We start from the raw sequence: 56713 nt of genomic DNA, 5'->3' as shown, positions 1-56713 counted from the left end.
ACCATCCAGGAATAAAATATCATCATAACCTACGGATGCTGTAATGAAGCCTGCATAATTTTTGATGTCTTCAGTGTCCCTTGTGTAATTTGGGTTGTCGACAGAAGTGTCAATACTATAAAAATTAGATATTTGAAGGCCACCAACGCTTTCCGCGTTTATATACTTGTAAGTTCTTTGGAACCACTGTCCGCCACCTGTAGCCACCACATCGAAATCACCAAAAGTTTTCTCGTAATTAATTTGAGTATAAAGTTCAGTAAAACCTCTTTGGGATGTGTATTCTCTATAAAATGGAAGTTCTAATCCATACCATGCATTTCTATCATCATAATTGAAAACAGTAGAAGTTCTTCGCAGGTCTACCATAGCTTTAATCTCATCATTAAAATCATAATCTAGCCCAATACTACCATAAACTGCATTTTTAGTTTCATGGTTTGTATTTTCATATACATCAAAATAAGGTGAATTCCAGTATAAGGGGGAAGGATCATTGGCGGATTTTAAATTCCAAGAATATATCTGACCGTTTTGACGATAATTTTTTAATCGGTCAATGTCAAGTTGTCTTTGCCACCATTGGTTGAAATTGGATGCGATGCTACCATAACCCTGAACTGGATTGTTAAAGGTTTTTCTATATTGGTAATTAAAATTTCCATTGAAGCTTAATTTGTCGGTTAAATTATACGATGTTTTCAATGAAATTGTTGATTGTTCTCTCTCAGAGTTAGGATAGATTAACTCTGTGTTGAGATTGTTAATTGTGGCTTTAATACTGTAATCTTCACCACCTTTCAAAAGAGTAGCAGTGATGTTGTTTGTGGTACCAGTTTCGTAGAAATCGCGAACATTATCAGGATTTGGAGACCACGCTCTAAGTTCTCCAAAAGTGTCAGATCCTTCTATCCAACTGTCCCAATGTCTAACCAAGGTGCCATCTAAGGCTGGCCCCCAAGACTCATCTGCAGCATAATTAGGTATTTTTTCACCATTTAATTCACTAAAGGTCTGCGAATATCCTCCGCCGTATTCATTTTGATACTCCGGCAGAAGGTAAAGGTTAGAGAATGAAAAAGCTTCATCGATGGTGATTTTCATTTGTCCATTTTTAGCAGATTTTGTTGTAATAATAACAGCGCCATTTCTCGCTTCAGTACCGTATAATGCGGTACCAGCAATACCTTTTAAGACAGATATATCTGCGATGTCTTCTACGTTTATATCTGAAGGGTCGTTGATTTTAATTCCATCAACAACAAACAAGACATCGGTTTCACCTCTTAGTCTAATTAAAGCATTATTAAATGATGAACTAGGAGAGCCAACAAGTTGCACCCCTGCAACTTTACCTGCTAAAGCACTGCTAATATCAGTGTCTTTAGCTTGTATTACGTTTTCACCAGTAATGGATTGTTGAGCGAATCCAAGACTTTTTTTATTTCTTTTTATTCCTAACGCTGTAACTACAACTTCGCTAAGTTGTGAGGCATCTTCTTGCAATGTAACATCTATTGTTGAAACATTAGCAACCGTATATTCTAAGGTTTTTAATCCTACAAAAGAGAAAACTAATATATCCCCTTCTGTTGCCTCAATGGAGTAGTTACCGTCGAAATCGGTTTGCACTCCATCGTTAGAGTCTTTTATCATTACGTTTACTCCCGGAAGTGGTAATCCGTCGGAATCCTTAACTGTACCAGAAATCATCTCTTGCTGAATCGCAAATGATAACTGGGAAATTAGCGTAAATAGAAACGCAAATAAAATTGTAATTTTTTTATTCATTTTTAAAATGTTTGGTTTAGCCGATTCAAAAATGATAATTAAAAGTTAATAATGCAACATATCTATAGGACTTAAAGTTAAAAAAATATGGTAATATTAGTGATTTGCGATTTTATACATATATTATTATAATTAATGATAATATTATATCAATAAAAAATATTAAATTATGTTAAATGATTAATTCGCTTGAGCTTTTTGATCTCAAGACTAGAATTTATAAAAATTTATCTAGTAAATCGATTTAGCTGGATTTTAATTTTATTTTGTATGTATCAAATTTTTATGAAATTCAACTATAAGGTTTGCGTAAGAGAATTTGTTTCCAATTGAAGAGTTTAATGTGTTTTATTTTAGTAAATTTTTACTGGTATAAATCTAGAATATAGCTAAATCGGCAGTTGCTATTGAATAATAAATGATATCTAGGAGAACTAATATTTGAAGATTCTGGATATTAGGTTTATGTTTTTTTGAAAATATGATTGCTTATTTCTAATTATGTAGAAGTTTTTATCTGCTTATTTTTTTCAACAATTTCATGACGATTTGGAGCCATAGAATAGTTTGATTTGTTTCTCTGCTAAGAAAATGAATATTGTTCCCTTTATGTAAATCTATCCATTGGCCTCCTATGATTTATATTAAATCAAATAGCTTTTTACTAGTTCTGTTTTTAAGAATTAACGGAGATTCCTGTATTAAGAAGCTTAATTTTATTAATAAGGTATTTTACTTTTGTTGAATAAAAAAACCACCCGGTTAGGGTGGTTTTGAAATTTAAATGTCTAGGAAGTTATTTAGTTTCCTTCAGAGTAATTAAATTCTATACTTACTGCGTTCCCATTTACAATAGTCATGTTTGCAACTGTAAAGACACCATACATTGTATCTTCGTCATCTCTGTTTACTTTGTACACAAAAGTGTCACCACTTTGAAGGTTAGTAAAAGAGGTAGCGCTTTCTCCGTCTTCATATAAAGCTTTCGTAGATAATACGTCGGCATTTTCATAAAAGTCATTATCTACTTTTACAAAAGATAAGTTACTATCGTTGATTACTTCGAAACCGTTTGGTGCTAAGAATCTAATTTCCCCGTCTGCACTGCCATCCGCTGAATTTTCAGCAGTAAGTAGGTCTAATTGATTCATATCATTATCATTAGATAATGTTGCTGTGTTGCTACGGCTAAAATCTTTTGGAGTAATAATAAGAGATCCTGTTGTTGCATCGGAAATTGAGCCACTTTGGCTTGTTAAAGTGTATACTAAAGTGTCTCCAACTTCTATGTTAAGATCTTCATAGTCTGTGTCACCGATTGAAAAGCTTTCGTCATCAAAATCCAAATCATCTAAACCGCTGTCTATCGCCGTACCATCGCTATTCTTCTTAAGCATTAAAGAAAAATCATCGATTTCTGATAAGGCGTAGTTAGAATAAGCTATACTTCGAGTCGATAGGCTATCTAAAGTGGTAGTTGATGGATTATCTTCATCTAATTCAGTTACTTTTTCGACACTTATTGAAAAAGGATCTTCTGAGTAGTTTCCATTAGAATAGGAAGTGCGAATTACAAAGTCATAAGCCCCTGTTTCTGCATCATCCTCAAAGTTGAAATCGCCTAGGATAGAAGAGTTAAACGTTCCTGTGTCTCCATCTATCGATCCCATGCCTACAGAGGAGCCGTCCATAAAAATTTCTACTTCTTGCGCGCTAACTCCATCGGCTGTGTTTACAGTGAAGTTAATGTCTGCATTTCTATCTAATACACTAATTTGAGTGTCTTCAAGATAAGTATATCCACCTATATCTACAGTTTCATCGTCAAAACCGTCTTCATCACAAGAGGTTAGCAATCCTGAAGATATCAAAGCAATACTTAAGTATTTTAAAGTTGTTTTCATTTCTTTCTTTTTAAATTTTAATTTACATCCCAGAATAATGGTGTTTGAAGCTCATCTCCTCCAATGGCATCACTTGCTTGCTGATAATTAGCTGAATTCAAATTTTGCTCTCTAATTGGATATGTAAATCTTAACGGAATTGGATTTTCCGAAACCTGAGGTAAATTCAAACTTGGATTATCAAACTTTCTCCATACATACCAGCCTTGGAATGCATTGTCATACATAGCTATCCAGAATTGAGTTGCTACTTTTTCTTCCCAATTATCATTAGAATAAGCAACGTCTGACTGAGATAAATAATCTTCAACTCCATCAGTAGACCCTAACCAATATTGGAAAGATGCAGATATTGCGTTCTCGTAGTGAGAAGAAGCATCGGTTGCTCCGCCAATATTACGTGCGGCAGCTTCCGTAATTAGAAATTCTACTTCAGCATAGTCCATTAAAATACCCGGATGTGTAGGTTCTCTAAATTCAGCGCCTATATGAGTATAATTTGAATAGCTGTTTGAAGCTCCATAAATACCACCGGTATATTCACCATTTAAATTATCATCAAAATATACAGATCTTCTTGGATCTTCTAGGTTGTTCATGTAATCAACGATAGTGTTAGCAGTAACATAATCTGAACGTCCACTCTGTACCAAATCTTCCCATAATGGATTCGTGTTTGGTGGTGAATCAAGATAATTAAAAATAGCACTGTCGTCATTAGATTCCATTACTCCGTTAGAAATTGCAATTTCAACTGCATTATTAGCAATATCTGGATTTGATTCAGATAAACGCATGGCAATTCTAAGTAGTAATGAATTGGAGAATTTTTGCCATTTGCTCATATCTCCATCAAATAGCAAATCTTGAGATTCAAAACCGGCGCTATTAAAATCACCATTAATCTCAGTTAAGTCGGTAATTAACTGATTATAGATGTCCAAAGCATCGTCGTAGACAGGTAGATTGTTTTCTGTATCTAAAGCTTCAGTAAAAGGTACATTTCCAAATGTGTCTACAAGATAATGCCATGTGTAGACTTGTAGCACCTTAATTTGAGCAAGTCTAGCGGCTACTTCTTCTTCAGGCAATAAATCTGCATTAGCAGCCGTGATTTCTTCTGCATCTTTTAGGTCTACTAGTACATCACGATATAATATTGCAAAATGCGTTTCCGGAATATTACGATCTGTAAGGTTAAAATTAGGTTCTTGCGTGTAAGTTGTTGCAGTTAGATACTGGCTAACGAAACGGAAGATATTATTATTAACACTAAGATTAGTTACCTGATCCATCAAATCTTTGGTAGCACTCGAAAATAGAAAAGAGGCTGGGACGTCTGCTGGATTTTTAGGATTTTCATTCATTCTTTCATACTTGTCGTCACTACAACTAAAGAGTACGAAAAGTGAAAATATTGATAATATATATTTTTTCATCTTTTTTCTAATTAAAAATTAAGTTTAAGACTTGCACCAACTTCTCTCAAACTTGGGTAAGCACCAGATTGATATCCTTGTACGTTACCTGAGCTAAGACCAGCTTCTGGATCTGAGTATGGTATATTTTTGTGGATAATCCATAAATTTCTACCTATTAATGAGATTGATGCATTAGTTAGAGGTGTGCTATCTATAATTTTCTCGCCGAAGCTATAAGTTAGATTAACTTCACGTAATTTTACAAATGAAGCATCATAAACGTGACCTTTACTTGCATCACGACCGTATCCATAAGGATGGTTATAATTGTCAAACCCTACTCTAGTTCTGTTAGGTTGGCCATCTTCTGTAACGCCTGGTAAAACAATACCTCCGCCATTTGCAAGCGTGTTTCTCTTAGGATTGCCCAGGTCATTAGTGCCTACTGTTTCTGGATAGAGGCCAGTAGCCATACCATACCAAGTATCTAAAGAGTAGATGTCTCCGCCTTTTTGACCGTCGATCAAGACGCTTAAACTAATGTTTTTATACTTAAATGTATTCTGAACACCACCAATCCAGTCTGGCTGCACATTACCGATAATTTCGTTGTTAGTTTCAGATAGCAAATAATAACCATTATCACCAACAACTTTATTTCCGGCATCATCATAAATATAATCTGTACCTCTTATAGCGCCATATGGTTGTCCTGGGCTAGCATCGATAGTTATTCCTCCTTGCAAACTGGCTAGAGGTAAGTTGCTTAGACTTTCATCTAAGGAAATAACTTCACTGCGGTTTCTTGTCCAGTTAGCACTTATATTCCAAGAGAAATCTTCAGTTTGGATAGGTGTACCTCTTAACTGTACTTCCCAACCTTTGTTTTCTAAAGATCCCGCGTTTCTAACTGTAGTATTAAAACCTGTTGCATTAGAAATATCAACCGGAGTAATTAAATCTTCAGTTGTGCTATTATAGTAAGTCACATCTAAACCTAATCTTCTATCGAAAAAGTCTGCCTCTATACCAAATTCATAGGCTTTAGAGCGTTCCGGTTTCAAGTTTGCATTGTTTATTTGACTTATATTACTAGCCATGGCTGCATCTCCGTAAGGATTAAGTAGGCTGTAATATTGTTGAATTCTATATGGATTGGTATCAGCACCTACTTCAGCATAGTTTGCTCTCAATTTAGTGAAATTCAACCAATCAGCATCAACAAGATTAGATAATAAAATATTACCCGAAATTGACGGATAGTAGTATGTGTTATCTGAAGATGGTAAAGAAGAAGAACGGTCTCTTCTTATAGTACCTTCTATATAATATGTGTTTTTAAAACCAACACTTGCGCGAGCATAAATACCATCAACTAGTTTATCAGCTTCATATTCGTCTGGTGCTAGTAAAGGTGATGATGTGTTAGATAAAGAGAAAAGACCTGGAACTCGTAGACCTCCATTTGTTTCAGCTCTTATGTCACTCCATTCATTTCTTCTTAAATTCCAACCAATGTTTCCATCTAAGTTAAAATCTTCCCCAAAGTCTTTATTGAAATTTAAGATAAGGTCGTAATTGTATTCTGCTTGTCTATTGTTATATCGGGAATAACCGGATACGCCATCGCTACCTACATTTCTTCTCTCTTCTCTTAATTCGTCGTACGTGTCAAAAGTAAAACGGCCTAAAACACTAAATACGTCATTTATGGAATAGTTTATATTAAAATTACCGAAGTATCTATTTCTAGTGTCAGTTTGGTAATTTTCATAACGAGTCCAGTAAGGATTGTTGGAGTATATTGGAGATAAGTCAGCAGGACTATTTGGATTCCAGGTGATATTTTGTTTGGTATCAAAATAAGCCTGTTTTTGTTGTTCTAAATCAACATTAGTTTGCCACCATTGGCGAAATTGTTGCATTGGGTTTTCAGAACTGTAACCTGTTCCGTAACGCCCTTTACCATCTGTTTTAATGTAAGAAATGTTTGTAGATACACTTAAATCTTCTACAATATCTTGACTAGCACTAAATTTTACAGTATTTCTCTTGATTGAACTATTTGGAAGGTTTCCTTCTTGATCAAAGTTTGTAACACTTAATCTAAAAGTATTGGTCTCTCCACCACCTGACAATGCAAATGAATTTATAGCTGTAGTTCCTGTTTTCCAAATACTGTTTGGATCATTTTCAGCTGGCAACCATGGTGTCGCTTGTTGATAAGTCCCCTCTAGTTGCGGGTAAATAGAGTTCCACTGATAAACTGGTCGACCATCAAATGCGGCACCATAAGAAGCATCTTCTGTAAAAGGTGTGAAAGGGATGGAAGGGTCAAAGCCGTTTGGTAGATCTAGATTGCTGTAATTATTAAAATATGGAGTGTCATAGTAAGCACCATAACCAGCACCGTATTCTTTCTGGTATTCTGGTAAAGTGTTATTATTAACTTCAGATACCATAATAGTGGAATTTATAGAAATACCAATTCCACTTCTTTTAGCTCCTTTTTTGGTTTCAATAATGATTGCACCATTAGATGCTCTGGAGCCATAAAGTGCAGATGCGGCAGCTCCTTTAAGTACATTTATAGATTTAATGTCCTCTGGGTTGATGTCTGTTGCAGCATTACCATAATCGTAACCGCCACCACCACGTTGCTGATCTGACGTGTTATTGTTGGAGTTATCGATAATAGTCCCGTCTATTACATAAAGAGCTTGGTTGCTTCCTGTTAGGGATGAAAAACCTCTAATTACAGTGTTGGATGATCCTCCCATTGTACCTGAAGGCTTAACCTGTAAACCTGAAACTTTACCCTGTAAAGAGTTTACAAAGTTGGCTTGTGGTACATCAGAAACTTCATTACCAGCTACCTCTTGCGTGGCGTAACCTAAAGATTTCTTTTCTCTTTCAATTCCTAATGCTGTAACTACAACTTCGTCTAATTGTGCAGAATCGGTTTCAAGTGTGATGTTGATTTCATCATTGTTTTGTACCGTGTACTCTACGGTTTGCATTCCGATAAAGGAATAAACAAGAACATCCCCTTCAATTGCGGTGATACTATAATTACCATCAAAGTCAGTTTGAGTTCCCGAGTTTGTTCCTTTTAAAAGGACAGTTACCCCTGGTAGGGGTAAACCTTGGTCGTCTGTAACGGTACCGGAGACCGTTTTTTCTTGCGCAAATGTTACGTGCGCAATTAACGCTAAGAATAACGTTAAAAAACTACATAGTTTTGTGTTCATTTTAAATTTATTTGAATTAGCCAATGCCAAATGTGATAATAAATAGTTAAGAAATCAAGCTTATGATAAAAGCTTAAAAAGATGATGTGCCTTTGAAGTCAATAAAGCTAAATCTATTTAGTTGGTTGACAGGCTTTAGGGAAAATGTGTTAAATTTATTAGTGGCTGCAAAGATTAACAATTGAAGATCGTTTTTTTAGATTTTTATAACAGTGTTGGCTAAATTTTTTAGAAATAGTTAAGAACGGGTTAATTGAACTGAATAATATATTTAAATGACATAACTGTTTGAATACTTGAAATTTATTTCTACCTTTGCACACCTTTTAAAAGAAGGTGGTTTAAATTAATAAATATTGTAAAAGAAATTATGCCAACAATTTCACAATTAGTACGAAAAGGAAGAGCCAAGATAACTAAGAAGAGTAAATCGGCTGCTTTAGATTCGTGCCCTCAAAGAAGGGGAGTTTGTACACGTGTGTACACAACTACTCCTAAGAAACCAAACTCGGCTATGCGAAAAGTAGCTAGGGTTAGGTTAACCAATGGTAAAGAGGTGAATGCCTATATACCAGGTGAAGGTCACAATCTTCAAGAGCACTCGATAGTATTAGTTAGAGGCGGAAGGGTAAAAGATTTACCAGGTGTTAGGTATCACATTGTTCGTGGTGCATTAGATACCGCAGGTGTTGAGGGTAGAACTCAGCGTCGATCTAAGTATGGAGCTAAACGCCCTAAGAAGTAATTTATTAAACTTTTAATGTAAAGAAATGAGAAAAAGACAGGCTAAGAAAAGACCACTTTTGCCAGATCCTAAGTTTAATGATCAACTTGTTACGCGTTTTGTGAACATGATGATGTGGGATGGTAAGAAATCGGTTGCCTTTAAAATTTTCTATGATGCAATCGCTATTGTAGAAGAAAAAAAGCAGGATGAGGAAAAAACTGGATTAGAGATCTGGAAGGACGCCTTATCTAATGTTATGCCTCATGTTGAGGTAAGAAGTAGAAGAGTAGGAGGTGCAACCTTCCAAATTCCTATGCAAATTAGACCTGATAGAAAAGTGTCTACTGCAATGAAATGGCTTATTAGTTTTGCTCGTAAGAGAAATGAAAAAACTATGGCTGCTAAACTTGCTGCTGAAGTATTATCTGCAGCTAAGGAAGAAGGTGCTGCTGTTAAGAAAAGAGTAGATACTCATAAAATGGCAGAAGCAAACAAAGCATTCTCTCACTTTAGATTCTAAATAAAATGGCACAAAGAGATTTAAAATTTACAAGAAATATAGGTATTGCTGCTCACATTGATGCTGGTAAAACAACTACAACAGAGCGTATCCTTTATTATACAGGTATTAGCCATAAAATAGGAGAGGTTCATGATGGAGCCGCAACTATGGATTGGATGGAGCAAGAGCAGGAGCGAGGTATTACTATTACTTCAGCTGCAACTCATTGTTCTTGGCCTTATAACGGTCATGATTATATCGTGAATATTATCGATACTCCTGGTCACGTTGATTTTACAGTAGAGGTAGAGCGTTCGCTTCGTGTATTAGATGGGGTGGTAGCTTTATTTTCTGCAGTTGATGGTGTTGAGCCGCAATCTGAAACTGTATGGAGACAGGCAGATAAATACCGTGTACCAAGACTAGGTTTTGTTAATAAAATGGACCGTCAGGGTTCAGACTTCTTTAATGTTTGCCGTCAGGTAAAAGAAATGTTAGGGGGTAATCCTGTTCCATTACAAGTTCCTATTGGTGAGGAAGTAGATTTCAAAGGTGTAGTAGATCTTATTTCAAAGAAAGCAATTATTTGGAATGAAGAAGATCACGGGATGACCTATGAAACTATTGATATTCCTGAAGAGCTTATAGATGACGTTAATAAATATAGAGCTGAGCTTGTAGAAGCTGTTGCAGAGTATGATGAAGCTTTAATGGAGAAATTCTTCGAAGACGAAGATTCGATCACTGAGGATGAAATCATTGCTGCTTTGAAAGCAGCTACATGTGACATGTCTATTATACCAATGATGTGTGGTTCTGCATTTAAAAATAAAGGGGTTCAGGCAATGCTTGATGCGGTAATGAGATACTTACCTTCTCCTGTGGATGTGGACGCTATTGTTGGAGAAAATCCAGATACAGGTGAAGAAGAAAGTCGTAAGCCTAATGTAGATTCTCCATTTTCAGCATTGGCTTTTAAAATTGCAACCGATCCATTTGTTGGGCGTTTAGCTTTCTTTAGAGTTTATTCTGGAACTTTAGATGCAGGTTCTTATGTGCTGAATGTAAGATCTGGTAAGAAAGAACGTATTTCTAGAATCTATCAGATGCACTCTAATAAGCAAGAGCCTATTGATAAGATTGAGGCTGGTGATATTGGAGCTGCTGTTGGATTTAAAGATATAAAAACTGGAGATACATTAACTGATGTTAATAACCCAATTATCCTTGAATCTATGAGTTTCCCAGAGCCGGTGATCGGTATCGCTGTGGAACCTAAGACAAAGGCAGATGTAGATAAAATGGGTATGGCTTTAGCTAAGTTAGCTGAAGAAGATCCAACATTCCAGGTTAAGACAGATGAGATATCAGGTCAAACTGTTATTTCAGGTATGGGGGAACTTCATATTGAGATTCTTGTAGATCGTCTTAAAAGGGAGTTTAAAGTAGAAGTAAACGAAGGTCAACCTCAGGTTGAATACAAAGAAACCGTTACTAGACCTGCTGAACACAGAGAAGTTTATAAAAAGCAATCTGGTGGCCGTGGTAAGTTTGCGGATATTGTATTCGAAATGGGACCTGTAGATGAAGATTTTGAAGGTAAAGGTCTTCAATTCGTAGATGAGATTAAAGGTGGTCGTATTCCTAAGGAATTTATACCGTCTGTTCAGAAAGGATTTACAGAAGCAATGAAAAACGGTCCGTTGGCTGGATTCCAAGTTGATACCTTAAAGGTAGTTCTGAAAGATGGATCTTTCCACCCTGTGGATTCAGATCAGCTTTCTTTTGAATTGGCTGCAAAAATGGGATTCAAAGCGGCTGCTAAAAAAGCAGGAGCAGTAATTCTTGAGCCAATAATGAAAATGGAAGTTGTTACTCCAGAGGAAAATATGGGAGATATTGTTGGTGACCTTAACAGAAGAAGAGGTCAGGTTAATAATATGTCTGATAGATCTGGAGCAAAAATTGTTAAAGCTGATGTTCCATTATCAGAAATGTTCGGTTATGTAACTACATTAAGAACACTTTCTTCAGGTAGAGCAACTTCAACAATGGAATTCTCACACTACGCTGAAACTCCTTCTAATATCTCAGAAGAAGTGATTAAGGCAGCAAAAGGGGCAGCTAACGAATAATATTAGGGTAATGAGTCAAAAAATCAGAATAAAGTTAAAATCCTACGATCATAATTTAGTAGATAAATCTGCTGAGAAGATTGTAAAAACGGTTAAAACTACAGGAGCTGTTGTAACTGGACCAATTCCGCTTCCAACACATAAAAAAGTATTTACTGTTTTGAGATCTCCTCACGTAAATAAAAAATCTAGAGAACAATTTGAATTAAGTTCTTATAAGAGATTATTAGATATTTATAGTTCCTCTTCAAAAACTATCGATGCTTTAATGAAATTAGAGCTACCTAGTGGAGTGGAAGTAGAGATCAAAGTGTGATCATAATAAAATAAACCTGCCACTTAAAACGGTAGGTAAAATGTCCGGAGCGTTTCGCGATGGAAAAACGGGAAGATACATTCAGGACAGAAGGTATTTTTTCTGTCCTGTTTTTTATAAATTAATAACAATTAATAATTATGTCTGGGTTAATAGGAAAAAAAATAGGCATGACTAGTATTTTTGACGAAAATGGAAAAAACATTCCATGTACCGTTATAGAAGCTGGTCCATGTGTAATTACCCAAGTCAGAACCAATGAGGTTGACGGGTACGAAGCACTTCAACTTGGTTTCGATGACAAAAAGACTGCAAACAAAGCTGCTACAGGGCATGCTAAGAAAGCGGGAGTTGCTGCAAAGCATAAAGTTGTCGAGTTCCAGGGATTTGAAGGAGATTACAAATTAGGTGATACTATAAATGTAGAGCATTTTACTGAAGGTGAATTTGTTGATATTTCTGGTATTTCTAAAGGGAAAGGTTTCCAGGGAGTTGTGAAAAGACATGGCTTTGGTGGAGTAGGACAAGCTACTCATGGGCAACATAACCGTCTAAGAGCTCCTGGTTCTATTGGTGCTGCATCTTATCCTGCGCGTGTATTTAAAGGTATGCGTATGGCCGGAAGAATGGGTGGCGAAAAAGTAAAAGTTGAAAACCTTAGAGTTTTAAAGGTGGTAGCTGAAAAGAACCTTTTAGTTGTTAAAGGTTGTGTTCCAGGACACAAAAACTCTTATGTAATCATTAGAAAGTAATGGAAGTAGCAGTTTTAGATATTAAAGGAAAAGAAACAGGTAGAAAGATTAATCTTTCTGACGCTGTTTTTGGAATAGAGCCTAATGAGCATGCTGTTTATCTTGACGTTAAACAATATTTAGCGAATCAAAGACAGGGTACTCACAAAGCGAAGGAGCGTGCTGAAATAACTGGATCTACACGTAAAATCAAAAAGCAAAAAGGGACAGGTACAGCCAGGGCTGGTAGTATCAAATCTCCTGTTTTTAGAGGTGGTGGTAGAATATTTGGTCCTCGTCCAAGAAATTATGGTTTTAAATTAAATAAAACCTTAAAACGTTTAGCTAGAAAATCAGCTTTATCGCTTAAAGCAAATGACAAAGCTATTACGGTTGTTGAAGATTTTTCTTTCGATACTCCAAGTACAAAAAACTTTATTGAAGTTTTGAAAGCTATTGGTATTCAGGAGAAAAAATCTCTTATAGTGTTGGGTGAGTCAAATAAAAACGTATATTTGTCGTCACGTAATTTAAAAGGCTCTGAAGTTGTAAGTGTTTCAGAATTAAGTACTTACAAAATATTGAATGCAAATAGTCTTGTGTTCGTAGAAGGGTCTCTAGAAGGATTAGAGTCGAATTTAAGTTAAATGAGCGTTATGAGTATCTTAATTAAACCGATTATTACGGAAAAAGCTACCGCAGAGAGTGAACTTAGAAATTGTTTCTCTTTTGAGGTAAGTAATAAGGCGAATAAGATTGAAATTAAAGATGCAGTTGAGTCTGCTTATGGTGTTTCAGTAACTTCTGTTCGTACAATAAATGTCCGCCCAGATCGCAAAACTAGATTTACTAAATCTGGTATGATCACTGGTAAAACTAAGGCTTATAAAAAAGCTATGGTACAGGTGGCGGAAGGTGAAACTATTGATTTATATAGTAATCTTTAAGACTAAGAAATGTCAGTAAGAAAATTAAAACCAATTACTCCTGGTCAGCGTTTTAGAGTAGTTAATGGGTTTGACGCCATTACTACTGACAAGCCGGAGAAGTCTTTACTTGCTCCGTTAAAAAAATCAGGCGGTAGAAACAGTCAAGGAAAAATGACCATGCGCTATAAAGGCGGTGGTCATAAAAGACGTTATAGAATTGTAGATTTCAAGCGTGAAAAGCATGGAGTTCCTGCAACTGTAGCATCTATTGAATATGATCCAAACAGAACGGCCTTTATCGCTCTATTGAATTATCAAGATGGTGAAAAAAGGTATGTTATTGCTCAAAATGGTCTTCAGGTAGGTCAGAATATTGTTTCGTCTAACGAGGCTGCTGCTCCTGAAATTGGTAACGCTATGCCGTTAGCAAATATACCATTGGGTACTATTATTTCTTGTATCGAGTTGAGAGCTGGTCAGGGAGCTGTTATGGCTAGAAGTGCTGGGGCTTTTGCTCAATTGTTAGCTAGAGAAGGGAAGTATGCAACTGTGAAGTTGCCTTCTGGAGAGATTAGAAGAATTCTTTCTGTTTGTTTAGCAACTATTGGTGCTGTGTCTAACAGTGATCATCAGCTTCAAATTTCTGGTAAAGCCGGTAGAAAACGCTGGTTAGGTATCAGACCACGTACAAGACCTGTAGTGATGAACCCTATCGATCACCCAATGGGTGGTGGTGAAGGTAGAGCATCCGGTGGTCACCCACGTTCAAGAAAAGGTTTACCTGCTAAAGGCTTTAAAACCCGCTCTAGAACAAAAGCGAGTAATAAATATATTGTAGAACGTAGAAAGAAATAATAGAGTATGGCACGTTCATTAAAAAAAGGACCTTTCGTTCACTATAAGTTAGAGAAAAAAGTAGCTGATAATGTGGAGTCTGGTAAAAAAGCGGTGATTAAGACTTGGTCTAGAGCATCGATGATTACTCCAGATTTCGTAGGGCAAACAATAGCTGTCCATAATGGTAAGCAATTTGTTCCTGTTTATGTTACTGAGAATATGGTAGGTCATAAATTAGGTGAATTTTCACCAACACGTTCTTTTAGAGGGCATGCTGGTGCTAAAAATAAAGGTAGAAAATAATTGAAGCTATGGGAGTTCGTAAAAAAGAAAGAGCAGAGCAAATAAAAGAAGCTAAGAAGCATACGGCTTTTGCTAAGTTAAATAACTGCCCTACTTCACCTAGAAAAATGCGATTAGTTGCAGATTTAGTTAGAGGTGAAAAAGTAGAAAAAGCGCTTCAAATTTTAAAATTCAGTCAAAAAGAGGCTTCTTCTCGTTTGGAGAAATTGTTATTGTCTGCTATTGCAAATTGGCAAGCTAAGAATGAAGATGCTAGTATTGAAGACGCTGAATTAGTTGTAAAAGAGATTCGTGTTGACGGTGGAAGTATGTTGAAAAGACTTCGTCCAGCACCACAGGGTCGTGCACATAGAATTAGAAAGAGATCCAATCACGTTACATTAGTGCTTGGCGAAAAAAATAATACACAAAGCTAAGAAGAGTATGGGACAGAAAACAAATCCAATCGGTAATCGCCTTGGTATCATAAGAGGATGGGAATCCAACTGGTACGGAGGAAATGACTACGGTGATAAATTAGCCGAAGACGATAAGATTAGAAAGTACATCCATGCTCGCCTCTCTAAAGCGAGTGTATCTAGGGTAATCATTGAGCGTACCCTTAAGCTTGTAACCGTTACTATCACTACTGCTAGACCTGGTATTATTATCGGGAAAGGTGGTCAAGAGGTAGACAAGCTTAAAGAAGAGCTTAAGAAGATCACTGACAAAGAAGTTCAGATTAACATCTTTGAAATTAAGAGACCAGAACTTGACGCTCACTTAGTGGGTGCAAGTGTAGCAAGACAGATAGAGAATAGAATCTCTTACCGTCGTGCTATAAAAATGGCTATTGCGGCTGCAATGAGAATGAATGCGGAAGGTATTAAAATCGAAATTTCAGGTCGTTTAAACGGTGCTGAAATGGCGCGTTCAGAATCTTACAAAGATGGAAGAATTCCTTTGTCTACTTTTAGGGCCGATATTGATTATGCTTTAGTTGAAGCTCACACTACCTATGGTAGATTAGGAGTTAAAGTATGGATCATGAAAGGTGAGGTTTACGGAAAGAGAGAACTATCTCCGCTTGTTGGTTTAGCTAAGAAGCAAGGTGGTAAAGGTTCCGCACGAGGTGGTAATAAATCACGTCGTAGAAAGTAATTTTAAAGTAAAAGAAAATGTTACAACCTAAAAGAACGAAATATCGTAAGCAACAGAAGGGACGCATGAAAGGTTTGGCCCAAAGAGGTCATCGTCTTTCAAATGGAACTTTCGGTATCAAGTCACTTGATTCTAGTTTCATTACAGCTCGTCAAATAGAAGCTGCTCGTATTGCTGCTACCCGTTATATGAAGAGAGAAGGTTCTATCTGGATTAAAATTTTCCCAGATAAGCCGATCACTAAAAAACCTCTAGAGGTTCGTATGGGTAAAGGTAAAGGTGCTGTTGAATATTGGGCTGCTGTTGTAAAGCCTGGAAGAATAATGTTTGAAATTGGTGGTGTGCCTATGGCAACTGCTAAAGAAGCATTACGTCTTGCAGCGCAGAAACTTCCTGTGAGAACAAAATTTATCGTAGCTAGAGATTATCAAGAATAATTTTTGAATTATGAAACAATCAGAAGTAAAAGAATTATCTGTTGCAGAATTACAGGAAAAGCTTGGTAAATCTCGTAAGGCATATGCAGATTTAAAAATGGCTCATGCTGTTTCGCCATTAGAGAACCCAATACAGTTGAGAACTGTAAGGAAAAGTATAGCGAGATTAGCTACCGAGTTAACAAAAAGAGAACAACAATAAGTGTTATTCTGCTGAAAGATGGAAAAAAGAAATTTAAGAAAAGAGCGAATAGGTGTAGTTACTAGTAACAAAATGCAGAAATCGATTGTGGTTTCTGAAGTTAAAAAGGTAAAACACCCTATGTATGGAAAGTTCGTATTAAAAACTAAGAAATACGTAGCTCACGACGAAACAAACGACTGCAACGAAGGTGATACTGTTAGGATCATGGAGACAAGACCTATGAGTAAATCTAAATGTTGGAGATTAGTAGAAATAATTGAAAGAGCGAAGTAATTATGGTACAACAAGAGTCTAGACTAAGAGTAGCAGATAATACTGGCGCTAAAGAAGTTTTAGCAATTAGAGTATTAGGAGGTACAAAGAAAAGATACGCTTCTGTTGGAGACAAAATTGTTGTCAGCGTTAAAGAAGCTACACCTAATGGAAACATTAAAAAAGGTGCAGTTTCTACAGCAGTTGTTGTTCGTACCAAGAAAGAAGTGCGCAGACCAGATGGATCTTATATAAGATTCGATGATAATGCATGTGTGCTTTTAAACCCAACTGGAGAAATGCGTGGAACACGTGTTTTTGGTCCTGTTGCGAGAGAACTTCGTGATAAGCAATTCATGAAAATTGTATCATTAGCACCTGAAGTGCTTTAATACATTAAAAAAATGACAAAGCTTAAAATAAAATCAGGAGATACTGTTCTTGTTATCGCAGGAGACCATAAAGGTCAGGAAGGTAAAGTTCAGAAAGTATTTCCAGAAAAGAATAAAGCCATAGTGGAAGGAATTAATACAATTTCTAAACATGAGAAGCCAAGTGCCTCTAATCCACAGGGCGGAATTACAAAGAAAGAAGCACCTATTAGCATATCTAACTTATCTTTGCTAACTAAGGACGGTAAAGCAACCCGAGTTGGTTACAGAGAAGAGGATGGTAAAAAGGTGAGATTTTCTAAAAAATCAAATGAAGTAATATAGTTATGGCATACGTACCAAGACTTAGACAAGAGTATGATGATAAAATCAAATCAGCTCTTACAGGAGAATATAGTTACAGCAATGTAATGGAAGTGCCAAAGCTTGAGAAAATCGTAATCAGCCGTGGAGTTGGTGGCGCTGTTGCAGATAAGAAGTTAATTGACCATGCTGTTGATGAATTGTCAGCTATTACTGGTCAAAAGGCTGTTGCAACGATCTCAAAGAAAGATGTTGCTTCATTTAAATTACGTAAAGGGATGCCAATTGGTGCTAAAGTAACTTTACGTGGTTATAGAATGTATGAGTTTTTAGATAGATTAATTACCTCTGCACTTCCACGTGTACGTGATTTTAACGGGATAAAAGCTAACGGATTTGATGGTAGAGGTAATTATAACTTAGGTATTACTGAGCAGATAATTTTCCCTGAAATTGATATTGATGCTGTAAATAGAATTGCAGGTATGGATATTACTTTCGTTACAACCGCAAATACCGATAAAGAAGCTAAATCTTTACTAACTGAATTAGGTTTACCTTTTAAAAAGAATTAAGAATGGCTAAAGAATCAATGAAAGCCCGTGAGGTTAAGAGACAAAAAATGGTAAAAAAATATGCTGAAAAAAGAAAAGCTTTGAAAGAAGCTGGAGATTTTGAAGCATTGCAAAAATTACCTAAGAACTCTTCTCCAGTGCGTTTGCATAATCGTTGTAAGCTAACTGGTAGACCTAAAGGATATATGAGACAATTTGGACTTTCTCGAGTAATGTTTAGAGAAATGGCTAATAATGGTCTTATTCCTGGGGTTAAGAAAGCTAGTTGGTAAATTATAAATTGGTTGTAGGTTCCAAAATTATGGAAAACCATAACCGCAAATTAATATAAATGAATACAGATCCAATTGCAGATTTTTTAACGCGAATTAGAAACGCGGTTGCAGCAAACCATAGGGTTGTTGAGATACCTGCTTCTAAAGTTAAAAAAGAAATTACAAAGATATTATTCGATCAAGGATATATCTTGAGTTACAAGTTTGATAATGATACCGCTCAAGGTACTATCAAGATAGCTCTTAAGTACGATAAAGATACTAAAGACTCTGTAATTAAAGATATCCAAAGAATAAGTAAACCTGGTTTACGTAAATATGCCGGTGCTGGAGAATTACCACGTATACTTAACGGTCTTGGAATAGCAATTATCTCTACTTCTCACGGAGTAATGACAGATAAGCAAGCTAGAAGAGACAATGTTGGTGGTGAAGTATTGTGTTACGTTTACTAATTCTTAAAATAACTAAGAAATGTCAAGAATAGGTAAAAGCCCAGTTACAATTCCAGAAGGTGTTAATGTAGACGTTTATGGTAATATTGTAACGGTAAAAGGAAAATTAGGAGAGCTTAAGCAAGAGATTAACGATATAGATGTTAATGTAGAAGATAATGTAATTTCTTTTGAGCGTTCTTCTGAGAAAAGTGATCAAAAAGCTAAGCATGGATTATATCGTGCTTTAGTTAATAATATGATAGAAGGTGTAACTAATGGATTCTCTAAAGAATTAGAATTAGTAGGTGTTGGTTACAGAGCTTCGAATCAAGGACAGAAATTAGATTTAGCGGTTGGTTTTTCTCATAATATTGTTTTGGATGTAGCTCCTGAAGTTAAGGTTGAAACAATATCTGAAAAAGGTAAGAATCCAGTAGTTAAGCTTACTTCTCATGACAAACAACTTTTAGGACAGGTTGCTGCGAAGATTCGTTCTTTCAGAGTACCAGAACCTTATAAAGGAAAGGGTATTAAGTTCAAAGGAGAAATAATTAGAAGAAAAGCAGGTAAATCAGCTTAATAAGTTAGTTATGGCATTTTCAAAAGAAAAAAGAAGATTAAAGATAAGAAAGCGTATTCGAAAGAATATTAGCGGAACTGAAAGCCGTCCAAGATTATCTGTATATAGAAGTAATAAAGAAATTTATGCTCAAATTATAGATGATGTAGCTGGAAAAACATTAGCTTCGGCTTCTTCTAGAGATAAGGACGTGAAAGACGCTACCGGAACCAAAAGCGAAATTGCTAATTTGGTAGGAAAGAGCTTAGCCGATAGAGCGAAGCAATCTGGGGTAGAAACTGTTTCTTTCGATAGAGGTGGTTATTTATACCACGGAAGAATTAAATCATTAGCAGAAGGTGCTCGTGAAGGAGGACTAAAATTCTAAGAAGATATGTATCAAGATTATAAAAACGTAGAACATGTAAAACCAGGAGGTCTTGAACTTAAAGATCGTTTGGTAGGAGTGCAACGTGTTACTAAAGTTACAAAAGGTGGTAGAGCATTTGGTTTCTCTGCTATTGTAGTGGTTGGTGACGAAAATGGTGTAGTTGGACAAGGTTTAGGTAAATCGAAAGAGGTTGCCGATGCTATTTCCAAAGCCGTTGAAGATGCAAAAAAGAATTTGGTACGTATTCCTTTACATAAAGGTACTTTACCACATGAACAAAAAGGTAAATATGGTGGAGCGAGAGTTTTACTTTTACCTGCTGCAACTGGTACCGGTATTATTGCTGGTGGTGCAATTCGTGCGGTATTGGAGTCTGTAGGGGTTCACGATGTGCTTTCTAAGAATCAAGGTTCTTCTAACCCACATAACGTTGTAAAAGCTACTTTTGATGCATTACTTCAGTTAAGAAGTGCAGAAGCAGTTGCTAAACAACGTGGGATCACGTTAGAAAAACTTTTCAAAGGATAAAATCAAGGACAAGATGGCAAAGATTAAGGTAACGAAAGTAAAAAGTGCTATTAATAGATCTCAGAATCAAAAAAGAGTTCTAGAGGCATTAGGTCTTAGAAAGATGGGAAGTTCTGTAGAGCACGAGGATACTCCTAACATCCTTGGTATGATAAATAAAGTTAAACACTTAGTTTCTGTAGAGGAAACAAAATAATAGGTTCACATGAATTTAAGTAACTTAAGACCTGCAAAAGGTTCAGTTAGAAGTAACAATAAGCGTGTTGGCCGTGGAGAAGGATCCGGTAAAGGAGGGACTGCTACTCGTGGTCACAAAGGGGCTAAATCACGTTCTGGTTACTCTAAGAAAATAGGTTTTGAAGGTGGGCAAATGCCACTTCAGCGCCGTGTACCAAAATTTGGTTTTAATAACAGAAACCGTAAAGAATATCAAGGTATTAACTTAGATACTTTACAAACATTAGTAGATAATGGTAAAGTTACTGATACAGTAGATCTAAGTGTACTTGTAGAAAACGGTTTGGCTGGAAAAAACGAACTGGTTAAAATTTTAGGTAGGGGTGAATTAAAGGCTAAATTAAAAGTATCTGTTCATAAATTTACGGCCTCAGCCAAGGAAGCTATAGAAGCTGCAGGAGGAGAAGTTGTTACTTTATAATAGATAGCCAAATGAAATTCATCAATACTATAAAAAATATTTGGAAAATCGAGGAGCTAAAAAATCGTATTTTAGTTTCCCTCGGTTTGCTTTTAGTTTATCGGTTTGGAACTCAGGTTGTACTTCCTGGGATAGATGCCAGTCAGTTAGCAAACTTAGCTAATCAGACAGATAGTGGTTTATTAGGTTTGCTTAATGCATTCACTGGAGGGGCATTTTCTAATGCTTCTATTTTTGCGTTAGGTATTATGCCCTATATTTCTGCTTCCATTGTAGTGCAGCTAATGGGAATCGCTATTCCTTATTTGCAGAAACTGCAAAAAGAAGGAGAGAGTGGGCGTAAGAAGATAAACCAAATTACTAGATGGTTAACCATAGCAATAACGTTGGTTCAGGGGCCTGGTTATATTTATAACCTATTCAATACCTTGCCGCAAAATGCTTTCCTTTTAGGAGATAGCCTATCCTTTATTGTATCTTCAGTAATTATTCTTACCACAGGAACTGTGTTTGCCATGTGGTTAGGAGAGAAGATAACAGACAAAGGTATTGGTAATGGTATCTCATTACTAATTATGGTTGGTATTATTGCTACGCTTCCTCAAGCATTTCTACAGGAATTTGCATCTAGGTTCGAGGGTAGTGGAGGCTTGATTATGGTGTTGATAGAATTAGCTATTTGGTTTGCAATTATTTTAGCCGCTGTAATGTTGGTAATGGCTGTGCGTCAGATACCAGTACAATATGCTAGAAGGTCTGCTACTGGTGGTTATGAGAAAAATGTTTTTGGCTCTAGACAATATATTCCTTTAAAGCTTAATGCTTCAGGAGTTATGCCAATAATTTTTGCTCAGGCTATAATGTTTATCCCTGTAGCTTTGGCTGGTCTATCAGACTCTGATGCTGCACAGGGCGTGACAGCTGCATTTAGTGATATCTTTGGGTTTTGGTATAATTTAGTATTCGCTTTATTAATTATTGTCTTTACATATTTTTATACCGCGATTACTGTACCAACCAATAAAATGGCTGACGATTTAAAGCGTAGTGGAGGCTTTATACCGGGTATTAGACCAGGTAGTGAGACTTCTGAATATTTAGATCGTATAATGTCACAAATAACACTTCCTGGATCTGTGTTTTTAGCAATTATTGCTATTTTCCCAGCGATCATTGTAAAGTTGTTAGGTGTTCAGCAAGGTTGGGCGTTGTTTTTTGGAGGTACCTCTCTTTTAATTCTAGTTGGAGTTGCAATCGATACTATGCAGCAAGTAAATTCTTACTTGTTGAATAGACACTATGACGGATTAATGAAAACAGGTAAAAACAGAAAAGCAGTAGCTTAATTATGGCAAAACAACCAGCAATTGAACAAGACGGAACTATTATCGAAGCATTGTCTAATGCAATGTTTCGTGTAGAGCTAGAAAACGGTCATGTTGTGACCGCTCATATCTCAGGCAAGATGCGTATGCATTACATTAAATTGCTGCCAGGAGATAAGGTGAAGTTAGAAATGAGTCCTTACGATTTATCTAAGGCTCGTATAACTTACAGATACTAAGAAGTAAATTGAGCTATTAATAATTTTTTCATTACTTTTGCACTCTGAAAAAATTATTTTGGCAAATAGGCCATATGTAAATTTTATTTTTGCATCTGGCATTTATAAAAAATATAAAGATGAAAGTTAGAGCATCAATAAAGAAAAGAAGTGCCGACTGTAAAATAGTACGCAGAAAAGGGCGCCTTTACGTGATTAACAAAAAGAATCCTAGATTTAAACAAAGACAAGGCTAATTATGGCAAGAATTGCAGGGGTAGATATACCTAAACAAAAGCGAGGAGTTATAGCGTTAACCTATATCTTCGGAATTGGCAACAGCAGGGCTCAGGAAATACTTGCACAGGCCAAAGTTGATGAAAGTAAGAAAGTTTCAGATTGGGATGATGATGAAATAGGTCGTATCCGTGAAGCAGTAGGTGGCTACACAATTGAAGGTGAATTACGTACTGAAGTTCAGATGAGTATCAAGCGTCTAATGGATATTGGATGTTACAGAGGTATTCGTCATCGTTCTGGATTGCCATTAAGAGGTCAAAGAACCAAAAACAATTCTAGAACTAGAAAAGGAAGAAGAAAAACTGTTGCTAACAAGAAAAAGGCAACTAAATAATAAGTAATATGGCAAAGTCAACAAAACAAGCTCAAAAGAAACGTAAAGTAAACGTTGAGTCTATTGGAGAAGCTCATGTTACTGCTTCTTTTAACAATATTATCATCTCTTTGACCAACAAAAAAGGAGATGTTATTTCTTGGTCTTCAGCCGGTAAAATGGGTTTTAGAGGATCTAAGAAAAATACACCTTACGCTGCTCAGTTAGCTTCAGAAGATGCTTCTAAAGTAGCTCACGAAGCTGGGTTGCGCAAAGTAAAAGTTTACGTTAAAGGACCAGGAAATGGTAGAGAATCAGCGATTCGTTCTATCCATAACAGTGGTATTGAAGTAACTGAAATTATCGATGTTACACCACTTCCGCATAACGGATGTCGTCCTCCTAAGAGACGTAGAGTATAATTAATTATATAATTAGAGAAGGAAATTACGATTATCGAAGGACGAATGCCTTAATTCATAATCCCTTTTCTGTAAATCAATTTTAAATGGCAAGATATACAGGTCCAAAGACCAAAATAGCCCGTAAATTCGGTGAAGCTATATTTGGAGATGATAAATCTTTTGAAAAAAGAAATTATCCTCCGGGACAGCACGGTAACAACCGTCGTAGAGGTAAAAAATCTGAATACGCTATCCAGTTAATGGAGAAACAAAAAGCTAAATATACCTATGGTATTTTAGAGCGTCAATTTAGAAACATGTTTGAAAAAGCAACAAGTTCGCAAGGAATTACCGGTGAGGTATTACTACAACTTTGTGAGTCTAGATTAGATAATGTTGTATTTAGATTAGGTGTTGCGCCTTCAAGAAGAGCTGCAAGGCAACTAGTTTCTCACAGACACATTACTGTGAATGGAGAATTAGTAAATATCCCATCTTACCAATTGAAAGCAGGAGATGTCGTTGGAGTAAGAGAGAAATCTAAATCTTTACAAGTAGTACAGGATTCATTAGCTAATAATAGCAGTGTTTACGAATGGATTACTTGGAACAACGAAACAAAACAAGGAACTTTTGTTTCAGTACCTGGAAGAGTTCAGATTCCAGAAAATATCAATGAACAATTCATCGTCGAATTATATTCGAAATAATAATTCACAGAAGTCGTAATATGGCAATACTAAATTTTCAGAAGCCCGATAAAGTTATAATGATTGACTCTACAGATTTCGAGGGGAAATTTGAATTTCGTCCTTTGGAACCTGGTTATGGGTTAACCGTTGGTAACGCTTTAAGAAGAGTGCTGTTATCTTCTTTAGAGGGATTTGCGATCACTTCGGTTCGTATCGAAGGTGTTGATCATGAATTCTCAACAATTCCTGGAGTTGTAGAAGATGTTACAGAAATAATTTTGAATCTTAAACAAGTTAGATTCAAGAGGCAAATTGATGAAATAGATAACGAAGCCGTTACAATTTCTGTTTCTGGTGAAGAAGAATTAACCGCTGGTCACTTTCAAAAGTTTATCTCTGGTTTTCAAGTTTTAAATCCCGATTTAGTGATTTGTCATCTTGATAGCAAAGTGAACATTAATATGGAGATCACTATCGAGAAAGGTAGAGGTTATGTTCCTGCAGAAGAAAATAAGAAAGCCAATGCTCCTTTAGGTACAATCTTCACAGATTCTATTTACACTCCTATAAAGAATGTAAAATATAGTATCGAGAATTACCGTGTAGAACAAAAAACTGACTATGAAAAACTAGTTTTTGAAATTAGCAGTGACGGTTCTATTCATCCTAAAGATGCGTTAACAGAAGCAGCAAAAACTTTAATTCACCACTTCATGTTATTCTCTGATGAGCGTATAACATTAGAGGCTGATGAAATTGCACAAACTGAAACTTATGATGAAGAATCTCTTCACATGAGACAACTACTAAAAACTAAGTTAGTAGACATGGATCTTTCAGTTAGAGCATTAAATTGTTTAAAAGCGGCTGAAGTTGATACCTTAGGAGATCTTGTATCTTACAATAAAAATGATCTTATGAAGTTCCGTAACTTCGGTAAGAAATCATTAACAGAGCTTGAAGAGCTTGTAAGCAACAAAGGACTAAACTTTGGTATGGATCTTTCAAAATATAAATTGGATAAGGACTAATTCACATTGGTGAATTACTCTAAAAAGAATAGTAATGAGACACGGAAAGAAAATAAATCATTTAGGTAGAAAGACCGCGCATCGTAAGTCGATGTTGGCCAATATGGCGTCTTCACTAATTGAGCATAAACGCATCAATACTACTGTGGCTAAGGCAAAAGCTTTAAAAGTTTTTGTAGAGCCATTAGTAACAAAGTCTAAAGAAGATACTACACATAATCGAAGAATAGTTTTTAGTAAATTGCGCGATAAATACGCAGTTGCTGAATTATTTCGTGAAGTAGCACCAAAAGTAGGTGATCGTCCAGGTGGTTATACAAGAATCATTAAGCTTGGTAATCGATTAGGAGATAACGCTGATATGGCTATGATCGAGTTAGTAGACTTTAACGAGACTTACAACGTAAACAAGCCTGCGAAGAAGAAGTCTACTCGTAGAGCTGGTAAGAAAAAAGCCGAAACTACTGAAGCTCCAAAAGCTGAAGAGTCTAAGCAAGATGAGCAAGAAGGTAAAAAAGAAGAATAGATGATTCTTTATTATCAATAGTTTTAAAAAAAGGATAAACTCACCGAGTTTGTCCTTTTTTTTTATCTAATTAGTATTCATTTCAATAATTCCCTAACTTTAGATAGTATTATTTTTAGTATGAAATATCAAACAAGAAAAAAAGCTATAATTCTATTAGCAGACGGAACCATTTTTCATGGAAAACTTGTAGGTACTGAAGATGGCAGTGCCGTTGGAGAGGTTTGCTTTAATACCGGAATGACCGGTTATCAGGAAATATTTACAGATCCATCTTATTTTGGCCAATTGATGGTTACCACCAATGCCCATATTGGTAATTATGGAACTAATACTGAAGAGAATGAATCTGATGGTGCTAAAATAGCTGGTTTGATTTGTAAAAATTTTAGCTACGATCAATCAAGACCTGCAGCTGATAAGACGCTACAGGAGTTTTTAAATGAAAGCAATTTATTTGCAATTTCTGATGTTGATACTCGTGCACTTGTGACCTACATTAGAGAAAACGGTGCAATGAATGCTATTATCTCAACAGATGTTGAAAATATAGAGGGACTGAAAGCTGAGCTTGCTAAAGTGCCAGATATGGATGGTTTAGAGCTTGCTTCTAAGGTATCAACTAAAGAACCATATTTTTATGGAAATGAAGACGCAACCTACAAGGTTGCTGCTTTAGACGTAGGAATCAAAAAGAATATTCTTAGAAATCTTGCAAAAAGAGATGTTTATGTAAAAGTTTTTCCTTTTGATACTTCTTATGAACAAATGAGTGAGTGGAATCCAGATGGGTATTTTCTTTCAAATGGCCCTGGAGATCCAAAGCCATTAAAAAATGCCATTCAGCTCGCAACCGATATTATTGAAAAGGATCATCCTTTATTCGGGATTTGCTTAGGGCATCAAATTATCGCTTTAGCAAACGGAATACCTACCTATAAAATGCACCATGGTCACCGTGGAATTAACCACCCAGTAAAGAATTTAAAAACTGGTAAAGGGGAAATTACCTCTCAAAATCATGGATTTTCGGTAGATAAAACAGCGACAGAAAATCATCCGAATATAAAGATGACTCATATTTGTCTTAATGATCAAACTGTTGGAGGTTTAGAGATGACCAATAAGAATTGTTTTTCAGTACAGTATCATCCAGAGGCTAGTCCGGGTCCAAATGATGCAAGCTATCTTTTCGATGAATTTATAGAAAGGATTAAACAGGCAAAAGCATAATAATATAAAAGCCGAGATTCAATCTCGGCTTTTTTCTTGTTTTAATTTAAGATATTGATAATATGGGGAGTAACAGATACTGCTTCGCAAACGTTTTAGGTAAAATGCTTGTTATATTAAAAATTATTCCTCGTTTTTTTATTGTTGTATTTGTATCTTGCAGACTAATCAATTAATTAAATTATAATATAAATTATGAGTGCTATAGTACATATTCATGCACGTCAAATTTTTGACTCCAGAGGTAACCCAACAGTAGAAGTAGATGTAATCACAGAAAACGGAGTATTAGGAAGGGCAGCAGTTCCTTCTGGAGCTTCTACCGGTGAGCATGAAGCTGTAGAACTACGTGATGGTGGTGACGACTTTATGGGAAAAGGTGTTCTTACAGCTGTTGATAATGTAAACAGTAAAATTGCAGAGCAGCTTTTAGGCTATTCAGTTTTCGAACAAAATTTGATCGATCAGGCAATGATCGAGCTAGATGGAACTTCAAATAAATCTAAGTTAGGAGCTAACGCTATTTTAGGTGTTTCTCTTGCCGTAGCTAAAGCTGCAGCAAACGAATTAGGTCTTCCTTTATATCGTTATGTAGGTGGTGTAAGCGCAAATACGCTTCCGGTGCCAATGATGAATATTATTAACGGAGGTTCTCACAGTGATGCTCCTATCGCATTTCAGGAATTTATGATTATGCCTGTAAAGGCAGAAAGTTTTTCTCATGCTTTAAAAATGGGAACTGAAATTTTCCATAACCTTAAAAAAGTACTTCATGATAGAGGTCTTAGCACTGCTGTAGGTGATGAAGGTGGATTTGCTCCAACTTTAGACGGAACGGAGGATGCTTTAGAAACTATTCTTAAGGCTATAGAAAAGGCTGGATACAAAGGTGGTGATGAAGTTATGATCGCTTTAGATTGTGCTGCTGCCGAGTTTTACGAAGATGGAAAATACAATTATGCTAAATTCGAAGGCGATAAAGGTGTAGTTAGATCTAGTGAAGAGCAAGCTTCTTATTTAGCTGAATTATCTTCAAAATACCCTATCGTTTCTATCGAAGATGGTATGGATGAAAATGATTGGGAAGGCTGGAAAGCGCTTACCGATAAAGTAGGAGATAAAATCCAATTAGTAGGAGATGATCTTTATGTAACTAACGTAGAGCGCCTATCAAGAGGTATCGAAGAAGGAATTGCAAATTCAATCCTTATCAAAGTGAACCAAATTGGTACACTAACCGAAACAATTGCTGCTGTAAATATGGCTCATAATGCTGGATTTACTTCTGTAATGTCACATAGATCTGGAGAAACTGAAGATAATACTATTGCAGATTTAGCTGTTGCTTTAAATACCGGGCAAATCAAAACTGGTTCTGCTTCTAGAAGTGATCGTATGGCAAAGTACAATCAGCTTCTTAGGATTGAAGAGGAATTAGGAAGTGTTGCTTATTATCCAAAAGAAAAAGCATTTAAAGTAAAATAAGGAATATTAGTTTTTTTAGAACTTAAAAAGCTCTTCATTAATTTGAAGAGCTTTTTTATTTTAATTTAATATTCTTTTAATTAAATATTTGAGGATTAATAATTAACTTTTCACTCACTAAAGTTCTAATCTAATCCTAACCAGATTTTTACATGCATAATTTTTTGTTTGTAGCTTCAGAAAATGATGCTATACCCCGTTGCAAAGCAGGAGGAATGGGCGATGTACTACGCGATGTCCCCAGGCAAATTTCTCAAAAAGGAGATACCGTTCATGTCGTAGTACCTTCATATTCCAGACTTCACCATGGTGGAACTATGGTCTCTAAATTATTCTTCAATCTAAGAAATACTTCTTACGAGGCGGAAATTTATAAAGTTCAACCTAAAAAAGATTTTCCAGGAATTACCCATTATGTAATTCATCATCCCGAAATTGAAGGAGGAGATATAGCACATATTTACCACAACGATCTGGATCAACCATTCTATACAGATGCGATAAAATATTTTATATTTTGTACTGCTGTGGCTCAAGCTATTAAAAATAACGTTTTTGGAAAACTTGACGTTATTCATTTGCACGACTGGCATGCGAGTATGATTCTATTTTTAAGAAGATATCATCAGGAGTATACAGCACTTCAGGATATCCGTGTAATTTATAGTATACACAATCTAGCTATACAGGGAATTAGACCTTTCGAAAATAATTATTCTTCTGTGAGGAATTTTTATCCTAATGTTGATTTTAATTACGACGAACTAAAGGATAGACGCTATCACGATTGTATCAACATGATGGCGCTGGGTATTCGGTTTGCTGATGCCGTTCATACGGTATCACCTAGTTATAAAGAAGATGTTCTTCATCCTAGCGATCCGCCAGTTTTTATTGGTGGCGAAGGTCTTGAAGAAGATTTAAATCAGGCCAATGAGGAGGGACGATTTATAGGAATATTAAATGGATGTAATTATAGAAATATAAGAAGAGCTAGAAAAAATAATTTATATTTCAATATAGCATTCGCACTTTTTAAATGGATGCAACATGAATCAAAAAAGTATAAATCAGATTTCTTAGCCCATACTGGCGAAAAAATTATGCCTTTCCTAAAAAGAAAACCAGAATTTGTATGCTCTAGTGTCGCTCGTTTAACAGAACAAAAGTTTTATTTCTTTAAGCAATCGCCTGAAGCTTTTATTGAAATTTTAGATCTTTTGGCAGAGGTGAACGGCGTATTTATCTTATTAGGTACTGGGGCGCCCGAATATGAAGAGTTGTTACGAAAAATTAGTCATCAAAAAAGTAATTTTTTATTTATTAATGGCCAGGACGAAGACGTTATCGATAGTATTTATCTGGAAACAGATTTGTACTTTATGCCTAGTTTATTTGAGCCATGCGGGATTAGCCAGATGCTTGCAATGAGAAATGGACATCCTTGTCTTGTTCACCATACAGGTGGATTAATCGACACGGTAAAGCATTTGGAGACCGGTTTTGCTTTTGATGGCGAGAGCTACGATAAGAAAATCAAGAATATGGTAGATTCTTTTAAACATGTATTGGAAATGTTTTTCGACGATAAAACCAAATGGAGAACAATAGAAAGAAATGCAAAAAAAGAACGCTTCACCTGGAAAAAATCAGTAGACGATTACTATAAATCACTCTACAAATTACCAGCTTAAATTTACTTATACACTTATTAAGCAAAATCTCTTGAAACCCTTGTTAATATTAGTATAATTGCTTGGTTTTAATTGAATAGAAGCTTAGATTTTATTAAATTCGCAATCGATTAATTAAAATTGTAATTCAACACAATGTCAGATAAAGCTATATTAGAATATCAAGGAAAAAAATATGAGTTCCCTGTAATTGAAGGAACAGAAGGTGAACTGGGTATTAATATTAAAACCCTTCGATCTGAAGCCGGAATGATAACTTTAGACCGTGGATATAAAAACACAGGAAGCTGTGAAAGTGCTATCACTTTTTTGAACGGAGAAGAAGGAATCTTAAGATATAGAGGTTATGCCATCGAAGACCTTGCTGAAAAAGCAGATTTTCTAGAAGTAGCTTATCTTTTAATTTTTGGTGAATTACCAAACAAGCAGCAGCTTGATAAGTTTTACGGAGATATAAAAGAAGAATCTGAGGTTGATGAGGAGATGAAGAAAATTTTGGATGGATTTCCAAAAGCTGCTCACCCAATGGGAGTTCTTGCCTCATTAACTAGTGCATTAACTGCTTTTAATCCTGGTTCTGTAGATGTAGAATCAGAGGAGGATATGTATAAAGCAATTGTAAAGATTCTTGGTAAATTTCCAGTACTTGTTGCTTGGACACAAAGAAAGAAAAGTAGCCTTCCCCTTAATTACGGAGACGATTCTTTAGGATATGTAGAGAATCTGCATAAAATGATGTTTGAGAAGCCAGGCAAAAAATATAATGTAGATAAATCTGTGATTGAAGCATTAGATAAATTATTAATTCTTCATGCAGATCACGAGCAGAACTGTTCAGCTTCTACAGTAAGAATGGTAGGTTCATCTCATGCAGGATTATTTGCTTCTATCTCTGCTGGTATTTCAGCACTTTGGGGACCACTTCATGGTGGAGCTAACCAAGCAGTAATCGAGATGTTAGAAGGTATCAAAGCTGATGGTGGAGATACACATAAATTTATGCAGAAAGCTAAGGACAAAGATGATTCTTTCCGTTTAATGGGCTTTGGACACCGTGTTTATAAAAACTTCGATCCAAGAGCTAAGATTATTAAGAAATCTGCAGACGAGGTATTAAATGGTTTAGGAGTAGAAGATCCAGTATTGGACATCGCAAAAGGATTAGAGAAAGAAGCTTTAGAGGACGATTACTTCGTAAAAAGAAAATTATATCCAAACGTAGATTTCTATTCAGGAATTATTTATAGGGCTTTAGGTATACCAGTAGAGATGTTTACTGTGATGTTCGCTCTAGGAAGACTTCCTGGTTGGATAGCACAATGGAGAGAGATGAGACTTAAAAAAGAACCTATTGGTAGGCCAAGACAAATCTATGTAGGGGAAAACTTAAGAGAATTTAAGCCCGTTAGCGAAAGATAATAGTACACTATTATAATTATTTGAAAAGCCTCATTATTAAATGGGGCTTTTTTATATTTGGAAAAATGTTAGCAATGCAGTTAAAGATTAATAACGAAACATCAAGATTAAGAGCAGTTGTTTTAGGAATCGCTAAAAATAATGGCGGTGCACCGGGACTTGATGAAGCTTACGATCCAAAATCTATAGAACATATTAAAGCCGGTACTTATCCTAAAGAAGAGGATATGGTGAAAGAGATTGAAGCGGTTGCTGAAGTTCTTAAAAAGTACGATGTCGAGGTTTTTAGACCTAAGATTATAGAAAATTATAATCAAATTTTTACAAGAGATATTGCATTTGTAATCGAAGATAAATTTGTAAAGGCAAATATTCTTCCCGATAGAGAAAAAGAAATAAAGGCGATTGATCATGTAATTAATCAAATAGATCCAGAAAATATAATAAAACTTCCAGAAGAAGCTCATATTGAAGGTGGAGACGTAATGCCATTTGGAGATTATATTTTGGTAGGAACTTATATTGGTGAAGATTATTCAGAATATATTACGGCAAGAACAAACATTCATGCAGTAAAAGCGCTTCAGGATATATTTCCGAAGAAAAAAGTAGTTTCTTTCAATTTAAAAAAGAGTAATGTAGATGCTAAGGAAAATGCCTTGCACTTAGATTGCTGTTTTCAACCCGTTGGAAAAGACAAGGCGATTATATATAAGGGAGGTTTTTTAGATTCTAAAGAATATCAATGGCTTGTAAATTTATTTGGAAAAAATAATGTTTTTGAAATTACTAAAGACGAAATGTATGATATGAATTCTAACATATTTTCGATTTCAGAAAAAGTAGTTATTTCCGAGGAAAAATTTACGCGGCTAAATTCCTGGTTGCGTTCTCATGGAATCACGGTAGAAGAGGTTCCTTATTCGCAGATTGCAAAACAAGAAGGTTTACTACGTTGTTCAACTTTACCTTTAATTAGAGACTAAAATGAAACAGATCACAGATACCGTTCTTATGGTAAGACCCGTAGCTTTTAGAATGAATGAAGAGACGGCGGTTAATAATTATTTTCAAAAAGAATTAAAAGGAAAAGATGTAAACGAAAAAGCGCAGGCAGAATTTGACGCTTTTGTGAAAAAATTGAGAGCAGTTGGTGTACATGTTATAGAGGTAGATGATATTGCTGAAGATAATACTCCAGATTCAATTTTCCCTAATAATTGGGTCTCTTTTCATGAAAATGGAGAGATAGCTTTATATCCCATGTTTGCGGCAAACCGACGCAAGGAACGCCGTTTAGAGTATTTTGCAGAGCTGGAAGATGCCGGTTTTAAAATCACCAATATTGTAGATTATACTTCTGCTGAAGACGATGACCTTTTTCTTGAAGGAACCGGAAGTTTAATTTTAGACAGAGAAAACGAAAAAGCATATTGTGCTTTATCACCTAGAGCAGATGAAGATCTTCTAATTGAATTTTGTGAAGATTTTGAATATACTCCAGTTATTTTTAATGCGTATCAAACCGTTGATGGCAAGCGAAAACAAATCTATCATACCAATGTAATGATGTGTGTTGTAGAAGAATTTGCTGTAGTTTGTCTAGATGCTATAGATGATGCTAAAGAGCGTAAAAATCTTTTAAAACATCTAAAGCAAGATAAAAAAGAGCTTATCGTTATTTCTGAAGAACAAATGCACGAGTTTGCCGGGAATATGCTTCAGGTGAAAGGTGCTTTTGATAAAAAATATTTAGTGATGAGCGCGCGAGCGCATCAAAGTCTAACTCCAGATCAGGTAGCTAAAATAGAGAAGCATTCACAGATTTTAAGCAGTGATCTTAATGTGATTGAAACTTGTGGTGGTGGTAGCGCAAGATGTATGCTTGCTGAAGTTTTTCTACCGAAGGCTTAAAGCAATCAAATTGTAAAAAATTAAGGCTGTTTTTTTCGAATTTCGATTACAAAAAGAACCATAATTATTGCTGTGAAAATAGCAAAAGGTAGGGAGCTGATAATTAGGAATTTTTGCATGGCATCTAGAACATCGCTCTCTGGTTTTACATTGCCAAGTAAAATGATAGCTTCAGAAAATAAAAGAATCAATACCGCCCAAATAAGGCGGTATTTCTTTTTTGGATCTTCACTGCCTTTATCACTAAACATACTTAATACATAAATAGCCGAGTCTACCGAGGTTACCAAAAAACTAATCAATAAGATAACGGTGATAATATTTGTGATATTAGAAAGCGGAAAAGATTCAAAGAATTTAAATATAGAAGTAAAGACATTGCTGAATTCCCCATTATAATTTGTCATGTTTTCAATAATATCAAAAGACGATCCACCAAAAACACTAAACCATAAAAAACTACCTAAAGATGGCAGGATTAAAACGCCCAATATCATTTCTCTAATAGTTCTTCCCTTTGATATTCTCGCAATAAAGATGCCTGTAAAAGGTGCCCAAGCCAGCCAAAATGCCCAGTAATAATACGTCCAATCTGTTAAAAATTGCTTACCAGGATTAAAGTCGCCAATGGCTAAGCTTAACTGAAAAAAGTCTTTAAGATAATACCATGTGGCGGTTAAAAATTGTCGTAGTATTTCAGCAATATCAGCTTGTAGAAATACAAATATCATTAATGCCATAGTGATATAAATATTCCAATTAGAAATACGTTTAATTCCCTTTTCTACACCCGAATATGCTGAAATGAATGCTAGGAGGCAAATAAGAAAAACTAATCCCATTACTATCCAAAGCGTTCCTGGTTGTTTTTCCATAAGATGGCTAAGGCCACCTTCTATTTGCGTTGTTCCTAAACCTATTGCTGCTACCAATCCAAAAACAGTAGTGAGAATAGTTAAAATGTCGATACTTTGTGGTGCGGCCTTAATTTTACTAAGCTGAGGTAAACTTGTGCCAAGAAGAATAGTATTTTTTCGTATAAATAGAGAATAGCCAATTATTAATGCAAATATTCCGTAAAATGCCCAAGCTGTAAATCCCCATTGATAAAATGTGAATTCTAAGGCTATAATATCATTGGGATAATCTGTTTTTAAGGGAGGATTTTGAAACATGAATACAGGTTCCTGTACCGCTCGTAATAAAATTCCGGCGCCCATCCCGGCACTATAAAGCATCGCAATCCAGGATAATCGATCAAATTGTGGTGGAGACGCACCTAAGCGAATTTTCCCGTATTTCGAAAAAGCGACGATTAGGAGAAATAGCACACAAACTAATCCCAGCCAGAGATAAAATTCACCAAAAATTTCTCTTACCCAGATAGATGCGCTGTCGATAAATGAGTAAAATTCTGTAGTAAAAGAAAAAATAACAACCGAGAAAACAAATAGAATTAAAGCCGCGCAGTAAAAGAGCGGATTGTTTTTAATATCTGTATTGATGGTTTTGAAATTAATTGTTCAATTCTTTTTTAGATTCTGAAGTAGTGATCTTGGTTATCATACCATCAAAAATAAAGTAATGAAAGGGATACATCGAATACCAATACAAACGCCCTAGTAACCCCTTTGGTCTAAAAGTGGCTGTTTGGTGTACAATATCATCTTCATCAATACAAAACTCTAACCAGGCTTCCCCAGGAACTTTCATTTCAGCAAAAAGTAACAATCGTTTTTCTTCTCTATCGGCTAAAAGCACACGCCAAAAATCGAGTGAATCGCCCGGGGCCAATTTTGTAGGATGTGTTCTTCCACGGCGTAAACCAACGCCACCGGCAATTTTATCTAAATAACCTCTAATTTTCCATAACCAGTTTCCATAATACCAGCCATTTAATCCGCCAATTGCCCAAATTTTATCTAATGCTTCTTCAGGGTTTTCTGCCTTTTTTTGTTGCTTGTCAAAAACACAGCCGTATTTAGGAATTTGTATATACTTGTTTAATTCCTTTTTAAATCGACCGCTGCTAAGAGAATCTTTCCAGCTAGATATAACCTGATTTTGTTCAATTCTATGAAAAGCCATTTCTATAGCTTCTTTATAAGAAATAGTTTTTATCCCTAGGATTTTTTCTAATTTATTATCTCTTGCAATCACTTCAACCTCCATACTGTCTACAAGATTTTGTGCTAATTTATATGAGGTTGAGGTTACAAAATATAGCCAATGAGATGAGAGTTTAGCCGACATGACAGGAACGGTAAAAATCCAAAGTTTTAAACCTCTAACTTCAGCATATTTCAACATCATTTCTTTATAAGAAAGGATATCTGGGCCACCAATATCAAAAGATTGATCGTAGCATTCTTTGTGACCAATAACACCTGTTAAAAATTTTATCACATCTCGGATAGCAGTAGGCTGGCATTTTGTTTTAACCCATCGCGGTGTAATCATTACGGGTAACTTCTCGCATAAATCCCTAATAATTTCAAAAGAAGAACTTCCGGAGCCTACAATAATCGCAGCACGTAAAACGGTAAGATGATAATCGCCTTTATAAAGAATATCTTCTACCGCTTTGCGCGATTTTAGATGTTTAGATAGCTTATCCTGGTTTACCATTCCACTAAGGTAAATCACTTGTTTTACGCTAGTTTCAGCCATTAACCGGTTAAAGTTTTTAGCAGCTTTGGCCTCCTGGCTATCAAAATCTTTGGTGTTTCCACTCATCGAATGGATTAGATAATATGCAATATCAATATTCTTGATTTTATCTGGCGCATCTGTATCTTCCAGTAAATCGATTTCAACAATTTCAACTTGTTTTATCAATTCCTTGTTAGAAGATAATCTATTTCTATTACGAACAGCACAAATTACTTCGTGTCCCTGTTCAATAAGTTCAGGGAGTAATCGCATTCCAATATAGCCGTTTGCACCGGTAAGTAAGATACGCATAGGATAATTTTCTTTAGAATAGAAACATCTCAAATTACCATTTTAATTGCTACCTTTCCTTAGGATTAATAAAATTTTATAAAATGAATAACGTGCTGAAAATCGCACTTTTAATAATTGGTGTTGGTTTAATTGGATATGGAATTTACAGCTTGCTTTCTCCTGAAGTTATTCTAGAAGCAGAACCAATTGAAGTAGAAGCACAAAATAGCAATACACAATCTTATGCCATGATTGCTTTTGGTTTACTTACTTTAATTGGTGGCCTGGCATTTAATAGGCGCTAATTCTCATTAATTATTACCGAAGCCTATACCTAAAATGGTCATAGCTGAAGTGCTAATATATTCGATGCCAATTGCGATAACTATAAAACCGATAATTCTTGAAATTGCGTTGATCCCTGAAGCTCCCAGATATTTCGCAATCAAATGAGCACTTTTCAGCATTAAAAAAGTAGAAAGGCATACGGCGAAAATCGCTAAAATTGTGATTAATTTTTCTGAAGTTAAATGATAATCTTCGTACATCCCGATAAGTAGGGAGATCGATCCAGGCCCAGCAAGCATTGGGATGGCAAGCGGAGTAAGAGAAATTCCTTCACGCTGTTGCGCATCATCTTTCACGCGGTCGTTCATTCCTTTGTGTTTAGAAAATGAGCCGGTTAGTAAGGCAAATCCAGATGTGACAATAATTAATCCGCCGGCTATGCGTAAAGATTCAATACTAATTCCGAAGAATTGTAGAATATACCTGCCACTAAAAAAGCAAATTGTAAGAATCACAAAAATATTTATAGCGGTTAAAAGTGATGTTCGTGCCCGCTCTTTGGAGTTATCTTCAGTGGTTAAACCTACAAAAATAGGAATGGTGCCAAGCGGATTGATAACAGAAAATAAAGCCGCAAATACATAGATAAACAAATCCATAATTTTTTTTCGGCAAATATGCGCTAAGTACGGTCGCTAAAAATTAAATAAAAATTAGCCTTAGATTATCAAAAATCGATAATTATACAGGCTATGTTAAGTGAAGTTCAAATAACGAAGACAGTGATTTATTTAATCAATATTCTAAAAAACAACAACTTCTTTAATTAGACATTTTATAGGTCATCGATACGAGTTGGAGCGTTTTCATCCTTATAATCGATTAGTTTTTTGAAGAACGTATGTACATTTTTATCTTTTGCGGCTACTTTTATAAAATAATGATCACGATAAATTGAATATTCCTGGGCTTTTCCTTTGTAGATTTTTAGCTTCCAGAAAGGAATTACTAAGGCATAGGTTTCTAAAATTGCTCGAAATCTTACAATAATTCCGTTCGGTCTTATTTCGATATTGCACGTATTGGTGTTGTTATCCAAAACAAGTAAGTTATGAATATCAATACTTACAGAAGTTATTTTTAATCGAGGCGATCCACTGCCTTTAAGTTTAAATCGATCTCTTAGTGTTAGTGTTTTGCCAACTTCACGGTCGATTTTCTCTTTAATTTCAGGCTTATTGTAAGAAATATTCAATAACATCTGTTTTTCTTCAAAAGATAAGAAACTTCTCTTAGTTTTCGGCCAGTATCTGTGTATAGTTGAAATATAAGGATTTGCTATGCTAAGCTTTAGTAAAAAGGGCATTTTCTGTTATCTTTGCAGCGATTTTAAAAGTATTATAGAGAGAAATTGCTTCCCAATAAATCTGGGATTATAATATAAAAGCTCACTTAGTGAGTTAAAAACGCTATAAAATGAATATTCAGGAAATGCTTACTGCTTACGTTAAAGAAGCGGTGCAAAATGTTTACGATGTAAGTCTAGAAACGGTAGAATTTCAGCCAACAAGAAAAGATTTTGAGGGCGATATTACCGTAGTTTGCTTCCCGATGTTGAGACAGGTGAAAACCAATCCTGTAAAACTTGGTGAAGAAATAGGGAATTACCTGCAAGAGCACGTAACTATTGTAAGCCGTTTTAATGTGGTAAAAGGATTTCTAAATATAGTATTTAATGATGCTTTTTATCTAGATTTTTTCAATGAGATTAAAAATGATCCTGAATTTGGTTTTGTAAAAGCCGGCGAAAAGGCGAGAAAAATCATGGTAGAATATTCTTCGCCAAATACCAATAAGCCGCTTCATCTTGGTCATATTCGAAATAATTTATTAGGATTTTCTGTAGCCGAAATTTTAGAAGCTGCTGGGAACGAAGTTTATAAAACGCAAATTATTAATGACCGCGGAATCCACATCTGCAAATCGATGTTGGCTTGGCAACGATTTGGGAACGGTGAAACACCAGAATCTACAGGTCTAAAAGGAGATAAGCTGGTTGGGAATTACTATGTAAAATTCGATCAAGAATATAAAATTGAGATCGAGAAATTAATTGCTGAAGGTAAAACCGAAAAAGAAGCAAAAGCTGAAGCACCTATTTTACTAGAAGCCAAAGAAATGCTTCGTAAATGGGAAGCTGGTGATAAAGATGTTGTAGCGCTTTGGAAAACCATGAATCAATGGGTCTATGATGGTTTTAAAGAAACATATAACGCACTCGGGGTAGATTTCGACAAGAATTATTACGAAAGCGATACCTATCTTTTAGGAAAAGATGTGGTGAATAAAGGTTTGGAAAGCGGAGTTTTTTATAGAAAAGAAGACGGCAGCGTTTGGATAGATCTTACCGATGAAGGTTTAGATGAAAAAATTGTTTTGCGTAGCGATGGTACCGCAGTGTATATGACGCAGGATATTGGTACAGCCATACAACGTGTGGAAGATTTTGCTATTAACGGAATGGTTTACACCGTTGGTAATGAGCAGGATTATCACTTTAAAGTTTTATTTTTAATTCTGAAGAAATTAGGTTTTGCCTGGGCAGAATATCTTTATCATTTAAGTTACGGGATGGTAGATCTCCCTAGCGGAAAAATGAAGAGTAGGGAAGGAACTGTAGTGGATGCCGATGATCTAATCCAGGAAATGACTGAAACTGCGAGGACAATTTCTGAAGAATTAGGTAAATTAGATGGTCTTAGCGAAGAAGAAAAAGGCGAGCTTTACCAAATGATTGGTTTAGGAGCACTTAAATATTACATTTTAAAAGTAGATCCTAAAAAACGAATCTTATTTAATCCTGAAGAATCTGTAGATTTTCAAGGAAATACTGGGCCATTTATTCAGTATACACATGCAAGAATTCAGTCGATCTTAAGAAAGGCCGATTTTGATTATGAATCTCAATTAGTTTCAGAATACGAATTGCATGAAAAAGAGAAAGCGCTTATCAAACAAATTCAGCTTTACCCTGAAACAATTCAATTGGCAGCAGAAAATCATAGTCCGGCGCTAATTGCAAATTATACTTATGATTTGGTAAAAGAATTTAATTCGTTTTATCAAAATGTATCAATTTTGGGTGCAGAGAAGGATTTAGAGCGATACTTAAGAACTCAACTTTCTGGAGTTGTAGCTAATATTATTAAAACTTCATTTGGATTATTAGGAATCCAGGTTCCTGATAGAATGTAGATCAAAATGAAATAAAAATATAAAAGAAGAAGGCTGAGATTATACAATTTCAGCCTTTATTTTTATAAAAAATTTCCATTTTCAGCATAAAATGAGTTCCAAAGCAATTAGTGCGAATAAAAAACTTTTCACTTCAGTACCAAATCATTAAATTTGCAAATCTGTTACCAAAAATAACAGGAATCTTAAACCACAGGAAAGCCTATGTTTGATAATTTAAGTGATAAGTTAGATAATGCCTTACATGTCTTAAAAGGACATGGCCAAATTACTGAAGTTAACGTTGCAGAAACGCTTAAAGAAGTACGACGTGCTCTTGTAGATGCCGATGTTAACTACAAAATTGCCAAAGATTTTACTAAAACTGTTAAAGAAAAAGCACTGGGACAAGACGTTTTGACGGCTTTAAAACCAGGGCAGTTAATGGTAAAACTTGTTAAGGATGAACTTACTGAATTGATGGGTGGTGAGGCCGCCGGTGTTAATCTTAGCGGTGATCCTTCTGTGATTTTAATGTCTGGTTTACAGGGTAGTGGTAAAACCACTTTTTCTGGTAAGCTGGCTAACTATCTTAAAAATAAGAAAACCAAGAAACCTCTTTTAGTAGCCTGTGATGTTTACCGTCCTGCAGCGATAAATCAGTTGCATGTGGTGGGAGACCAGATTGGTGTTGAGGTTTTTAGTGATGAAGGGAATCAGGATCCTGTGGCAATTTCTAAAGCTGCAATTGCGCATGCTAAAGCAAACGGTCATAATGTAGTGATTATCGATACCGCAGGTCGTCTTGCTGTAGATGAAGCGATGATGACTGAGATTTCGAATATTCATAAGGCCATCGAACCTCAGGAAACTTTATTTGTAGTGGATTCGATGACTGGTCAGGATGCGGTAAACACGGCTAAAGCTTTTAACGATCGATTGGATTTCGACGGAGTTATACTTACCAAATTAGATGGTGATACTCGTGGTGGTGCAGCGATTTCTATTAAATCTGTAGTAAACAAGCCTATTAAATTTATTGGTACCGGCGAGAAAATGGATGCGATCGATGTGTTCTATCCTTCTCGTATGGCCGATAGGATTTTAGGGATGGGAGATGTTGTATCTCTTGTAGAGCGTGCACAGGAGCAATATGACGAAGAGGAAGCAAGGAAACTTCAGAAGAAAATCGCTAAAAATGCCTTTGGTTTTGATGATTTCTTAAAGCAACTTCAGCAAATCAAGAAAATGGGATCGATGAAAGATATTCTTGGAATGATCCCTGGAGCAGGTAAAATGCTAAAAGATGTAGATATCGATGATGATGCTTTTAAAGGAATTGAAGCCATTATTCATTCTATGACTCCTGAAGAAAGAAGTACTCCAAAAGTAATCAACGCTAGCAGAAAAAAGAGAATTGCAAAAGGCTCAGGAACCTCTGTTCAAGAAGTGAATCAGTTACTAAAGCAATTTAACCAGATGGGAAAAATGATGAAGATGATGCAAGGAGGTGGCGGTCGCCAAATGATGAATATGATGAAAGGGATGAAATAATTCAGTATGCAGTCTCAGTAAGCAGTTGAAGCTCTAATAAATATTGGTATGGATTTTAAATCTTTAAAAGTATATCAAAAAGCTTTTTCTCTTGCGATGCGCATTTTTGAGGAATCAAAATCTTTTCCTTCGGAAGAGAAATTTTCTTTGACAGATCAAATAAGAAGAAGTTCAAGATCGGTTTGTGCTAATATTGCAGAAGCATATATGGAACGAAAATATCCTAAGCATTTTGTAAGTAAGTTAACTGATTGCGATGCCGAAAATGCTGAAACACAAACCTGGATCGAATTTGCATACTCTTGTGATTATTTATCTGAAGAGACAAAAATTAGCTTGACTGAAGATAGCTATGAAATAGGACGATTATTGAATTTTATGATACAAAATCCCGGAAAGTTTGGCGCGGGAGATTAATCTGCCAACTGTTATTGCAAACTGATAACTGAAATAATGACTATTTTAGACGGTAAAAAAGTAAGTAACGATATCAAAAATGAAATCGGTGCTGAAGTCGAAAAAATGAAGCAACGTGGTGAGAAAGTGCCACACCTTGCAGCAATCATCGTTGGTAATGATGGGGCAAGTAAAACTTACGTAAATAGTAAAGTGAAAGCTTGTGAAAGAGTGGGATTTGAATCTTCACTTTTTAGAATGTCTTCTACCATCAGTGAAATCGAACTTTTAGATAAGATCGAAGAGCTTAATCAAAATGATGATATCGATGGTTTTATCGTTCAATTACCATTGCCCCCACAAATTGATACACAAAAAGTATTAAATGCTGTAGATCCAGATAAAGATGTTGATGGATTCCATCCAACAAATTTTGGGAAAATGGCGTTGGATATGACTACTTTTATTCCGGCAACTCCATTCGGGATTTTAGAACTTCTAGAGCGTTATGATATTCCAACAAAAGGAAAACATACGGTAGTAATAGGAAGAAGTTATATTGTAGGGCGCCCAATGAGCATTTTGATGGGAAGAAGCGGTTTCCCTGGGAATTCAACCGTAACACTTACGCACGAATTCACTAAGAATATTACGCAAATCACTTCTCAGGCCGATATTATAATTATTGCCGTAGGAATTCCAGATTTCCTTAAAGGAGAAATGATAAAAGATGATGCTGTTATTATTGATGTAGGGATTACTCGTGTGCCAGATGATAATGCTGAAAAAGGTTATATCATTAAAGGTGATGTAGATTTCGAAAATGTGAGCAAAAGAGCTTCTTTTATAACACCCGTTCCAGGCGGAGTGGGACCAATGACGGTTTCTATGCTTCTTAAAAATACGCTATTGGCGAGAGAACGCCATAGAGTAAGAAATAGCGAAAAGCAGCTTTAATCAATGTAAAGTTTGAAAATAAAAAAGCCTCACAAAATTTTGTGAGGCTTTTGCTTTTTAAGAAAAAACATTATTTAGTTTCTTCTAGCTTATAATCTAGATATTTGTGAATATCAGATTCAATAAATCGAATCGCAAAAGTGATTATCGCAAAATCATCAATATATCCCAATCCCGGAATAAAATCTGGAATTACATCTAATGGATTTAAAATATAAAGAAATGAAAATGCAATTGCTGCAATGGTAAACCAGGGAATATCTGTATACAGCCCTTTTCGATAATCATTTAGCATAGCGTACATCAATTTACCGATTTCAGTATACTTTTTAAGCATTCCTGAATTAATTATCTTATCGGCAACTTCTTCCTGAGAGTTTGCTGCAACTTCAACATCACCCTCGTCAACTTGTACTACGCCTTCTTTAAAATATTCTTCATTTATTTCCTTTTTCTTTTTGCCGAACATATCAATTGAATTTTTTAGTTAGTAATCATTTATAAACGATCATTTTCATTACCGTATTCCTTTTTGTAGATCTGTAGAATTAATAGAAATAACGAAACTAAAAGAGGCCCAAATATTAATCCTATAAATCCGAAAATTTGAACACCAACAATAACTCCTATTAAGGTAATAAGTGTATGTACTTTGGCTAGCCGGTCTAAGACCATAATTCTAATTAAATTATCTGTAGATCCTACTACCACCACGCCATAAATCAATAATGCGATACCTTGCCAATTATCACCATTAGCAAATAATAGGATCGTGGTAGGAGCAATTCCTATCGCCGTACCAATAAACGGAATCATAGAACCTATTGCTGTAATTCCAAACCAAAAAAACGGATCTGGAACGCCTAATATCAAATAACCAATAAGAGCAATTAATCCTTGTACTATGGCAACCAAAGGTATTCCTAATGCATTAGATTTTACTAATAGATTACTTTCTTTCGCTATTACGCTTAAATTTGCTTTTCCAAGAGGAATATAATCGATAAGTGCCTGCTTCATTTTCTCACGATTAATTAGCATGAAGTAAAGCATAAAATACATTAGTCCTACTGCCACAAATACATCGAAAGTTCCACCCGCTAAATTTTGAAGTTTTTCTGAAATCCAGCTGGATATAGCTGAGGTATCAATAGTACCACTAATGTCGTAACCCACATATTCTTCAAGATGGCGTAATTGTTCTTTTAAAGCTGAGATTACCATCTCAGAATTATCAACAGCTTTTCCAATTTTCGAGGTAAGCATTATAATAATGCCACTAATAGGAATTAAAATTCCAATAAAAGAACCAAACATTAAAACACCGGCAGCTATAGACGGTTTCCATCCTTTTTTTAATAATTTCTCCATCCATCCGGCCATAAGTACATATAAAGTTATGGCACCTAAAATCCCGGTGAGATAAGGAACAAGTTCTCTAAAAATTAAGATTCCCAAAAAAAGGATAAGGAGTAAAACAAATAGTTGCCGCACTAAAGACGGCTTAAGTTTATTCATGTATTGGTTAGTTAGTAGTGTTATTTATAAATAATAGTTTTTAGGTTGCAAATATTTGATCTTTGTTTCTAAATGCTTTAAATTCTAAAGCATTGCCGCAAGGATCTTTAAAAAACATAGTAGCCTGTTCGCCAACTTCTCCTTCAAATCTAATATAAGGAGGTATAATAAAATTAATGTTTTTAGCTTCTAGCAAGCTAGAAAATTGCTCAAATACATTCCATTCTAATACAACACCAAAGTGCGGTACAGGTACAGATTTTCCATCTACGGGATTGATGTGTTCACTTGCTATATTCTCTTTTGGTTTATAATGGATTACCAATTGGTGGCCAAAGAAATTAAAATCTACCCAGTGATCACTGCTACGTCCTTCGCCACAGCCAAGAACTTCCCCGTAAAATTTTCTACAGGCCTCTAAATCGTAAACAGGAATTGCAAGATGAAATGGTTGTACTTTCATATTAATTATTTCTAAGAGCTTTTATAAGTTCGTCTTTCGTCATTTTAGAGCGTCCATCAATACCCACTTTCTTGGCCTGCTCATACAAATCTTCTTTAGAACGCTCTTCGTATTGTTTAGCTTTTCCTCCTTTTTCGCCAGAGTTTTCTGTATTTGCTATTCTTGCAGCCTTTTCCTGGCTGTAGCCTTTTTCACGAAGTGTTTCGTATTGTTCTTCGTTTTTTATTCTTTTCGCCATCTTCTAACTTTTCTACTAAATTTATAAAGATAAGCGAATTAATGTTGAGTATTTTCGCTAATTCTCTGTTAAGATTTTTTGCGAGGACGTTTTCCGGTAGATCCACTTTTGGTTTTAATTCCCTTAGGTTTCGTACCTTTTTTTAATTCGGAAAGTTGAGAGGCTTCCTGGGTTTTTGAAGATGTATTTACAAGGCGATCAATTTCTTTAAGTTCTTCTTTAGTGATATGTCGCCATTTTCCAATAGGAATATCCAGTGGAACATTCATAATTCTAACACGTTTCAATTTAGTTACTTCATACCCCAGAAATTCGCACATTCTTCTAATCTGTCTGTTCAATCCCTGCGTAAGAATAATTCGAAACTCTTTTTCTCCCGTCTGCTCTACAAAACATTCTCTGGTTACTGTATCCAAAATTGGGATGCCGTTACTCATTTTTTTAACAAAATCCGGCTTAAGAGGTTTATTGACACTTACAATATATTCTTTCTCATGATTATTGCGGGCGCGTAGAATTTTATTTACGATATCACCATCACTTGTTAAAAAGATCAATCCTTCACTAGGTTTGTCTAAACGGCCAATAGGAAAAATTCGTTCAGGATAATTAATGTAATCAATAATGTTATTTTTCTCTCGCTTGGTGTCTGTAGTACAAACAATACCTATAGGTTTATTAAAAGCGATATAAACATTTGGCTTTTCCTTTTCTTCCGTAGCAATAAGTTGGCCGTCAACCTTTACTTCGTCCCCGGGAGCAATTTTGGTTCCCATTTCAGGAATAACTCCGTTTATGGTAACGCGTCCTTGGTCAATTAGTTTATCTGCAGCTCTTCTGGAACAAAATCCAGCTTCGCTTAAAAATTTATTAATACGGGTCAAATTCTCTTCAGCCATAGTAAAATAAGTGTTTTGCAAAGATACAAGATTAAGAATTGATGCTGTGAATTAAAAAAATTCAAAAAAAATTAAAACCCGGGCAACCTTTTGTAACTTTTCTGCGTCTATGTAAATAGAAGCTCTTTTGGTAATAATGATATGAAAAGTATCGGATATTAAAATTAGTAAGTGAAAGTAATTCAACTTTTTAAAAACGAATCTCAGCTAATAAAGCGGGCAGCGCAAAATAATCGCGAAGCGCAGCAGCAGTTATATGAGAATCACTCTGCTAAAATGCTTAGTGTTTGCAGGCAATATGTAAAAGACATGCATTATGCTGAAGAAGTAATGCTGAATGGCTTTTTTAAAGTTTTTACTCACTTAGATGATTTTAAAGGAGAAGGAAGTTTTGAGGGATGGATTCGTAGAATAATGGTGAGGGAAGCCATAAGTTTTCTTCGGAAGAAAAAAAGTGTAGAGTTTCCTGAAGATGAATTTGCCGGTTATAGTGAGACTTCTAATAATATCGATGAAGCTTTGAGTGTGGCACACATCCAGCAGTTAATCGATAATTTGCCCGAAGGTTATAAGTTGGTTTTTGTGTTGTATGCTGTAGAAGGATATAAGCATCAGGAAATTGCAAAAATGTTGAATATTACTGAAGGAACTTCTAAATCTCAATTGTTCAAAGCGAGAAAAATATTGCAGGAAAAATTAACTAAAAAAGAGACAGGTTATGGCGCCAATTAAATTTGAGGAGCACGTAAAGGAGCGGTTGGAAGAGCGTCGTATTTCTCCGTCAGCAGATAGCTGGGAAAAGCTAAATGCGCGATTAGATAAGAACGAAAATCAACAAAAATCGAATAAAAAATGGTGGTTAGGTATTGCAGCACTTTTTGTAATAGCAATATCGATAGGAGGATTTATGCTGAAATCTGTGAGTGAAGATGTAGCACCGCAGATAGTTGAAAAACCTTCAGAAAAAGAAGTTGAAATTCAAGAAAATTCAAGGATTACTTCCGAAGAAAAAAATGATGATGTAAGAATTGCTGCGGAAGAAACCAAAACGAAGCCTGAAAAAGCTAATAAAACAAACGAACCTGAAAATGTTCAGTATAAATCAGCTCAGATCTTAGAAAAGTTACCTGTAAAAATGCAGGGAATGCAAGTCGCTGAAACCGAATTGGAAATTCCGGAGAACGCAGAAGTAGCGCCCAAAATCGATAAAATCAATCCAAATTTTATAGATCCAATTGAAGCTGAAAATGATTATATCGCACATAACGAAAAATTAATTCAGCAAAAATTAGAAGAAGTAATTCGTTCTTTACATACGAGTACTGAAGATTCTGTTACCGATGCTGAGGTTAATGCCTTACTATTAGCCGCCGCTAGCGATTTGGATCAAGATTATAAAAAGGAATACACCAATAAATACAGTGCCGAAGCTTTACTTGCAGAAGCCGAACGAGAAATAGAAAAATCTTTTAGAGATAAAATTTTCGATCTGTTAAAAGAAGGATATTCTAAAGCAAAAAACGCGGTAGCACTCGACTAAATAACAATTTTTATCATCACCCAAATTTGGGGTCATTCATCAATCAGTTTTAGAATTTAATTCTAAGACACTAAAAGCTAATACTTATCATGAAAACAATTATCATCTATTTTGCCTTTTTATTGTCATCGTTTGCGATTGGTAGTTTAGAGGCTCAGGAAGAAAGAGAACAAAAAGAATTCAACTTAGATTCTGTTGCTCGTGTGCGAGAAATTAAAGAGCAAAAAATTAAAATAGCAACTCAGGAAGAGAAAGACAGATTAAAAAAGGAAATTGAAAAAATAAACAAAGATTTAGAAAGCGGTTGGTACGAGAAGGAGGAAGCGGAAAAGAAGAAAAAAGAAGCTGCAAAATTAGCTGCGGAAAATATTAGAAACCGTATCGCAATTATCGAAAATGAGGTTGATATCGCTGAGCGTAATCGAGAACCAGGGACTTATTTAGAACTCAAGTTGTCGAAGGGTAAAATAAATTTAGGAATTGATAAGCCAGAGAAAGATCAAAGAATAGAAGAAAAACGTACAAAAAATGATTTTGTAATTGCTTTTGGTTTTAATAATGCACTTGCCGATGGACAATCGATTAACGATTCAGATTTTAAATTGGCCGGTAGTCGTTTTTTTGAAATTGGTTGGGCATGGACTACCAGAGTTTTTGAAAATACCAATTGGTTAAGAATTAAATATGGGCTTTCATTTCAGTTAAACGGATTAAAACCTACAGATAATCGCTACTTTGTACAGGACGGTGATGTGACAAGATTAGAAGAATTTGAATTCGATTTTGATAAATCTAAATTTAGAATGGACAATCTGGTAGTGCCTATACATTTTGAAATTGGTCCTTATGCGAATCGATCTACAGATGGGCATAGAAGATTTTCTACAGAAGATCAAATAAAAGTTGGTTTTGGTGGATATGCCGGGTTTAATATCGGGGAACGCCAAAAACTGAAATTTAATGATGGCGACGATCAAAAAATAAAAGATAAAAGTAGTTTTAATACGAACGAGTTTGTTTACGGTTTAAGTGGATATTTAAGTTTTGGCGGTACCGCGCTTTATGCTAAATACGATCTAAACCCTATATTTTCAAGTCCCAATACAGAGATTCATAATTTCTCTTTAGGACTACGATTAGATATAGACTAGTCACTATATAATTTGTATTTTTGCAGACCTTGTTGCTATTGCGACAAGGTCTTTTTTATTTTCTCTAGCGCTAAAAATCCTTCAAAAATTATCCAAATTTGATTGCTAAAAGTACCATAGACAGTGTTTTTGAGACCGCCCGTGTAGAGGAGGTGATTCAGGATTTTGTACAACTTAAAAAATCTGGAACGAACTTTAAAGGTTTAAGCCCTTTTACAGACGAGCGTAGCCCAAGTTTTATGGTGTCGCCTGTTAAACAGATCTGGAAAGATTTCTCTAGCGGAAAAGGAGGGAATGTTGTGGCTTTTTTAATGGAGCACGAACACTTTACCTATCCTGAAGCCATAAAATATCTGGCTAAAAAATATGGAATCGAAATCGAGGAAACTCAACAGACCGATGAGCAAAAAGTGCAGGCTGATGAGCGTGAAAGTATGTACCTGGTTTCTGAATTTGCCAATAAATATTTTCAGAAAATTCTACACAAAACTGATGCTGGGCAGGCAATTGGGCTTAGTTACTTTAAAGAACGAGGTTTTACTAACGAAACCATTAAGAAATTTCAGCTTGGATATTGTTTAGATGAATGGGATGCTTTTACTAAAGAAGCCTTAGCTGAAGGTTACAAACTCGATTACCTGGAAAAAACAGGGCTGTCTATCGTTAAAGGCGAACGACAATTTGATCGTTTTAAAGGTCGGGTGATGTTTCCTATCCATTCCATGTCTGGACGGGTTTTAGGCTTTGGAGGTCGAATTTTAACTTCAGATAAGAAAGCTGCAAAATATCTTAATTCACCGGAAAGTGATATTTACCATAAAAGTAAAGTTCTTTACGGAATTTCGTATGCCAAGCAAGCGATAGCAAAAGAAGATAATTGTTATTTGGTTGAAGGGTATACCGATGTTATTCAGTTTCATCAAAGTGGGGTAGAGAATGTGGTTTCCTCTTCTGGAACAGCTTTAACATCAGAGCAGATTCGGCTTATAAGTAGGCTTACCAAAAATATCACCGTATTATTTGATGGAGACGCAGCCGGAATTCGAGCTTCACTTCGCGGGATCGATTTGATCTTAGAGCAGGGAATGAACGTGAAAGTTTGTAGTTTTCCTGAAGGTGAAGATCCCGATAGTTTCGCAAGAAAAAATTCTGAAGAACAGCTCAAAGAGTTTTTAACTGAAAATGCAACCGATTTTATAAGTTTTAAGGCGTCTTTATTAATGAAAGATGCTAAGAACGATCCCGTAAAAAAGGCGGGGCTTATTAGGGACATGGTAAATAGTATCGCTAAAATCCCGGATACAATTCAGCAGGAAGTGTATTTGCAGGAATGTTCCAGGATCATGGATATTTCAGAAGATGTATTGTTTTCTACATTAGCACAGCTTACCAAAAAAGGCGAACAGGATCATAAAAGAACTGCCAAAAAAGACCAAAAAAGCTTTCAGGTTGTAAAAGATCTTCCGCAGCAAGAAAAGCAAACGATAAGAAGAGTCGACGAGTTACATGTGCTCGAAAGAGGAATTGTAAGTGCTTTATTGCTCTACGGAAACGAGAAACGAGAGTTTGAAGAAATGTTTCTTGAAGCAGATGAATCTGGAGAACCTGTGCTTAAAAGCGCCAATGTTGAAAGAAAAGTGTCACGAAAGATCTATCTAGATCTTCAGGAAGATGAGGTTGCTTTGGCGAATCCCGATTTTAGAGCTATTTACGAGCATTTGATCGAGTATTACAATAGAGATGAAAAAGTGGTCATCGAACAGTTTGTAAATGAAATTCCGCCAGAGAAAGCATCTATAGTTACCGATATTTTAATGGCAGAAGAACAATACCAGTTAAGTGATTGGATGCGACAGGATATTCCGGTAAAGTCTAAAAATGAACAAATAGATCGTCTTGTTTCAGAAACGATTCTAAATTTTAGAAGGCATTTGCTAATGAGTAAAATTAAAGAGCTTCAAAGTTCAATGACCGAGCTGAATGCTGAAGTAGATAATTCTGAAAAACTGGAAGAAATAATGGATTACATACAACTTCGTAAAACCATTGAAGGCAAACTAAATCGTGTGACCAGTTAATTAAATAGCAGGGTTTATCTGTAGTAAGCGCGCTTGTTTTATTAGATCTGCAATATTATCGGCATCTAGTTTTTTAAGTAGACGCGCTTTGTATGTACTAACCGTTTTCTCGTTAATATCCAGCGCCTCAGCAATATCTTTATTACGTTTGCCAGAGCTAAGTAAATTTAAAACCTCTGTCTCGCGAGAAGATAATTTCTTAAATTTAGAAATTTGATGTTGCCCTGTAGAGATTCCGTTATTAAGCTTATAAGTGATTTCTTCATTTAGATAAATCCCGCCTCTGGTAACCTGTCTAATGGCATTGTAAACGATCTCAGCAGGATTGGTTTTAGAAATATAGCCTGCAGCTCCCGCCTTAATTGCACTAAGTGCATACATTTCTTCAGGATGGCAGCTAAACACCAGAATCTTGAGATGAGGATATTTTTGTTTTATCTGTCGCAGCGCATGTATCCCATTAAGTTGCGGAAGATCAATTTCAATAATTAAAACATCGGTTTTCTTATTGCTTAAAAAATCATACAGTTCGTTACCAGAACCAACCTGCCCAATCACATTAATAAAATCATTGCCAGATAGAATATGTTTTATACTTTCTGCAATAACAGGATGTTGATCTGCTACTAAAACTGTACTCATTTTAGATAATAGTTATTTACTTGATAATGCGTTACTATAGTCTAAAATAAAACGATATTCCTATAACAAAGCCGTATTTATTTCAAATTCGATAAAACGACTAGTTTTTAAGGTGAACAGGTATTTCGCATACTGGGATAGGATTCATTTTATGCGAATTTGCAGTATTCAATTTTATGTATGTTTTATAAACTTCTAGTTTGCGGCCTTCAAAATCATCTTCTTTTTTACCATTCTCCTGCATCTTCATCGCCCACTCTAATTCGTCATAACTTGCACCAAGTTGCATCTCGTCGCTTCGGCTATCACCAAACAACCCGTCGCTTGGTGCGGCAACCATAATATCTTCAATCACTTCTAATTCTTTTCCTAAAGCATAAACTTCACTTTTCATAAGGTCTGCTATTGGACTAAGATCTACACCGCCATCACCATATTTAGTATAAAAACCTACACCAAAATCTTCTACTTTGTTTCCGGTTCCGCCAACCAAATATTTATGAAGTCCTGCGAAATAATACAGTGTGGTCATTCTTAAACGCGCACGAGAATTGGCCAAACTTAGATCTACACTTGCAGAAGCTTCGACTGCTGGTAAAGCACTTTTAAAATTCTCAAAAACCGGAGTAAGATCTACACTTTCGCTTCTTACATTCGGGAAACGTTCTTTTAAAGACGCGATATGTTTTTGTGCGCGACTAACGTGTGAAGGATCTTGATGTATTGGCATTTCTAAGACTAAAACGTCCAATCCTGTTTTCGCACAAAGCGTCGATGTTACTGCTGAATCGATTCCGCCGCTAACACCAATAACAAATCCGTTCATTTTAGCATTTTCAGCATAGTCTTTTAACCAGTTTACAATATGATCGATTACTTTTGTGGTTTGCATATGTTTGGGTGAATTAGTTTGTAAATAATACCTTTGTACACAAATCTAAGACTTAAACGCAATTAATAAAAGGGCAAGAACCTAAAACCCGTGATTTTTGATAAATGCTTATGATGAGTAGAATTTTATTTGTCTTTTTTTTATTTCTAAGCCTTATTTCCTGCGATTCTGCATCAAAGAGAGAGAAGGAAATCGAGAAAATTCCTCTAGATTTTAAAGTTGTAAGATTCGATAGGCTTTTTGCTGAAACTTCACCGCAGGATCTTCCGCAATTAAAAGAGAAATATCCTTATCTATTTCCAAAGCAATTTGCAGATAGTGTTTGGATTAATAAAATGAAGGATACCATTCAGCTTGAAATTAATAGGGAAGTCGCAAAAAAGTATCCCGATTTTAGCGAAACTGAGGATGAATTTTATTCGCTTTTTCAGCACGTAAAATATTATTTCCCAGAATTTGCAGCGCCAGATGTCATTACGATAACATCTGAGGTAGATTATAAAAATAAAACGATATATACCGGTGATTATCTATTTGTTTCGTTAGATACATATTTGGGTGAAGATCATAAATTTTATATCGGTATCGTAGAATATTTTAAGCGCAATTTTACCAAAGATCAAATTGTGCCCGATGCTGCAAATAGTATTGCTAAAAAATATGTTCCTCGTGCAAAGGCGAGAACTTTTTTAGCGAATATGATCTATTATGGTAAATTACTTTATTTGAAAGACATCTGGCTTCCGAAGCAATCAAAATGGCGTAAAATAGGATATACCCAAGAGCAATGGGAATTTGCTGAAAACAATGAAGAGATGGTCTGGCGATATTTTGTAGATAATGAGCTTATTTTTGATACCGACTCTAATTTAGCACCGCGATTTTTATATCCTGCACCATTTTCTAAGTTTTATTTGTCATTAGATGCTGAAACTCCCGACAGATTGGGGCAGTACATTGGCTGGCAAATGGTGAAATCTTATATGGATAAAAATGACGTATCCATAAAACAAATGCTGAATACCGATGCTGAAATAATTTTTAATAACGCAAACTATAAACCGAAGAAATAATGGCAGCTTATAAAAAATCTGATATAAATATTGAAGTAGTTACCGACGAAAATAAAGTGCCTGAAGAAATTTATTGGAGCGCTGAAGATGGTAACGTTTTTAAAGAAGAAGCTAAAGCACTAATGCTTTCTGTATGGGATGCTAAAGCGCAGGAAACTTTAAGAGTAGATCTTTGGACCAAAGAAATGCCGGTAGACGAGATGAAAAAATTCTTTCATCAAACTTTAGTTTCAATGAAAGAAACGTATTATCGCGCTACACAAGACGATAAGATGGCCGATACAATGGGAGACTTTTGTGATTATTTCGCTGAGAAATTAGAAATAACTAAAAAGTAATCTTGCATAAAAGACTCATCTTTGTTTATAACGCAAATTCAGGTTGGTGGAATTTGGTTTTAGATTCGGCTCATAAGATGCTAAAGCCCGACAACTATTCCTGTAAACTTTGTACGGTAACTCATGGTTTAGGAGGAGAAAAGAGCACTTGGAAAAACTATCGAAAATCGTCGAATATCTACATGGAGTTTTATCACAAAGATGAGTTTCTGAAATTTTTTGCTTCAAAATATTTACTGAAGTTCACATTTCCTACAGTATTCTTTACCCAAAATGAAGAATTGCAGGTGCTTATTTCAGCAGAGGAGTTTGATGAGATTTCTTCCGTAGAAAAGCTTATCGAAATTATAGAAAATCGGGTATGATTTTACGCAACAATAGAGATTGAATACTCAAGAGCTTCCCTCTAGATTAAAACCATTTTACATTAAATGCCTAATAGGATTACCTTAAAGTAATTTATTCGGTAACCTCGTTATTAAGATTTTCGATAAATTCGAGAATGTCTTCTCCACCTGTTTTTGCGGTAGATGAGGTTACAAAAAAGTGCGGCATTTGTTCCCAAACCTGCAGCATTTCTTCCTGATAGTTCAGGATATTTTTTTCGAGTTCTTTAGGTTTAAGTTTGTCTGCTTTTGTGAAAATCAAGCAAAAAGGAATGGCATGTTCTCCAAGCCATTGCATAAATTCCATATCAATAGATTGCGGTTTGTGGCGACTATCGATCAGTACAAAGGCGCAAACCAACTGTTTGCGTTCTTCAAAATAAGCTGTAATGAATTTCTGAAAAACTCTTTTTGCCGATTTAGAAACTTTCGCGTAGCCATAACCCGGTAAATCAACCAGATGCCAATTTTTATTAATCAAAAAGTGATTAATAAGCTGCGTTTTTCCTGGTTTAGCAGAGGTTTTTGCTAGGCTTTTTCGCCCGGTAAGCATATTGATTAATGAAGATTTCCCCACATTACTACGCCCGATAAAAGCATATTCGGGTAACGGGCTGTTAGGGCACTTAGCAACTTTAGAGTTACTAATTACAAATTCAGCAGTATTAATCTTCATTTTAATTTGTTTAGAAATTTCTTTTCTGTAGCCAGTTAAAAAGTAAATCATTAAAAAGATCGGGGTGCTCCATCATTGCAGCATGCCCGCATTTGTCTACCCAGTAAAGATCGGAATCTGGTAAAAGCCGGTGAAAATCCTCGGCAACTTCTGGCGGAGTTACGTTGTCATTTTTCCCCCAAATAATACAGGTGGGAGTTTTCATCTTAGGTAAATCTTTCGCCATGTTATGTCTTATCGCACTTTTAGCGATAGCAAGTGTTTTTACCAGTTTGTTACGATCGCTAACAGTGTGGTAAACATCATCTACGATTTCTTTAGTGGCTACAGCCGGATCGTAAAATACATTTTGTGCTTTTTTCTTGATAAATTCATAGTCGCCGCGGCGAGGGTAACTCTCTCCCATCGCATTTTCGTAGAGACCAGAACTACCTGTGATTACCAAGCCTTTTACTATTTCTGGATATAGTTTTGTTGTAACCAATGCAATATGGCCACCAAGGGAATTTCCTAAAAGAATAACTTCATCTAAATTTTTAAAGTCTACAAACTCTTTCAAGTATTTTGCGAAAGTTCCAACACTTGTTTTAAGGAGAGACATTGAATAAAGCGGAAGTTCTGGGATTAAGACTTTATATCCTTTGGAAGGGAAAAAATCTACCACTCCGTCAAAATTACTTAGGCCGCCCATAAGTCCGTGTAAAATAACTATCGGAGTTCCTTCGCCTATTTCTAAATATGTGAATTTTCCCTCTTTCCTTAAATTATTTTTCATTGATACCCTTTGCCGGTTAGCAATCGCAAATATAGCGATTTCATTACAAGTATAATCATTTTTGCGAAATAGGAAAGTGAATATTGGATTTCAGTATTATTTAAACCTGTAATTCACAAGTGGTAATTTTAACACAATTTTTATAACAAAAAATAAACTGTTGGAACCGAATGGAATAGCGCTATTTCAAACTGTTTCAGCTAAATACGGTGGAAAAACTTATCAACAAAGTGGTAATATGTGGTAAAAAGTGGTAATAATTTCAATATATTTGACTTTGTAAAGCGAATATGTGGTAAATCTCATTGGAACATACGAGTGTAAAGTAGATACTAAGGGGCGGCTAATGGTGCCTTCAGCTCTTAAGAAACAGCTTATGCCTATGCTTCAGGAGGGTTTTGTGATTAAACGAGCTGTCTTTCAGTCTTGTTTAGAATTGTATCCAATGGAAGAGTGGAATAAGCTCATGGAACGAATGAATAAACTTAATCGCTTTAAAAAGAAAAACAACGACTTTATCCGAAGATTTACGGCAGGTGTGAAAACCGTAGAGGTAGATGGGAATGGCAGATTATTAATTCCTAAGGACCTGGTTAGTTTTGCAGGAATTTCGAAAGAGATCGTGCTTTCTTCAGCAATTAATATTGTAGAAATCTGGGATAAAGATAAGTACGAAGAAGCAATAGACGCTGCAAGCGATGATTTTGCAGATCTGGCAGAAGAGGTAATGGGAACTGAAGATTTCGATTTCGATGGAATATCATAATCCGGTATTATTAGAAGAATCTGTAGATGGTTTAAATATTAAACCCGATGGCGTGTACGTAGATGTCACTTTTGGTGGCGGCGGTCATTCACGTGAAATTCTAAACAGATTGGGAGAGAATGGAAAGCTTTATGCCTTCGATCAAGATACCGATGCTTTACAAAATAAAATAAACGATCCTCGTTTTACGCTAATCAATGAGAATTTTAGATTCATAAAGCGTTTTTTGAGATTTTATGGTGTAAAAAAAGTAGATGGAATTTTAGGTGACTTCGGCGTTTCTTCCCATCAATTTAACGAAGCTGAACGTGGATTTTCAACACGATTTAATGCGAAGTTAGATATGCGCA

69 protein-coding genes (2 of these 69 cut by a window edge) are annotated in these 56713 nt (G+C 35.5%); 52 read left to right on the top strand and 17 right to left on the bottom strand.

The window, feature by feature from the left end; translation table 11 throughout:
- The 4 genes from PBT89_RS14255 to PBT89_RS14240 all read right to left on the bottom strand — a co-directional run.
- A protein-coding gene (locus PBT89_RS14255; protein ID WP_270062440.1) for a SusC/RagA family TonB-linked outer membrane protein crosses the window boundary here: on the bottom strand, positions 1-1791 show its 5' portion. Its footprint begins 1377 nt before the window's first position; only the first 1791 of its 3168 coding nucleotides appear in the window; it begins with the start codon at positions 1789-1791; the stop codon falls past the left edge of the window.
- Between the two features lie 800 nt (positions 1792-2591).
- Entirely contained in the window at positions 2592-3695 is a 1104-nt protein-coding gene (locus tag PBT89_RS14250) for a hypothetical protein (protein ID WP_270062439.1), read from the bottom strand.
- 17 nt (positions 3696-3712) lie between these two features.
- Positions 3713-5134, bottom strand: a complete 1422-nt coding sequence (locus PBT89_RS14245) for a SusD/RagB family nutrient-binding outer membrane lipoprotein (protein ID WP_270062438.1) — start codon at positions 5132-5134, stop codon at positions 3713-3715.
- Between the two features lie 11 nt (positions 5135-5145).
- Positions 5146-8367, bottom strand: a complete 3222-nt coding sequence (locus PBT89_RS14240) for a SusC/RagA family TonB-linked outer membrane protein (protein ID WP_270062437.1) — start codon at positions 8365-8367, stop codon at positions 5146-5148.
- 370 nt (positions 8368-8737) lie between these two features.
- Between PBT89_RS14240 and rpsL the strand changes: the two genes are divergently transcribed.
- The 38 genes from rpsL to ctlX all read left to right on the top strand — a co-directional run bounded on the left by rpsL (position 8738) and on the right by ctlX (position 33553).
- Positions 8738-9112: a 30S ribosomal protein S12 gene (gene rpsL, locus PBT89_RS14235; protein WP_010230128.1), complete on the top strand. Its 375-nt coding sequence runs from the start codon at positions 8738-8740 to the stop codon at positions 9110-9112.
- Between the two features lie 25 nt (positions 9113-9137).
- Positions 9138-9614, top strand: a complete 477-nt coding sequence (gene rpsG, locus PBT89_RS14230; protein ID WP_270060247.1) for a 30S ribosomal protein S7 — start codon at positions 9138-9140, stop codon at positions 9612-9614.
- 5 nt (positions 9615-9619) lie between these two features.
- On the top strand, positions 9620-11731 hold the full coding sequence (gene fusA, locus PBT89_RS14225) for an elongation factor G (RefSeq protein ID WP_270060248.1): 2112 nt from the start codon (positions 9620-9622) through the stop codon (positions 11729-11731).
- Positions 11732-11741: 10 nt separating this feature from the next.
- The gene (gene rpsJ / locus PBT89_RS14220; protein WP_092543176.1) at positions 11742-12047 is read left to right on the top strand and encodes a 30S ribosomal protein S10; all 306 of its coding nucleotides are present in this window, start codon (positions 11742-11744) and stop codon (positions 12045-12047) included.
- A 140-nt stretch (positions 12048-12187) separates the two neighbouring features.
- Positions 12188-12799 (top strand): 50S ribosomal protein L3, encoded by a 612-nt coding sequence (gene rplC / locus PBT89_RS14215; RefSeq protein ID WP_270060249.1) that lies wholly within the window; start codon positions 12188-12190, stop codon positions 12797-12799.
- Positions 12799-13425 (top strand): 50S ribosomal protein L4, encoded by a 627-nt coding sequence (gene rplD, locus PBT89_RS14210; RefSeq protein WP_270060250.1) that lies wholly within the window; start codon positions 12799-12801, stop codon positions 13423-13425. The genes rplC and rplD overlap by 1 nt, the downstream gene beginning before the upstream one ends.
- 9 nt (positions 13426-13434) lie before the next feature.
- Positions 13435-13725 (top strand): 50S ribosomal protein L23, encoded by a 291-nt coding sequence (rplW, locus tag PBT89_RS14205; RefSeq protein ID WP_270060251.1) that lies wholly within the window; start codon positions 13435-13437, stop codon positions 13723-13725.
- 9 nt (positions 13726-13734) lie between these two features.
- Positions 13735-14562, top strand: coding sequence for a 50S ribosomal protein L2 (rplB, locus tag PBT89_RS14200; RefSeq protein WP_270060252.1), 828 nt, complete (start codon positions 13735-13737; stop codon positions 14560-14562).
- 6 nt (positions 14563-14568) lie between these two features.
- On the top strand, positions 14569-14847 hold the full coding sequence (gene rpsS / locus PBT89_RS14195; protein ID WP_092543168.1) for a 30S ribosomal protein S19: 279 nt from the start codon (positions 14569-14571) through the stop codon (positions 14845-14847).
- Between the two features lie 8 nt (positions 14848-14855).
- On the top strand, positions 14856-15263 hold the full coding sequence (gene rplV, locus PBT89_RS14190; RefSeq protein ID WP_270060253.1) for a 50S ribosomal protein L22: 408 nt from the start codon (positions 14856-14858) through the stop codon (positions 15261-15263).
- Positions 15264-15270: 7 nt separating this feature from the next.
- Complete coding sequence (rpsC, locus tag PBT89_RS14185; RefSeq protein ID WP_270060254.1) at positions 15271-15987, top strand: 30S ribosomal protein S3; 717 nt, start codon at positions 15271-15273, stop codon at positions 15985-15987.
- A 17-nt stretch (positions 15988-16004) separates the two neighbouring features.
- Complete coding sequence (rplP, locus tag PBT89_RS14180; RefSeq protein WP_270060255.1) at positions 16005-16424, top strand: 50S ribosomal protein L16; 420 nt, start codon at positions 16005-16007, stop codon at positions 16422-16424.
- A 10-nt stretch (positions 16425-16434) separates the two neighbouring features.
- A complete protein-coding gene (rpmC, locus tag PBT89_RS14175) occupies positions 16435-16626 on the top strand; it encodes a 50S ribosomal protein L29 (protein WP_270062436.1) in 192 nt (63 codons plus the stop codon).
- Between the two features lie 18 nt (positions 16627-16644).
- Positions 16645-16902, top strand: a complete 258-nt coding sequence (rpsQ, locus tag PBT89_RS14170) for a 30S ribosomal protein S17 (protein ID WP_089373243.1) — start codon at positions 16645-16647, stop codon at positions 16900-16902.
- 2 nt (positions 16903-16904) lie between these two features.
- Positions 16905-17273, top strand: a complete 369-nt coding sequence (rplN, locus tag PBT89_RS14165; protein WP_121667792.1) for a 50S ribosomal protein L14 — start codon at positions 16905-16907, stop codon at positions 17271-17273.
- Positions 17274-17285: 12 nt separating this feature from the next.
- Complete coding sequence (gene rplX, locus PBT89_RS14160; protein ID WP_270062435.1) at positions 17286-17597, top strand: 50S ribosomal protein L24; 312 nt, start codon at positions 17286-17288, stop codon at positions 17595-17597.
- A gap of 2 nt (positions 17598-17599) precedes the next feature.
- Positions 17600-18151, top strand: coding sequence for a 50S ribosomal protein L5 (gene rplE / locus PBT89_RS14155; RefSeq protein ID WP_270062434.1), 552 nt, complete (start codon positions 17600-17602; stop codon positions 18149-18151).
- A gap of 2 nt (positions 18152-18153) precedes the next feature.
- Positions 18154-18423, top strand: a complete 270-nt coding sequence (gene rpsN, locus PBT89_RS14150; RefSeq protein WP_270060259.1) for a 30S ribosomal protein S14 — start codon at positions 18154-18156, stop codon at positions 18421-18423.
- Positions 18424-18482: 59 nt separating this feature from the next.
- Positions 18483-18881, top strand: coding sequence for a 30S ribosomal protein S8 (gene rpsH / locus PBT89_RS14145; RefSeq protein ID WP_270060260.1), 399 nt, complete (start codon positions 18483-18485; stop codon positions 18879-18881).
- A 19-nt stretch (positions 18882-18900) separates the two neighbouring features.
- Positions 18901-19443: a 50S ribosomal protein L6 gene (rplF, locus tag PBT89_RS14140; RefSeq protein ID WP_270062433.1), complete on the top strand. Its 543-nt coding sequence runs from the start codon at positions 18901-18903 to the stop codon at positions 19441-19443.
- A 10-nt stretch (positions 19444-19453) separates the two neighbouring features.
- On the top strand, positions 19454-19810 hold the full coding sequence (gene rplR / locus PBT89_RS14135) for a 50S ribosomal protein L18 (protein WP_270060262.1): 357 nt from the start codon (positions 19454-19456) through the stop codon (positions 19808-19810).
- 6 nt (positions 19811-19816) lie between these two features.
- The gene (rpsE, locus tag PBT89_RS14130) at positions 19817-20341 is read left to right on the top strand and encodes a 30S ribosomal protein S5 (protein ID WP_270060263.1); all 525 of its coding nucleotides are present in this window, start codon (positions 19817-19819) and stop codon (positions 20339-20341) included.
- Positions 20342-20354: 13 nt separating this feature from the next.
- On the top strand, positions 20355-20537 hold the full coding sequence (gene rpmD / locus PBT89_RS14125; RefSeq protein WP_270060264.1) for a 50S ribosomal protein L30: 183 nt from the start codon (positions 20355-20357) through the stop codon (positions 20535-20537).
- A gap of 9 nt (positions 20538-20546) precedes the next feature.
- Entirely contained in the window at positions 20547-20999 is a 453-nt protein-coding gene (gene rplO, locus PBT89_RS14120) for a 50S ribosomal protein L15 (RefSeq protein ID WP_270062432.1), read from the top strand.
- 11 nt (positions 21000-21010) lie between these two features.
- A complete protein-coding gene (secY, locus tag PBT89_RS14115; RefSeq protein WP_270060266.1) occupies positions 21011-22345 on the top strand; it encodes a preprotein translocase subunit SecY in 1335 nt (444 codons plus the stop codon).
- A 2-nt stretch (positions 22346-22347) separates the two neighbouring features.
- A complete protein-coding gene (gene infA, locus PBT89_RS14110; protein ID WP_013073244.1) occupies positions 22348-22563 on the top strand; it encodes a translation initiation factor IF-1 in 216 nt (71 codons plus the stop codon).
- A gap of 119 nt (positions 22564-22682) precedes the next feature.
- Positions 22683-22799 (top strand): type B 50S ribosomal protein L36, encoded by a 117-nt coding sequence (gene ykgO, locus PBT89_RS14105; RefSeq protein WP_010519235.1) that lies wholly within the window; start codon positions 22683-22685, stop codon positions 22797-22799.
- Between the two features lie 2 nt (positions 22800-22801).
- On the top strand, positions 22802-23176 hold the full coding sequence (rpsM, locus tag PBT89_RS14100; RefSeq protein WP_270060267.1) for a 30S ribosomal protein S13: 375 nt from the start codon (positions 22802-22804) through the stop codon (positions 23174-23176).
- An 8-nt stretch (positions 23177-23184) separates the two neighbouring features.
- Positions 23185-23577, top strand: a complete 393-nt coding sequence (gene rpsK, locus PBT89_RS14095; RefSeq protein WP_270060268.1) for a 30S ribosomal protein S11 — start codon at positions 23185-23187, stop codon at positions 23575-23577.
- Positions 23578-23663: 86 nt separating this feature from the next.
- Complete coding sequence (gene rpsD, locus PBT89_RS14090; RefSeq protein WP_270060269.1) at positions 23664-24269, top strand: 30S ribosomal protein S4; 606 nt, start codon at positions 23664-23666, stop codon at positions 24267-24269.
- A gap of 20 nt (positions 24270-24289) precedes the next feature.
- Entirely contained in the window at positions 24290-25282 is a 993-nt protein-coding gene (locus PBT89_RS14085) for a DNA-directed RNA polymerase subunit alpha (RefSeq protein ID WP_270060270.1), read from the top strand.
- A 34-nt stretch (positions 25283-25316) separates the two neighbouring features.
- Positions 25317-25808 carry a 50S ribosomal protein L17 gene (gene rplQ, locus PBT89_RS14080; protein WP_270062431.1) on the top strand — a complete coding sequence of 164 codons (492 nt, stop codon included), beginning with the start codon at positions 25317-25319 and terminating at the stop codon, positions 25806-25808.
- Positions 25809-25928: 120 nt separating this feature from the next.
- Positions 25929-27041 (top strand): glutamine-hydrolyzing carbamoyl-phosphate synthase small subunit, encoded by a 1113-nt coding sequence (carA, locus tag PBT89_RS14075; protein WP_270062430.1) that lies wholly within the window; start codon positions 25929-25931, stop codon positions 27039-27041.
- Between the two features lie 195 nt (positions 27042-27236).
- Positions 27237-28526, top strand: a complete 1290-nt coding sequence (gene eno / locus PBT89_RS14070; protein ID WP_270060273.1) for a phosphopyruvate hydratase — start codon at positions 27237-27239, stop codon at positions 28524-28526.
- A 152-nt stretch (positions 28527-28678) separates the two neighbouring features.
- Positions 28679-30220 (top strand): glycogen synthase, encoded by a 1542-nt coding sequence (locus PBT89_RS14065; RefSeq protein ID WP_270060274.1) that lies wholly within the window; start codon positions 28679-28681, stop codon positions 30218-30220.
- Between the two features lie 135 nt (positions 30221-30355).
- On the top strand, positions 30356-31639 hold the full coding sequence (locus tag PBT89_RS14060) for a citrate synthase (RefSeq protein WP_270062429.1): 1284 nt from the start codon (positions 30356-30358) through the stop codon (positions 31637-31639).
- A 74-nt stretch (positions 31640-31713) separates the two neighbouring features.
- On the top strand, positions 31714-32625 hold the full coding sequence (locus PBT89_RS14055; RefSeq protein ID WP_443089601.1) for a dimethylarginine dimethylaminohydrolase family protein: 912 nt from the start codon (positions 31714-31716) through the stop codon (positions 32623-32625).
- Between the two features lies 1 nt (position 32626).
- The gene (ctlX, locus tag PBT89_RS14050) at positions 32627-33553 is read left to right on the top strand and encodes a citrulline utilization hydrolase CtlX (RefSeq protein ID WP_270062427.1); all 927 of its coding nucleotides are present in this window, start codon (positions 32627-32629) and stop codon (positions 33551-33553) included.
- Positions 33554-33573: 20 nt separating this feature from the next.
- Here ctlX and PBT89_RS14045 read toward each other — a convergent pair whose 3' ends face one another.
- On the bottom strand, positions 33574-34986 hold the full coding sequence (locus PBT89_RS14045; RefSeq protein ID WP_270064271.1) for a BCCT family transporter: 1413 nt from the start codon (positions 34984-34986) through the stop codon (positions 33574-33576).
- An 82-nt stretch (positions 34987-35068) separates the two neighbouring features.
- A complete protein-coding gene (locus tag PBT89_RS14040) occupies positions 35069-36517 on the bottom strand; it encodes an SDR family oxidoreductase (RefSeq protein WP_270062426.1) in 1449 nt (482 codons plus the stop codon).
- A gap of 83 nt (positions 36518-36600) precedes the next feature.
- Between PBT89_RS14040 and PBT89_RS14035 the strand changes: the two genes are divergently transcribed.
- Complete coding sequence (locus PBT89_RS14035) at positions 36601-36804, top strand: hypothetical protein (RefSeq protein ID WP_270060279.1); 204 nt, start codon at positions 36601-36603, stop codon at positions 36802-36804.
- Between the two features lie 6 nt (positions 36805-36810).
- Here the strand turns inward: PBT89_RS14035 and PBT89_RS14030 are convergent, their stop codons facing one another.
- Positions 36811-37446, bottom strand: a complete 636-nt coding sequence (locus PBT89_RS14030; protein ID WP_270062425.1) for a MarC family protein — start codon at positions 37444-37446, stop codon at positions 36811-36813.
- Between the two features lie 176 nt (positions 37447-37622).
- Complete coding sequence (locus PBT89_RS14025) at positions 37623-38048, bottom strand: hypothetical protein (protein ID WP_270064270.1); 426 nt, start codon at positions 38046-38048, stop codon at positions 37623-37625.
- 215 nt (positions 38049-38263) lie between these two features.
- Between PBT89_RS14025 and argS the strand changes: the two genes are divergently transcribed.
- From argS to PBT89_RS14005, 4 genes are all read left to right on the top strand, one after another.
- Positions 38264-40042 (top strand): arginine--tRNA ligase, encoded by a 1779-nt coding sequence (gene argS / locus PBT89_RS14020; RefSeq protein WP_270062424.1) that lies wholly within the window; start codon positions 38264-38266, stop codon positions 40040-40042.
- Between the two features lie 204 nt (positions 40043-40246).
- Entirely contained in the window at positions 40247-41575 is a 1329-nt protein-coding gene (gene ffh, locus PBT89_RS14015; RefSeq protein ID WP_270062423.1) for a signal recognition particle protein, read from the top strand.
- 48 nt (positions 41576-41623) lie between these two features.
- The gene (locus PBT89_RS14010; protein ID WP_270062422.1) at positions 41624-41992 is read left to right on the top strand and encodes a four helix bundle protein; all 369 of its coding nucleotides are present in this window, start codon (positions 41624-41626) and stop codon (positions 41990-41992) included.
- A gap of 36 nt (positions 41993-42028) precedes the next feature.
- The gene (locus PBT89_RS14005) at positions 42029-42928 is read left to right on the top strand and encodes a bifunctional 5,10-methylenetetrahydrofolate dehydrogenase/5,10-methenyltetrahydrofolate cyclohydrolase (RefSeq protein WP_270060284.1); all 900 of its coding nucleotides are present in this window, start codon (positions 42029-42031) and stop codon (positions 42926-42928) included.
- Positions 42929-42998: 70 nt separating this feature from the next.
- Here the strand turns inward: PBT89_RS14005 and PBT89_RS14000 are convergent, their stop codons facing one another.
- The 5 genes from PBT89_RS14000 to rluF all read right to left on the bottom strand — a co-directional run bounded on the left by PBT89_RS14000 (position 42999) and on the right by rluF (position 46046).
- Positions 42999-43397 (bottom strand): YkvA family protein, encoded by a 399-nt coding sequence (locus tag PBT89_RS14000; RefSeq protein WP_270060285.1) that lies wholly within the window; start codon positions 43395-43397, stop codon positions 42999-43001.
- 29 nt (positions 43398-43426) lie between these two features.
- Positions 43427-44446 carry an AI-2E family transporter gene (locus tag PBT89_RS13995; protein WP_270060286.1) on the bottom strand — a complete coding sequence of 340 codons (1020 nt, stop codon included), beginning with the start codon at positions 44444-44446 and terminating at the stop codon, positions 43427-43429.
- A 40-nt stretch (positions 44447-44486) separates the two neighbouring features.
- Complete coding sequence (locus tag PBT89_RS13990) at positions 44487-44909, bottom strand: VOC family protein (RefSeq protein WP_270060287.1); 423 nt, start codon at positions 44907-44909, stop codon at positions 44487-44489.
- A 1-nt stretch (position 44910) separates the two neighbouring features.
- Positions 44911-45147: a DUF7218 family protein gene (locus PBT89_RS13985; protein WP_270062421.1), complete on the bottom strand. Its 237-nt coding sequence runs from the start codon at positions 45145-45147 to the stop codon at positions 44911-44913.
- A 68-nt stretch (positions 45148-45215) separates the two neighbouring features.
- Positions 45216-46046, bottom strand: coding sequence for a 23S rRNA pseudouridine(2604) synthase RluF (rluF, locus tag PBT89_RS13980; RefSeq protein WP_270062420.1), 831 nt, complete (start codon positions 46044-46046; stop codon positions 45216-45218).
- Between the two features lie 171 nt (positions 46047-46217).
- Here rluF and PBT89_RS13975 point away from each other — a divergent pair, with 171 nt between their 5' ends.
- The 4 genes from PBT89_RS13975 (at position 46218) to dnaG (ending at position 50815) form a co-directional block, all read left to right on the top strand.
- Positions 46218-46778, top strand: coding sequence for an RNA polymerase sigma factor (locus PBT89_RS13975; RefSeq protein WP_270062419.1), 561 nt, complete (start codon positions 46218-46220; stop codon positions 46776-46778).
- A complete protein-coding gene (locus tag PBT89_RS13970; RefSeq protein ID WP_270062418.1) occupies positions 46765-47586 on the top strand; it encodes a hypothetical protein in 822 nt (273 codons plus the stop codon). The genes PBT89_RS13975 and PBT89_RS13970 overlap by 14 nt, the downstream gene beginning before the upstream one ends.
- Before the next feature lie 89 nt (positions 47587-47675).
- A complete protein-coding gene (locus PBT89_RS13965; protein ID WP_270062417.1) occupies positions 47676-48737 on the top strand; it encodes a hypothetical protein in 1062 nt (353 codons plus the stop codon).
- 98 nt (positions 48738-48835) lie between these two features.
- Positions 48836-50815 carry a DNA primase gene (gene dnaG, locus PBT89_RS13960; protein WP_270062416.1) on the top strand — a complete coding sequence of 660 codons (1980 nt, stop codon included), beginning with the start codon at positions 48836-48838 and terminating at the stop codon, positions 50813-50815.
- On the opposite strand, the gene PBT89_RS13955 is transcribed toward dnaG, so the two are convergent.
- Entirely contained in the window at positions 50816-51457 is a 642-nt protein-coding gene (locus PBT89_RS13955) for a response regulator (protein ID WP_270062415.1), read from the bottom strand.
- A gap of 100 nt (positions 51458-51557) precedes the next feature.
- Positions 51558-52349, bottom strand: coding sequence for an NAD(+) synthase (nadE, locus tag PBT89_RS13950; RefSeq protein WP_270062414.1), 792 nt, complete (start codon positions 52347-52349; stop codon positions 51558-51560).
- A gap of 110 nt (positions 52350-52459) precedes the next feature.
- On the opposite strand from nadE, the gene gldB reads away from it, so the two are divergent.
- The 3 genes from gldB to PBT89_RS13935 are packed head-to-tail and all read left to right on the top strand — an operon-like array spanning position 52460 to position 54125.
- Complete coding sequence (gldB, locus tag PBT89_RS13945) at positions 52460-53422, top strand: gliding motility lipoprotein GldB (protein WP_443089600.1); 963 nt, start codon at positions 52460-52462, stop codon at positions 53420-53422.
- A complete protein-coding gene (gldC, locus tag PBT89_RS13940; protein ID WP_270060297.1) occupies positions 53422-53760 on the top strand; it encodes a gliding motility protein GldC in 339 nt (112 codons plus the stop codon). Before gldB ends, gldC begins: the two co-directional genes overlap by 1 nt.
- Positions 53761-53762: 2 nt before the next feature.
- Positions 53763-54125, top strand: coding sequence for a GTPase (locus tag PBT89_RS13935; protein ID WP_270062412.1), 363 nt, complete (start codon positions 53763-53765; stop codon positions 54123-54125).
- A 94-nt stretch (positions 54126-54219) separates the two neighbouring features.
- On the opposite strand, the gene yihA is transcribed toward PBT89_RS13935, so the two are convergent.
- Both yihA and PBT89_RS13925 read right to left on the bottom strand, forming a co-directional pair.
- Positions 54220-54822: a ribosome biogenesis GTP-binding protein YihA/YsxC gene (yihA, locus tag PBT89_RS13930; RefSeq protein ID WP_270062411.1), complete on the bottom strand. Its 603-nt coding sequence runs from the start codon at positions 54820-54822 to the stop codon at positions 54220-54222.
- Between the two features lie 10 nt (positions 54823-54832).
- Positions 54833-55597 carry an alpha/beta fold hydrolase gene (locus tag PBT89_RS13925; RefSeq protein ID WP_270062410.1) on the bottom strand — a complete coding sequence of 255 codons (765 nt, stop codon included), beginning with the start codon at positions 55595-55597 and terminating at the stop codon, positions 54833-54835.
- 292 nt (positions 55598-55889) lie between these two features.
- On the opposite strand from PBT89_RS13925, the gene mraZ reads away from it, so the two are divergent.
- Positions 55890-56363 (top strand): division/cell wall cluster transcriptional repressor MraZ, encoded by a 474-nt coding sequence (mraZ, locus tag PBT89_RS13920; RefSeq protein WP_270062409.1) that lies wholly within the window; start codon positions 55890-55892, stop codon positions 56361-56363.
- Positions 56350-56713, top strand: partial view of a 16S rRNA (cytosine(1402)-N(4))-methyltransferase RsmH gene (rsmH, locus tag PBT89_RS13915; protein ID WP_270060302.1) — the start only. Its footprint extends 533 nt past the window's final position; only the first 364 of its 897 coding nucleotides appear in the window; its start codon is at positions 56350-56352; its stop codon lies off the right edge, out of view. The genes mraZ and rsmH overlap by 14 nt, the downstream gene beginning before the upstream one ends.

Source organism: Zunongwangia sp. HRR-M8 (assembly GCF_027594405.1).
Taxonomy (GTDB): domain Bacteria; phylum Bacteroidota; class Bacteroidia; order Flavobacteriales; family Flavobacteriaceae; genus Zunongwangia.
Note: the sequence above shows the minus strand (reverse complement) of the source record. Positions and strands in the feature narration are given on the sequence as shown.

Bases quoted from the DNA above. Each gene is read 5' to 3' on its own strand.
- PBT89_RS14250 (WP_270062439.1), bottom strand. From the start codon at position 3,695: ATGAAAACAACTTTAAAATACTTAAGTATTGCTTTGATATCTTCAGGA.
- PBT89_RS14245 (WP_270062438.1), bottom strand. From the start codon at position 5,134: ATGAAAAAATATATATTATCAATATTTTCACTTTTCGTACTCTTTAGT.
- PBT89_RS14240 (WP_270062437.1), bottom strand. From the start codon at position 8,367: ATGAACACAAAACTATGTAGTTTTTTAACGTTATTCTTAGCGTTAATT.
- rpsL (WP_010230128.1), top strand. From the start codon at position 8,738: ATGCCAACAATTTCACAATTAGTACGAAAAGGAAGAGCCAAGATAACT.
- rpsG (WP_270060247.1), top strand. From the start codon at position 9,138: ATGAGAAAAAGACAGGCTAAGAAAAGACCACTTTTGCCAGATCCTAAG.
- fusA (WP_270060248.1), top strand. From the start codon at position 9,620: ATGGCACAAAGAGATTTAAAATTTACAAGAAATATAGGTATTGCTGCT.
- rpsJ (WP_092543176.1), top strand. From the start codon at position 11,742: ATGAGTCAAAAAATCAGAATAAAGTTAAAATCCTACGATCATAATTTA.
- rplC (WP_270060249.1), top strand. From the start codon at position 12,188: ATGTCTGGGTTAATAGGAAAAAAAATAGGCATGACTAGTATTTTTGAC.
- rplD (WP_270060250.1), top strand. From the start codon at position 12,799: ATGGAAGTAGCAGTTTTAGATATTAAAGGAAAAGAAACAGGTAGAAAG.
- rplW (WP_270060251.1), top strand. From the start codon at position 13,435: ATGAGTATCTTAATTAAACCGATTATTACGGAAAAAGCTACCGCAGAG.
- rplB (WP_270060252.1), top strand. From the start codon at position 13,735: ATGTCAGTAAGAAAATTAAAACCAATTACTCCTGGTCAGCGTTTTAGA.
- rpsS (WP_092543168.1), top strand. From the start codon at position 14,569: ATGGCACGTTCATTAAAAAAAGGACCTTTCGTTCACTATAAGTTAGAG.
- rplV (WP_270060253.1), top strand. From the start codon at position 14,856: ATGGGAGTTCGTAAAAAAGAAAGAGCAGAGCAAATAAAAGAAGCTAAG.
- rpsC (WP_270060254.1), top strand. From the start codon at position 15,271: ATGGGACAGAAAACAAATCCAATCGGTAATCGCCTTGGTATCATAAGA.
- rplP (WP_270060255.1), top strand. From the start codon at position 16,005: ATGTTACAACCTAAAAGAACGAAATATCGTAAGCAACAGAAGGGACGC.
- rpmC (WP_270062436.1), top strand. From the start codon at position 16,435: ATGAAACAATCAGAAGTAAAAGAATTATCTGTTGCAGAATTACAGGAA.
- rpsQ (WP_089373243.1), top strand. From the start codon at position 16,645: ATGGAAAAAAGAAATTTAAGAAAAGAGCGAATAGGTGTAGTTACTAGT.
- rplN (WP_121667792.1), top strand. From the start codon at position 16,905: ATGGTACAACAAGAGTCTAGACTAAGAGTAGCAGATAATACTGGCGCT.
- rplX (WP_270062435.1), top strand. From the start codon at position 17,286: ATGACAAAGCTTAAAATAAAATCAGGAGATACTGTTCTTGTTATCGCA.
- rplE (WP_270062434.1), top strand. From the start codon at position 17,600: ATGGCATACGTACCAAGACTTAGACAAGAGTATGATGATAAAATCAAA.
- rpsN (WP_270060259.1), top strand. From the start codon at position 18,154: ATGGCTAAAGAATCAATGAAAGCCCGTGAGGTTAAGAGACAAAAAATG.
- rpsH (WP_270060260.1), top strand. From the start codon at position 18,483: ATGAATACAGATCCAATTGCAGATTTTTTAACGCGAATTAGAAACGCG.
- rplF (WP_270062433.1), top strand. From the start codon at position 18,901: ATGTCAAGAATAGGTAAAAGCCCAGTTACAATTCCAGAAGGTGTTAAT.
- rplR (WP_270060262.1), top strand. From the start codon at position 19,454: ATGGCATTTTCAAAAGAAAAAAGAAGATTAAAGATAAGAAAGCGTATT.
- rpsE (WP_270060263.1), top strand. From the start codon at position 19,817: ATGTATCAAGATTATAAAAACGTAGAACATGTAAAACCAGGAGGTCTT.
- rpmD (WP_270060264.1), top strand. From the start codon at position 20,355: ATGGCAAAGATTAAGGTAACGAAAGTAAAAAGTGCTATTAATAGATCT.
- rplO (WP_270062432.1), top strand. From the start codon at position 20,547: ATGAATTTAAGTAACTTAAGACCTGCAAAAGGTTCAGTTAGAAGTAAC.
- secY (WP_270060266.1), top strand. From the start codon at position 21,011: ATGAAATTCATCAATACTATAAAAAATATTTGGAAAATCGAGGAGCTA.
- infA (WP_013073244.1), top strand. From the start codon at position 22,348: ATGGCAAAACAACCAGCAATTGAACAAGACGGAACTATTATCGAAGCA.
- ykgO (WP_010519235.1), top strand. From the start codon at position 22,683: ATGAAAGTTAGAGCATCAATAAAGAAAAGAAGTGCCGACTGTAAAATA.
- rpsM (WP_270060267.1), top strand. From the start codon at position 22,802: ATGGCAAGAATTGCAGGGGTAGATATACCTAAACAAAAGCGAGGAGTT.
- rpsK (WP_270060268.1), top strand. From the start codon at position 23,185: ATGGCAAAGTCAACAAAACAAGCTCAAAAGAAACGTAAAGTAAACGTT.
- rpsD (WP_270060269.1), top strand. From the start codon at position 23,664: ATGGCAAGATATACAGGTCCAAAGACCAAAATAGCCCGTAAATTCGGT.
- PBT89_RS14085 (WP_270060270.1), top strand. From the start codon at position 24,290: ATGGCAATACTAAATTTTCAGAAGCCCGATAAAGTTATAATGATTGAC.
- rplQ (WP_270062431.1), top strand. From the start codon at position 25,317: ATGAGACACGGAAAGAAAATAAATCATTTAGGTAGAAAGACCGCGCAT.
- carA (WP_270062430.1), top strand. From the start codon at position 25,929: ATGAAATATCAAACAAGAAAAAAAGCTATAATTCTATTAGCAGACGGA.
- eno (WP_270060273.1), top strand. From the start codon at position 27,237: ATGAGTGCTATAGTACATATTCATGCACGTCAAATTTTTGACTCCAGA.
- PBT89_RS14065 (WP_270060274.1), top strand. From the start codon at position 28,679: ATGCATAATTTTTTGTTTGTAGCTTCAGAAAATGATGCTATACCCCGT.
- PBT89_RS14060 (WP_270062429.1), top strand. From the start codon at position 30,356: ATGTCAGATAAAGCTATATTAGAATATCAAGGAAAAAAATATGAGTTC.
- PBT89_RS14055 (WP_443089601.1), top strand. From the start codon at position 31,714: ATGCAGTTAAAGATTAATAACGAAACATCAAGATTAAGAGCAGTTGTT.
- ctlX (WP_270062427.1), top strand. From the start codon at position 32,627: ATGAAACAGATCACAGATACCGTTCTTATGGTAAGACCCGTAGCTTTT.
- PBT89_RS14040 (WP_270062426.1), bottom strand. From the start codon at position 36,517: ATGCGTATCTTACTTACCGGTGCAAACGGCTATATTGGAATGCGATTA.
- PBT89_RS14035 (WP_270060279.1), top strand. From the start codon at position 36,601: ATGAATAACGTGCTGAAAATCGCACTTTTAATAATTGGTGTTGGTTTA.
- PBT89_RS14030 (WP_270062425.1), bottom strand. From the start codon at position 37,446: ATGGATTTGTTTATCTATGTATTTGCGGCTTTATTTTCTGTTATCAAT.
- PBT89_RS14025 (WP_270064270.1), bottom strand. From the start codon at position 38,048: ATGTTATTGAATATTTCTTACAATAAGCCTGAAATTAAAGAGAAAATC.
- argS (WP_270062424.1), top strand. From the start codon at position 38,264: ATGAATATTCAGGAAATGCTTACTGCTTACGTTAAAGAAGCGGTGCAA.
- ffh (WP_270062423.1), top strand. From the start codon at position 40,247: ATGTTTGATAATTTAAGTGATAAGTTAGATAATGCCTTACATGTCTTA.
- PBT89_RS14010 (WP_270062422.1), top strand. From the start codon at position 41,624: ATGGATTTTAAATCTTTAAAAGTATATCAAAAAGCTTTTTCTCTTGCG.
- PBT89_RS14005 (WP_270060284.1), top strand. From the start codon at position 42,029: ATGACTATTTTAGACGGTAAAAAAGTAAGTAACGATATCAAAAATGAA.
- PBT89_RS14000 (WP_270060285.1), bottom strand. From the start codon at position 43,397: ATGTTCGGCAAAAAGAAAAAGGAAATAAATGAAGAATATTTTAAAGAA.
- PBT89_RS13995 (WP_270060286.1), bottom strand. From the start codon at position 44,446: ATGAATAAACTTAAGCCGTCTTTAGTGCGGCAACTATTTGTTTTACTC.
- PBT89_RS13990 (WP_270060287.1), bottom strand. From the start codon at position 44,909: ATGAAAGTACAACCATTTCATCTTGCAATTCCTGTTTACGATTTAGAG.
- PBT89_RS13985 (WP_270062421.1), bottom strand. From the start codon at position 45,147: ATGGCGAAAAGAATAAAAAACGAAGAACAATACGAAACACTTCGTGAA.
- rluF (WP_270062420.1), bottom strand. From the start codon at position 46,046: ATGGCTGAAGAGAATTTGACCCGTATTAATAAATTTTTAAGCGAAGCT.
- PBT89_RS13970 (WP_270062418.1), top strand. From the start codon at position 46,765: ATGGCGCCAATTAAATTTGAGGAGCACGTAAAGGAGCGGTTGGAAGAG.
- PBT89_RS13965 (WP_270062417.1), top strand. From the start codon at position 47,676: ATGAAAACAATTATCATCTATTTTGCCTTTTTATTGTCATCGTTTGCG.
- PBT89_RS13955 (WP_270062415.1), bottom strand. From the start codon at position 51,457: ATGAGTACAGTTTTAGTAGCAGATCAACATCCTGTTATTGCAGAAAGT.
- nadE (WP_270062414.1), bottom strand. From the start codon at position 52,349: ATGCAAACCACAAAAGTAATCGATCATATTGTAAACTGGTTAAAAGAC.
- gldB (WP_443089600.1), top strand. From the start codon at position 52,460: ATGATGAGTAGAATTTTATTTGTCTTTTTTTTATTTCTAAGCCTTATT.
- gldC (WP_270060297.1), top strand. From the start codon at position 53,422: ATGGCAGCTTATAAAAAATCTGATATAAATATTGAAGTAGTTACCGAC.
- yihA (WP_270062411.1), bottom strand. From the start codon at position 54,822: ATGAAGATTAATACTGCTGAATTTGTAATTAGTAACTCTAAAGTTGCT.
- PBT89_RS13925 (WP_270062410.1), bottom strand. From the start codon at position 55,597: ATGAAAAATAATTTAAGGAAAGAGGGAAAATTCACATATTTAGAAATA.